This is a genomic window from Micromonospora sp. LOL_021 (assembly GCF_048060215.1).
GTDB lineage: Bacteria > Actinomycetota > Actinomycetes > Mycobacteriales > Micromonosporaceae > Micromonospora_E.
Genome location: NZ_JBHMIN010000015.1, coordinates 1 through 57,671, shown reverse-complemented (window position 1 = coordinate 57,671; position 57,671 = coordinate 1). Strand labels below are relative to the sequence as shown.

The window sequence follows — 57,671 nt, the reverse complement described above, 5'->3', positions numbered from 1 at the left end:
CCACGTGGATCTCGTAGAGCACGTCATCACCGAACTCGAAGAAGTTCGGCCCGCCCGACGGCACCTGGAAAGGCAGATAGTTGGCGATGAGAGTCACCGTGTCCGGACGGTCCGGACTCACGAACGCGTAAAGGTCGGTGCTGTCGGCGACCGGGTCCTTGGATATCTCCGGCGCTTCACGGTGCGAAGACATGGCGAACCTACCTCACATAGCCTGAATGAATCGGTGATCGACGCGGTACGCGTCAGGTGAAACGTGCCCGTACGGCGTACTCAGCCCTGGCGGGCGGCGCGCTGCAACCGGGCGGCGAGACCTTTGTCGCGTACCTCGATCCGCGACGTGCCGACGAAGACGTCCAGCGTGCCGTTGGACGGATCCCGTAGATGGACGACGATCGCCTCGTCATTCGAGGCAGCTCCGGCGAGCCGGCTGTCCACGGCCGACGACAGGCCGCTGACGCTGACCGCGGCCGCGCCGACACCCGCGCTCGCCGCCACGGTCAGCACCTGGCGGCGGGAAATCTTGAACTTCGGTCGGTTTCGCTGGCGAGTTCTCATGGACAACCCTTCCGGTGGGTCAGGGGGTAACCCACTGTCGCGATGGGACCAGTGCCGGCGCGGCCCATCCGTCACCCGCAGTCGCCGGCACCTATCCATACGGCCGACGACGCCGGTGGGTTCGATCATCCGCGAATCGACTTTTGTCGGGCGTGCCACGCAGGGCGTCGGCCCCGGACCGGGGCCGGTCCGACCGCCGACGGGTACCGGGCCGGGCGCCCGCCTTCAGCGCCGGCCGTCAGCGCTGGTACGCGGTGGTACGCCGGACCGCCGAGCGACCGGCGGCGGCCGCGATCGACTGCAACTGTGCCTCGGTGCGCGCCGAGCCGTTGGCCGAACCGGCCATCCGGGAAATCGTCTCCTCCATCAGCGTCCCGCCGAGATCGTTGCACCCGCCGCGCAGCATCGCGACGGTGCCCTCGTCGCCGAGCTTCACCCAGGAACACTGGATGTTGTCGATCCGGCCGTGCAGCAGCAGCCGGGCCATGGCGTGCACTGCACGGTTCTCCCGCCAGGTCGGACCGGGCCGGGCCAGCCCGGCCAGATAGATCGGCGCATTGGTGTGCACAAATGGCAGCGCGACGAACTCGGTGAAGCCGCCGGTGCGGTCCTGCACCCCGGCCAGGACCCGGAAATGCGCCAACCACTGGCCGGGATGGTCCACGTGCCCGTACATCATCGTCGAGCTGGACCGCAGACCCAGCTCGTGGGCGGTGGTCACCACCTCGACCCAGGTGGCGGCCGGCAGTTTGCCCTTGGTCAGCACCCACCGCACGTCGTCGTCGAGGATCTCCGCCGCGGTCCCCGGGATGGTGTCCAGTCCCGCCTCGCGCAGCATCAGCAGCCAGTCCCGGACCGGCATCCCCGCCTTCGCGGCGGCGGTGACGATCTCCATCGGGGAGAAGGCGTGCACGTGCAGCTGCGGCACCCGTCGTTTTACCGCCCGGACCAGCTCGGCGTACGCGGTCACCGGCAGCTTGGGGTCGATGCCGCCCTGCATGCAGACCTCGGTGGCACCGGCCCGCCACGCCTCCTCCGCCCGGTCCGCCACCTGCTCGGCGGAGAGCCGGAACGCATCGGCGTCCCGTTCCCGCTGGGCGAACGCGCAGAACCGGCAGCCGACGTAGCAGACGTTGGAGAAGTTGATGTTGCGGTTGACCACATAGGTGACGTCGTCGCCGACGGCGTCCCGGCGTACCTCGTCGGCGATCCGGCAGAGCTGGTCCAGCGCAGCGCCGTCGGCGGTGAACAGGGCGAGCGCCGCGTCGGTGTGCCGTGGTTGCAGCAGCGCCGCCGGATCGTCGGCGGCCAGCCGCAGCCCGGCCCGCAGATTCGCGTCGCCGGCGCCGTCGCCGTGGGTGCCGGAACCGGTCGGTACGCTGATCCGGCCGGCGACCTCGGCCCAGTCGCCGTACACCCGGTCGAAGTCGCCCCGCCGGTCCCCGGTCCGCCCGGTGGTGTCGATCGTGGCGTGCAGGTCGGTCCGGCCGACCGGGGCGTACCCCTCCTCCGGCTCCTGCCAGGGGCGGCCGACCGGCATCGCCGACTCGTCCGCTAGACCGGTGCCCGGCTCGGCGAGCGCCGACACGTGCGCGGTCAGCCGGGGATCCAGCCACACCTCGCCGCGCCGCACGTACTCGGGATAGATGGTCAGCCGTTCCCGCAGGGTGAACCCGGCGGCGGCGGTACGCCGCGCCAGCTCGTCGATCTGTGGCCAGGGCCGCTCCGGGTTGACGTGGTCCGGGGTCACCGGCGACACCCCGCCCCAGTCGTCGATGCCGGCCCGCAGCAGCAGTGCGTACTCCCCCTCGACCAGGTTCGGCGGGGCCTGGATCCGGGCACCCGGCCCGAGCAGGACGCGGCCGACGGCCACCGTCGCGGCCAGGTCACGCAGTTCGGCGTCCGGCATCCCACGCATCGCCGTGTCCGGCTTGGCGCGGAAGTTCTGCAGGATCACCTCCTGGATGTGGCCGTACTCCCGGGCCGCCGACCGAATCGCGAACAGCGACTCGACCCGCTCCCGGGGAGTTTCGCCGATGCCGATCAGCAGGCCGGTGGTGTACGGCACGCCGACCCGGCCGGCGTCGGCGATCGCCCGCAGCCGCACCGCCGGTTCCTTGTCCGGCGAACCGTGGTGCGGGCCGCCCGGCTCGGACCACAGCCGGGTCGCGGTGGTCTCCAGCATCATCCCCATGCTGGGCGCCACCGGCTTGAGCCGTTGCAGCTCGGCCCAGCTCAGCACCCCCGGGTTGAGGTGCGGCAGCAGGCCGGTCTCCTCCAGTACGGCGATCGCGCAGGCCCGCAGATAGTCGACGGTCGAGTCGTAACCCCGCTCGTCCAGCCACTGGCGGGCTGCCGGCCAGCGGTCCTCGGGGCGGTCGCCGAGGGTGAACAACGCCTCCTTGCAGCCCTGCGCGGCACCGGCCCGGGCGATCGCCAGCACCTCGTCGCGGTCCAGGTACGCAGCGGGCAGCCGGCCCGGCACGGTGGCGAAGGTGCAGTAGTGGCAGCGGTCCCGGCAGAGCCGGGTCAACGGCACGAAGACCTTCCGCGAGTACGTGATCACACCTGGCCGGCCGGCGTCGCGCAGCCCCGCGTCGCGCAGCGACCCGGCGAGGTCGAGCAGTTCGTCGAACTCGCCACCGGTGGCGGCCAGCAGCGCGACCGCCTCGTCCAGGTCTAGGCTGCGGCCGGTCGCGGCACGACGCAGCGCCCGCCGGACACTGGCGGTGGTGGGCTGTTCCGCCGGAGCGGGCCCGGTCACCCGGGCGACGACGGATTCGGTGTGCTCGGCCACCAGTGCAGACTAGGCCCTCGGGCCTGCGCCGGCCGGTGGCGCTCGCCACAGCGACCACCGGCGGCCGGCGCTGATCAGGAGATCCGTTGGGTCGTCCCAGCCGAGCCCGGCTCCTCCGGTCCGGGCCCGTCCCCAGCCGGCCCCGGCTTGTTCCCAGCCGGTCCGGCCTCGTTCCCAGCCGGCCCGCGCGGGGTGGGCGGTCCGGATGACGGCGCCGCCGGCGGAGGTGGCGCGTACATCGGATGCGGGCCGCCCTGCGGCGGCGGTGGCGGGTACGCCGGTCCGGGCTGACCGGGCTGGTGGTACGGGCCCGGCTGACCGTACTGACCCGGCTGGCCGTAGCCGGGTGGCGGTGGGCCGTACGGGCCCGGCTGACCGTACTGCCCGGTCGGGGCGTACTGACCCGGCGGACCGTACTGGCCCTGAGGGCCGTAGCCCGGCGGTGGCCCGTAGCCACCCGGTGCCGGCGGCCTCGGTCGTGCCACCTGGTAGCGCCCCTGCCAGATCCGCCACAGCGCGTACCCGGCGACACCGAGCACCGCCAGCCAGGCGGCCCGGCTCAACAACGCCTGAAATCCGCCGCGGATGGTGTCGTCGACCAGCACGACAAAGCCGACCAGCAGCCCGAAGAGACCGCCGAACACCGCGGCGACCGCGTACTCGACGAGGGCGACCAGGGTCATCAGCCGGGCCCGGCCCAGCTCCGGGGTGAGGTGCGTGGCGAGCAGCACCGCCAGCAACGGGAAGCCGATCGTGGCCAGGTTGACGAAGTTGCCGAAACTGTCCGCCGAGCGGCGGGCGAACCCTGGCCCGACGCCGAGCCGGTACGGGACAAGCAGGTCCAGCAACGAGGTGAACAGGAACACCGCGGTGGCACCGAGCAGGACGGCGGCGGCGAGCTCCCGCAGCGGCATGGTGAGATCTCTGGCTGGCGGCCGTTCGCCGGGCCCAGCCTCTGGTTGGGTGGTCACGCATTCTCCCGGTGCTCGCAGGTGGCGGCGGTCGATGCCGGTGAGCGTAGTGCTCCGCCGATGGACGAGGATGGACGGTATGCGGATCGTGGTACTGACCGGCGGGATCGGCGGCGCGAAGTTCCTGGTCGGCGCGCGGGAGTACGCCCGACGCACCGGAGCCGAGCTGACCGCCGTGGTCAACGTCGGTGACGACGTCATCCTGCACGGGTTGCGGATCAGCCCGGACCTGGACAGCGTGATGTACACACTCGGCGGTGGCGCGGATCCGGAGCGTGGCTGGGGCCGGGTCGGTGAGACCTGGGCGGTGAAGAACGAGTTGGCCGCGTACCAGGCGGAACCCACCTGGTTCGGGCTCGGTGACCGGGACGTCGCCACCCATCTGGTCCGTACCACCATGCTCAACGCCGGCTACCCGCTGTCGGCGGTCACCGAGGCGCTCTGCGCCCGCTGGCAGCCGGGGCTGCGGCTGCTGCCGGCCACCGACGACCGGCTGGAGACCCACGTCGTCGTCTCCGACCCGGGCCCGGGCCCGGGCCCGGGGCAGGGGCAGGGGCAGGGGCAGGGGCAGGGGTCGGGGCAGGGACAGGAGCAGGGGCCCGATGCCGGCGGCGAGCGGGCCATCCACTTCCAGGAATGGTGGGTACGCCATCGGGGCGCGCTGCCCACCCACCGGTTCGTCTTCGTCGGCGCGGCACAGGCCAAGCCGGCGGCCGGCGTACTGGACGCACTGGCCGCCGCCGACGTCGTGCTGATCGCGCCGAGCAACCCGGTGGTGAGCATCGCGCCGGTGCTCGCCGTACCCGGGATCCGTGAGGCGCTCGCCGGCAACCCGGCCCCGGTGGTCGGGGTGTCGCCGATCATCGGCGACGCACCGGTACGCGGCATGGCCGACCGGTGCCTCGCGGTGCTGGGTGAACCGTGCACGGCGGCGGGGGTGGCTGCCCTCTACGGGGCCCGTCGCGCCGGTGGGCTGCTGGACGGCTGGCTGGTCGACCCGGTGGACGAGGTTACCCGGGTGGACGGGATCGAGGTGCGGGCCGTACCGCTGTGGATGTCCGACGCGGCGGCGACGGCCGCGATGGTCGGCGCCGCGATCGAACTGGCCGGTCGGCCCACCGGGGTGGCCGGATGAGGCTGGAGATCCTGCCGGTCACCGGGATCGGCGAGGTGGTTCCCGGTGACGACCTGGCGGCGCTCATCGGGGACGCCGCGCCGTGGCTGCGCGACGGCGACGTCCTCGTGGTGACCAGCAAAATTGTTTCCAAGGCCGAGGGCCGGTTGGTCGATCTGCCGGCCGACGAGGCGGACCGCGGTCGGGTCCGCGACGAGGTGCTGGCCGCCGAGACCGCCGAGGTGGTGGCGCGGCGTGGGGCGACCCGGATCGTCCGGACCCGGCACGGGTTCGTGATGGCGGCCGCCGGGATCGACAACTCGAACGTCGCGCCCACCCGGCTGGTGCTGCTACCGGTCGATCCGGACCGGTCGGCCCGGCAGCTGCGGGCCGGATTGCACGCCCGGCTGGGGCTCGATCTGGCGGTCGTCGTGTCGGACACCATGGGACGGCCGTGGCGCAACGGCCTGACCGACGTCGCGCTCGGGGCAGCCGGCATCGACCCGGTGCGCGACTACCGCGGCCAGACCGACCGGTACGGCAACGAGCTGCGGCTGACCCAGATGGCGGTGGTCGACGAGATGGCCGCCGCCGGTGACCTGGTGAAGGGCAAGTCGGAGCAGGTGCCGGTGGCGGTGGTCCGCGGCTACCCGTGGCGGGCGGAACCGCTGGCGGGGCCGGCCGGTCCCGACGGGCCGGGCGTGCGCCCACTGATCCGCGAACCAGGCCAGGACTTGTTCACCCTGGGTACGGCGGAGGCCTGGCGCGCCGGGCTGCTCGCGGCGGCGACCCTGCCGCCCGGCGGGCCGGTAGCGGCGCCAGCCGGGCCGGCGGGTGCGCCAGCCGCCGGAGTCGACGACCGCTGTCCGGTCGACGGCGAGACCGTGGCCCGGGCGGTCCGGCTGGTGTCCGAGGTGGTGGCACCCGGCACCCGCTTCGAGCTGACCGACGCCGGCGGCCTGCCGGCCGACACGGCAGAGCTGACCGACGCCGGCGGTCAGCCGGCCGACGCGGCGTACTCGGCGTTGCTGCGCTGCCGGCCGCCCGGCGATACGCCGCCGGACCTGGTGCGCTTCGGCGCCGACCTGCACCGGCTACGGGCGGCGCTGGCGGCCGAGGGCGTCGCCAGCGCCGAGCTAGGTACCGTTGCCGGCCCCGACGGCACCGTCGTCGCACTCGGGCTCGTCGCGCCGCCGTGACGGACCGGGTGGCTCAGACGTACCCGTCCTCGCCGCGTTCCTTGAGTGCGTCCACCAGCCGCTTGACGTCCTGCGCCCGGTCGCGGGGGCAGACCAGCACCGCGTCGGGGGTGTCCACCACGATCAGGTCCCGTACGCCGAGCGCCGCGACCAGCCGGCCGGAGTGCGGCACCACCACCAGGCCGCTGCTGTCCCGCAGCAGCACCCCCGGCTTCTCCTCGGCCGCTGGGACGCCGAGGACGACGTTGCCGTCCGGATCGGCGGGCAGCACGTCGCCGAGGGTGTGGAAGTCCCCGACGTCGTTCCAGCCGAAGTCGCCGGGGACGGTGCCGACCCGCCCGGCGGCGGCAGCGCCCTCCATCACCGCGTAGTCGACGGAGATGCGGGGCAGTGTCGGCCAGACGTCGCCGAGCACCTCGTCTCGGTCGGGGCTGTCCCACCTGGCCGCGATCCGGGTCAGACCGGCGTGCAGCTCGGGCTGTTGGCGGGCCAGCTCGGTGAGGAACACGTCGACCCGCCAGACGAACATGCTGGCGTTCCAGAGGTGCCGGCCGGAGCGGAGATATTTCTCGGCAACCGCCAGCCCTGGCTTCTCGGTGAACTGCTCGACCCGGCGGACCGGCCCGGGACCGATGGTGTCGCCGCAGGCCAGGTAGCCGTAGCCGGTCTCCGGACGGGTGGGGGTGATACCGACGGTCATCAGCAGGCCGGTGCGGGCTCCGTCCACCGCCTGACGGATCGTCTCGACGTACCGGTCGGTGTCGCCTATCAGGTGATCGGCCGCGAACGACCCCATCACGGCCTGCGGTTCACGCCGGGCGACGACCGCAGCGGCGAGGGCGATCGCCGCGCAGGAGTCCCGGGGCGACGGCTCGACGAGCACGTTCTCCTCCGGCACCGTCGCCAACTGCCGGGCGACCGCCGCGGCGTGCGCCGCACCGGTCACCACCAGAATCCGTTCCGGATCGGTCAGCGGCGCCAGCCGCGCGACGGTCGCCTGCAGCAGCGAGGCGGTGGTGCCGGTGAGGGGGTGCAGGAATTTAGGGTTACCGGCGCGGGACAGCGGCCACAGTCGGGTGCCGCTGCCACCCGCCGGAATGACGGCGAAGAGCATCAGCACATCATGCCCGGCACGGGCACGCCACCCGACGAGATGGTGGATACCTACCCGTACCGGTAGGTAGTGGCCGGGTCACCAATCGGCCCGGTTCATACTGGCGGCCCGGGTCCACGACGCCACGTGCACCTCGGCGCTGGACGCCCAGGTGAACTCCTTGGCCCGGTCCACCCCGGCCTTGGCCAGCGCGTGCCGGCGGGACTCGTCGTCGAGCAACGCCACCAGGTCGGTGGCGATCCGGTCCGGATCCTCGCTGGTGTAGGCGACCGCGTCCCCGCCGACCTCGGGCAGCGACAGCCGCGGTGTGGTCAGCACCGGGGTACCGCAGGCCATCGCTTCCAGGATCGGCAGGCCGAAGCCCTCCCCGTAGGACGGGTAGGCGGCGACGAGCGCACCGCCGAGGAAACCGGGCAGGTCGGCGTAGCGCAGGTAGCCGGGACGCAGCAGCCGCAGGTGGGCCGGGACGTCGGAGACCGCACGGTCGATGTCGTCGTCGTGGCCCTGCCCGCCGGCGATGACGAGCGCGGGTGGCTCGGGCCGGTCCTGCACCGCGCGCACCCAGCCCCGGATCAGGTTGGGCACGTTCTTGCGCGGCTCCTTGGCACCGAGAAACGCGATGTAGTCGGTGCCGGTCAGCCCGAGCCGGGCCCGTACCCGGGCCTTCTCTTCGTCGCTGGGCACGTGGAAGGCGCCGCAGTCGACGCCGTGGTAGGCCACGTCGATCCGGGCCTGGTCGGCGTTGAGCAGCCGGATCAACTCGTCACGGCTGGCCTTGCTGGGCACGATCACCCGACTGGCCCGGCGCAGCGAGGTCTTGATCGCGCTGCGAAAGAAGGTTCGCCGCGACTTGTCGTAGTGCTCCGGTTCGGTGAAGAACGTCGCATCGTGCACAGTCACCGTTACCGGACATCCCGCCCGCATCGGACAGGTGTAGTACGGCGAGTGCAGCACATCGGCGCCGGCCTGCTGGGCGAGCAGCGGCAACCCGGTCTGCTCCCAGGCCAACCGGGCCGGGCGGTGCGCGACCGCGGCCGGCGCGGCGATCACCTCGGCGGCCGGCAACATCCGGGTGTACCGCTCGACATCTGTACGCAGCGCTACGACGGAAAGCTCGACGCCGCTGCCGATGAGCGCGCCGAGGGCCCCCAGCAGGCCATCAACGTATCGACCGACGCCACCGCGGTCGGTGGGCACGCTCGTGGCGTCGATGAGTACGCGGGGCGGTCGACCGGCGGTCACTGGGCAACTCCTCTAAGGGGGTGGTGGAGGGTTGTGAAGAACGACACGTGTGCCAAGACTACGCTGCCCGCCGCCGTCCGCCGTGTTGACGACGCGACCGAAAACGCGGCGCGGCGAGCCCGCGCCGCCGACGATCAGCGGGGCGAGACCACCCGGTGACAGCGTGTACGTACAGTGACGGCGCTACGCTCGGCCCCGATGACCAACAACCTGGCCGGGCTGCTCGCGGTCGCCGTCGCGGCGGACCCGACACGGCCCCTGCTCACCTGGTACGACGACGCGACCGGCGACCGGACCGAACTGTCCGGCGCGACGCTGGCCAACTGGGTGGCCAAGACCGCCAACCTGGTGGTGGATGGGGCCGGGGCGGCCGCCGGTGACCACGCCGACGTCATGTTGCCGGCCCACTGGCAGACCGCCGGCGTCCTGCTCGGTTGCTGGTCGGCCGCGCTGGCGGTGCGGACCGCCCCGGCCGTCGGGCCCGGCGCCTCGGCCGCGGAAGTGCTCTTCGCCAGCCCACCGGCGGTACCCGAGGTCGATCGGCGGCCCGCCGGCGAGCGCTATCTGCTCAGCCTCGCCCCGATGGCGGCACCCGCCCGGGAACTGCCGCCCGGCTGGACCGACTACATCACCGAGGTACGCGGCCACGGCGACCATTTCACCCCGTGCCCGGCGGTCGACCCGCAGGACGCGGAGCTGGCCGGCCGGGCCCGCCAGCGCGGCGCGGAGCTGGGCGTCGGGGCCGGCGCCCGGGTCCTGGTCGACTGCGACCGGTACCCGGACCCGATCGACTGGCTGCTGGCCCCGCTGGCCGCCGAGGCGACCATGGTGCTCTGCCGCAACCTCGACCGGCAGCGACTCGACGGACGGGTGACCAGCGAGAAGGTCGATCTGGTGCTGGCCTGAGTGGTCGTCGTCTGCGCCGCCGGACGATCGGGGCCGGTCAGAGTTCGCGGGGCACCACTTCCCGCAGTTCGCCGTCCGGCGCGCACACGTAGAACCCGGCCCGGTCGGCCAGCCACGGCTTGCCCGCCGCCTCACCGTCGCTGAGCAGCTTCTCCTGCACGCCGAGGATGATGTACCGGGACCCGTCCGGGTTGCCGTCCCGCCAACCCGGGCCGTACAGCCGGTCGACCAGCAGCTCGCGACGCTGTCGCGGCACCGCGCCGTCCACCACCCAGTCAGTTGGCAACCGGTACCAGAACGTCCGGGTGATCCCGGCCAGCGGGTTGAAGGCGTGTGCCCCCTCGACCCGGACGCCCAGCGTGTCGGTGATCTTCAAGCGGAAGTAGACACCCACGCCTGTGAGACGCGCTGCGCTGACGCTGCGTTGCCATCCCGGCAGAATCGGTCAACCCACCGCCGTCCCCCGGTCCTCGGCGAAGCGGATGAACGGCGCCAACGCCGCCGGATCGGTCAACGCCCCGGCGGCCGCCGCCTGCCCGGCCGGCACCCCGGTGAGGATCTTTTTCACCGGCACCTCCAGCTTCTTGCCGGACAGCGTCCGGGGCACGGCCGCGACCTGGTGAATCCCGTCCGGCACGTGCCGCGGCGACAGCGCCGAGCGCAGCTCGCGCACGATCCGGGTACGCAGCGCGTCGTCCAGCCCGACCCCGGCCCGCAACGCCACGAACAGCAGCAGCTCCCCCGCCCCGCCCTGCGGATCCTCCAGGTGGATCACCAGCGAGTCGGCGACCTCCGGCAACGCCTCCACCACCGAGTAGAACTCGGCGGTGCCCAGCCGCACGCCGCCCCGGTTCAAGGTGGCGTCCGAGCGGCCGGTGATCGCGCAGGCGCCATGCTCGGCGATGGTGATCCAGTCGCCGTGGCACCAGACGCCCGGGTACCGGTCGAAGTACGCCTGCCGGTAGCGGCTGCCGTCCGGGTCGTTCCAGAATCCGACCGGCATGCTCGGCATCGGCTCGGTGATCACCAGCTCGCCCAGCTCGCCGACGACCGGCCGGCCGTCGGCGGCCCGGGCCTCGACCCGCGCGCCCAGGCATCGGCAGGCGATCTCCCCGGCCCGCACCGGCAGCAGCGGTACGCCGCCCACGAACCCGGTGCACACGTCGGTGCCGCCGGACAGCGACGTCAACTGCAGGTCCTCGCCGACCGACCGGTACACCCAGGTGAAGCCCTCCGCTGGCAGCGGCGCACCGGTCGAGCCGACCCCGCGCAGCCGGGACAGGTCGGCGATCTGGCGGGGCACCAGCCCCTCCTTGCGGCAGGCCAGCAGGAACGGCGCCGAGGTGCCGAAGTAGGTGGCACCGGTCTCGGCGGCCAGCCGCCACAGGGTGCCCAGATCCGGGCTGGCCGGGCCGCCCGGCGCCGCGCGCACCGCCGGGTTGCCGTCGAACAGCACGATCGCCGCACCCACCGCCGGCCCGGAGGCGAGATAGTTCCACATCATCCAGCCGGTGGTGGTGAACCAGAAGAACCGGTCCCCCGGCCCCAGGTCGTGATGCAACGCCAGCATCTTCAGATGCTCCAGCAGGATGCCGCCGTGCCGGTGCACGATCGGCTTCGGCAGCCCGGTGGTGCCCGACGAGTAGAGCACGTACAGCGGCTGGTCGAACGGCACCGCGTCGAACGCCAACGGCTCGTCGGTCGGCGCGGCGAGCGCACTCCAGGTCGAGGTGGCCCAGGGCAGCTCCGCCGGGTCCGCCACCGCCGACAGGTACGGGATCAGCACCCGGTGCCGCGCCGACGGCAACGCGTCCGCGATCGCCGCCACCTCGGCCCGGCGGTCGACCGCCTTGTCGCCGTACCGGTAGCCGTCGACCGCGACCAGCACCGTCGGCTCGATCTGCTGCCAGCGGTCGGTGACGCTGCGGGTACCGAACTCCGGCGCGCAGGACGAAAAGATCGCGCCCAGGCTGGCGGTGGCCAGCATCAGGACGTACGTCTCGGGGATGTTCGGCGCGTACGCCGCGACCCGGTCGCCCGGACCCACCCCGAGCCGGCGCAGCCCGGCCCGCACCCGGCGGACCTCGTCGCGCAGCTGGGCGACGGTGAGGGTGACCGGCGCTCGGGTCTGGCTGTGCGCGATCACCACCGGGGCGTCCTCGGCCAGCCCGGGTGCGCGCAGCACGTGCTCGGCGTAGTTGAGCCGGGCACCGGGGAACCACCGCGCGCCGGGCATCCGCCCGTCGGCGAGCACCTGCTCCGCCGGCTGATGGCCGACCACCTCGAAGTAGTCCCAGACCGACCCCCAGAATCCGGCCAGGTCGTCGACCGACCACTGCCAAAGTTGCTGATAGTCGGCGAACCGCAGCCCCCGGGTACGCTCCAGCCACGCCAGGTACCCACCGATCCGGGTCCGCTGCCGCACGTCCGCCGGTGGGCGCCACAGCACCTCGCTCACGCCTGACACTCCTCCCCGGGTCGCGGCCGCGTCGCCGGACCGCGTGTGGCCGTCCACTTCCATCCTCGCGTACGTCGGGCGCCGCCAGCGGCGGTGCCGCTGATCGATTGTCCTGCCAACCGGGACGCGACGGAGCGTGCCGGGAACACAAGCTGTCGTCGGCAGGTAGCGCAACGGGCACAGGCTGCGGCGTGCGCCCACGCGTACCCGAAAAAGTGCGCCGCCCCGCTGCGCCCCTGCCCGAGCCTCCCCGCCCGAAACGGTACGGTTCGCCCATGCGTCATCTCTGGAGCTTCCTCAGCGGTCTGGCTGCGGCACCGCTGTGCTGGTTGCTGATCGCGGTCGGCCAGACGACGTCGGCCCGTACCATCGCCGGCTGGGTGACCGACGGCAGTTACCACACGGCGACCCTGCTGGCGCCGGCCGCGTTCGTGTTCGCCGCCGGTCTGCTGCTCGGGCTGCTGGGCACGCTGCGGTTCTCCCCGCTCGGTCCACTCACCGCCGGGCTGGCCCTGGCCGCCCCGTACGTCGCGATGTTCGTCGACCCGTTCGGTGCCCGCGACCTGATCGGTACGCCGTGGCGGCTCTTCGGTGAACCGGTGGTACTGCTGCAGCCGGTGGAGAACGGCACCCTCGCGTTACTCGGGGTGCTGCTCGGCACCGCGGTGCTGAGCCGGCAGCGGTGGCGGTCCCGGCCCGCGACGAACGGCACCATCGACGACAAGGCCGGCTCCGACGCGGCGGCGGCGGAGCCGTTGCCGGTCCGGCCACGCGGCGAGTTCGACCCGTCGCTCTGGTCGCTGCCGGGCGGCAGCACCACGACGTCGGACGAGTCCGCCGACGCACCGACCGGCCCGGACCGAGCCGACGCCGGTCGGCCGGCGTCGGCGACGACGAAGACCAGAACGAAGACGACACTGGCCGCGTCGGCCGACGACGTTCGACCCGACGGCGACGGGCTACGGCCGGCCCGGCCCATCCCCCGGTCCAGTCGGGTGATTCGCTGAACCGACCCACCGACCGTCGCCGGTGACCTTGCGCCTGGCGGGTACCGTGCCGGAAGGCACCATCCCCGCGAGGAGGTCAGATGCGGCACCTGGGCTCGCTGGTCCTGTCCCTGCTCCTCGCACCGGTGATCTGGTTCCTCGCCGGGCTCGGCCTGAGCGAGTACGCGCTGGCCCGACGGGACGCGTACAGCGAACCACCGCTCGACGTGTTCATCGGGTTGGCCGCGCTCGCGGTCTGCGGGGTGTCGTACGCGCTGTTGCTACTGCCCCGGTTGTCCCCGGTCGGACCGGTGCTGGCCGGGGCGTCGTTCGTCGCAGTGTCGGTGTGGGCGACCCTCGACATCGTGGGCTTCTACGACACGATGCCGCGCCGGCTGCTCGGTACGGATTTCGTCCTCACGGCGCCGGCCGAAGGGCTCGCCGTGGTGCTGGCCGTCCCGTTGTTGGCCACCGTGTTCAGCCCACGTCGTTGGCGGGGTGAACGGATGGTGGCGCTGTATGCCGGCGGACCATCGCCGCAGGACGTGACACGGACCGCCCCGCTGCCCGACCCCGGCGGCGGATACGGCAACCCGGGCGGATACGGCGGTAGCGCCGGACCGCCGGCGTGGTCGGCCCAGCCGCCGACCGGCGATCCGGCTCGGACCATCGCGTTCCCGGCGGCCGCCAACCCGCCGCTGCGGCCAGCCCGATCGGCGACGGATACCGGCACCGACTCGGAGCACGACACGATGCGGCTGACCCCGCCGGGGCACCGGCGGGACGATCCGACCGTCGTGCTGCCCCAGGCGTCGGCGTTCGCACCGCCCCGACCGGCGGTCACCGGCGGCGATCCGGACGAGACCACCCGGATCAGCCAACCGACCACCACCGACCCGGACGAGACCACCCGGATCGTCCGGACGGCGGACGGCCCGGACGGTGGCGACGAGACCACGACGGTGCTGCCGGCCCGGCCCGACGACGCCGGAGAGTCCCCGAACTGAGCCGGACCCGCAGGCTCAGGTCCGGCCGCAGGTCAGGTCAGGGTGTCAACAACTGGCGTGCCATCACGATCCGCTGCACCTGGTTCGTGCCCTCGTAGATCTGAGTGATCTTGGCGTCCCGCATCATTCGCTCGACCGGGTAGTCCCGGGTGTAGCCGTACCCGCCGAGCAGTTGCACCGCGTCGGTGGTGATCTCCATGGCCGCGTCGGAGGCGAAACACTTCGCCGCCGCTCCGAAGAAGGTCAGGTCGGCGTCGGCGCGCTCCGACCGGGCGGCAGCGGCGTAGGTCATCTGCCGGGCCGCCTCCAGCTTCATGCCCATCTCCGCGATCATGAACTGGACACCCTGGAAGTCGGCGATCGGCTTGCCGAACTGCTGGCGCTCCCGCACGTACCCGCGGGCGAAGTCGAGCGCGCCCTGCGCGATGCCGACGGCCTGGGCGGCGATCGTCACCCGGGTGTGGTCCAGGGTGCGCATCGCGGTGGCGAACCCGGTGCCCGGCTCGCCGATCATCCGGTCCGCCGGAACCCGGACATTGTCCAGGTAGACCTCGCAGGTCGGTGACCCCTTGATACCGAGTTTCTTCTCCGGCGCGCCGAAGCTCACCCCGGGGTCGGACTTCTGCACGACGAACGCGGAGATCCCCCGTGACCGGGCGCCCGGCTCGGTGACCGCGAAGACCGTATAGTACTGCGAGACACCGGCGTTGGTGATCCACCGCTTCACCCCGTTGAGCACCCAGTGGTCGCCGTCGCGAACCGCGCGAGTGGTCATCGATGCCGCGTCGCTGCCCGCCTCCGGCTCGGACAGGCAGTACGAGAACATCGCCGCACCGGACGCCACCGGCCGCAGGTAGCGCTCCTTCAACTGCTCCGAGCCGGCCAGCAGCAGCGGCATCGTGCCGAGTTTGTTGACCGCCGGGATCAACGACGAGGATGCGCAGGCCCGCGCGACCTCCTCGATGACGATCGCGGTGGCGAGGGCGTCGGCGCCCGCCCCGCCGTACTGCTCCGGGACGTGCGGGGCATGGAAGTCCGCCGCCCGCAACGCGTCGTAGGACGCGGTGGGAAACTGTGCGGTCTCGTCGGCTTCGGCCGCGTTGGGAGCGACCTTCGCGTCGCACACCTCCCGGACCGCTTCCCGGATCGCTGCGTGCTCCTCTGGTAACTGATAGACATCGAACGCCGGCCCGGACGTCATCACGCCCTCCCTCGCCTGGAGTGTTCCCTCGATATCCTGCTCGAGTGCGAGGATACCGGTGAGTAACGCCGATGCCGGTCGCCCCCGCCCAGCCGTACGGACTATCGTCTGCCGGGCAGCCGACCGGCACCCTCAGCCGGGTCGGCACCCACGAAGCGGTATGCCGCGAACGTCAAAACCACGATGATTGGTGTCGAGCCCCCGGCACCGGGCCACCGAGTGCGACGCGACCACAGCGCCGCCAGCGCGAGCGGAGAACAAGGCGTGACCATCCCGTACCCGAACATCCAGCCCGTTCCGGCCATCGCGGCGGTAGCCCCGCCGTCGGGTGCCCCCCGCCCGCGGCTGACCTTCCTCGGCACCGGCTACCTCGGAGCGACGTACGCAATCTGTTTCGCCGAGCTCGGCTACGAGGTGATCGGCTACGACGTCGACGCCGACAAGATCGCGAAGCTGTCCGCAGGTGAGGTGCCGTTCCACGAGCCGGGCCTGGACGAACTGCTCAAGCGGAGTCTGGCCGCTGGGCGACTGCGGTTCACCACCGACATGGCGGCGACGGCCGAGTTCGGTGACGTGCACTTCATCTGTGTGGGTACCCCGCAGCGGGCCGACGCGATGGGCGCCGACCTGTCGTACGTCGAGGCGGCGGTGACCGGTCTGGCCCAGCACCTGTCCCGTAAGGCGTTGATCGTCGGCAAGTCGACGGTGCCGGTCGGCACCGCGGAGTGGATCGAGCAGCTGGTCGGCAAGCACGCCCCGGGCGATCTGGGCGTCGAGGTGGCGTGGAGTCCGGAGTTTCTGCAGGAGGGCTTCGCCGTCGAGGACGTGCTGCGGCCGAACCGGATCGTGGTCGGGGTACGCAGCGAGTGGGCCAACGGCATGCTGTACGCCGCCCACAAGGGGGTGTTCGACCTGGCCGCCACCGAGGACCGGGAGGTGCCGTTGGTGGTGACCGACTTCGCCACCGCCGAGCTGGTGAAGGTCGCGGCGAACGCGTTCCTGGCCACGAAGATCTCGTTCATCAACGCGATGGCCGAGGTGTGTGAGGTGGCCGGCGGTGACGTGACCCAGCTGGCCCGGGCGATCGGCTACGACCCGCGGATCGGTAACCGGTTCCTGCAGGCTGGGGTCGGGTTCGGTGGTGGCTGTCTGCCGAAGGACATTCGGGCGTTCCAGGCGCGGGCGCAGGAGCTGGGTGCGGGTGAGGCGTTGCGGTTCCTGCACGAGGTGGATCTGATCAACCAGCGGCGGCGGTCCCGGGTGGTGCAGTTGGCGGCCGAGCTGCTGGGCCGCCGGTCCGGGCCGGCCGGGCCGGATCTGTCCGGCACCACGGTGGCGGTGCTGGGGGCGACGTTCAAACCCAACTCCGACGACGTACGGGACGCGCCGTCGCTGGCGGTGGCGGCGATGCTCGCCAAGACCGGCGCGCAGGTGCGGGTCTTCGACCCGGAGGGTACGGAGAACGCCCGGCGGGCGCAGCCGGACCTGACCTACGTACCGTCGATGGTCGACGCGGTCCGCGACGCCGACCTGGTCTGCGTCCTGACCGAGTGGGCCGACTTCCGTAACGCCGATCCGGTGGCGTTGGGTGAGCTGGTCGCCGGCCGTCGGGTGATCGACGGTCGGAACTGCCTCGACTCGACGTTGTGGACCGGCGCCGGCTGGCAGTACCGGGGCATGGGCCGCCCCTGAGCCCGGCACCGCCCGCACCGAACCGGCCGGTCGTGGGTCCGTCCCGGACCCACGGCCGGTTTTTCTCCGATCTCCACGCCGCCCAGGGCTGTTCAACAGTTGCTTGGTTTAGGCATGCTTCGTAGGGAGTGGTCCACAGTGTGGTCCGGGCGTGGAGGAGGGTGCCATGAGTACGCCGTACCGCTGCGCCTCGTGCGGGCGGACCGTGCCGGCGGCGGCGACCTGCCCACGGTGCGGTGCCGAGCAGCCGCAGTTCGCTGAGGACCTGGCCCGCATCGAGCGGTCCATCGCCGAGATGAAGGCCCGCGAGCTCGCACTGGCCAAAGAGCAGAAGCAGATGGCCAGCGATCTGCAGGCGGCGATCTTCCAGCGGGACATCCTGTCCACCGGTGGTGCCGCCGGCCGGCGTGGCCCGGGGCCCCGGGTCTCGGTCCGCCGCCGGGCCGGGCGTCGGCCCCCGACCGCCGACCAGGGCGCCGCCCCGCCAAGGTTCCCCCGGCAGAGCCCCAACCTGGCCGCCGACGACGACACGCCACCGACCGGGCCACCGCCGGGCTCCGAACCGCCCGGATCCGGCCCGCCCGGCTACCCGCCGCCCGCCGCCGGCGACGATCCGACCCAGGTCCTGGCGTCGGACGGCACCCGACCGGAGGCGTCCGCCCAGTCGATCCAGAACGTTCTGCTCGGCCTCGGCGCGCTGATGGCGGTGGTGGTGTTCGCCGCCGTCGCCAACAGCGCGTTGCCCGACGTCACCCGGCTGAGCGTGCTGTTCGCCGGCACGCTACTGCTGCTCGCGGCCCCGCCCGCGGTCGCCGCCCGCGGGCTCACCTCCACCGCGGAGACGATCGCCGCCGTGGCGCTGGTCCTCGTCCCGATCGACGGCTACGCGATCTGGGCGACCGACGCCGTCCGGGCCGGTCCGGTCAGCCCGTCGGCGTTCGCCGGCCTCACCTTCGCCGTCACCGCGCTGGTCGCCGCCGGGTACGCCGCCACGACCGGGCTACGCCTGCCCCGGTACGGCATGGTGCTCGCGATCCAGCCGATCGTGCCGCTGCTCGGTCAGGACCTGATCCGGGGGCCGGCCGGTTGGGCGTCGGCGCTCGCCGTGGTCGCCGTTCTCGACCTGCTGCTGGTCCGGCTGCTGAGCGGCCCCGGGCAGCTCGGCGCCGGCTGGCGGTTCGGGTCGCCTACGGTGCCACGATCCCGGCCGGACGCGCCGACCGGACCGGACAGCGGCAGCCGGCCCGGCGACCGGTCCAGCGGGCCCGCCGGGCTGACACCGTCCGCTACCGCTACCGCTACCGGTACCGGCTCCGACCGGCCGGAGAGCGCGCCGGAGGAGGCCGACGCCGTCGTCGAGGGCGAGCCGCCCGGTGGCGGCAACGGTGGCCGAGGGCCGGGCTGGCTACCGCCGGCACCCACTGCGGCCGTCCTCTGGCTACGCGACCTGATCTGGACCCTGCACGGGCTCGCCGTCACCGCCGCGCTGCTGTTCGCCGTGGTGGCGGTGCTGCGCGCCGACACGGTGCCCGCCGCGCTGATCGCTGCGGCGGTGCTGCTGGTCGCCGCCGGGGTCGGGCTCGCCGGCGGATTCACCCTGGGCCACCCGCCGCTGCCGGACCTGGCCGCCGGCGTGTTCGCCCTGGCGGTCATCGGCGCGGCCAGCCGCGTCGCGGCGGTCGCCCTACCGGGCCCGGCGCTGCTGCTGATCGCCGCCGTGGTCGCCGTCGCCGGGATCGGCGTACGGGCCCTGCCGGAGCGGGTTCGCCGTGGCCCGCAGCTCGCGGCCGCGGCCGCGTTGACCGTGCTCGGCGTACTCGTCGCCGGCGGCGCGCTGCGGGCGGCGCTGGCACCGGTCCGCGCCGCGTTGCCCGCCTGGCGGGCCGACCTGGCCGGCTACCAGCAGAGCCTGGTCGACTACGCCGGGCCCGCCGACTGGCAGCTCGCCCTGGCCGCGCTGCTGATCACCGTCGCGGCGGCGGTCGCCATGCCGGTCGAATGGCGTCGCGAGGCGACCGTCGTCGGCGTGACGTTGACCGCACTGGCCGTACCGGCGTCCTTCGCCCTGCCCTGGTACGCCGCACCGTGGCTGCCGGTGCTCGCCGCCGTCGCGGTGGCCGGCACCGGCTTCCTCACCGACACCACCCGGGCCGCCCGGGTGCACGTGATCTGCGCGGCGGTGCTCGGCGCCGCCGGTGCCGGCGCGGCGCTGGCCCGACCGGGCTCCACCGCCGCCGCTCTGCTGGTGCTGGCCGCCGCCGGCGTACTGATCGCGGTGGCCGGGACGCTGCCGGAGGTACGTCGCCGGCCGGCCGGGGACGCGGTCGGCGGTTGGGCCGCCGGCGGTGCCGCCTTCGCCCTGCCCGGTGGGGTGGCGGCGTTCGTCACCGCCCTGGTGCCGCCACCGGGGCCGACCGCGCTGGCTGTCCAGGAGACGACCGCCCCGATCCTGGCCGCCGGTTTCCTCGCGGTCTGCGGCACGCTCGGCTACTCGGCGCTGGCGCAGGTGGCCGAACGACAGATCCCCCGACCGTTGACCATCGGCGCCGGGCTGGGAGCGCTTGCGGTCACCGCCGCGGCGTTCGGCTCGCCCGGCGCGACCATCGCCGACGTGTGGGTCGCCGTCGGGCTGCTGGTCGCCGTGGGGCTGCTGCTCATGGCACCGTCGATCGACGCCGGCCGGCGAGCGGACCGGTTGCTCGACGGCCCCGACTACGCCGCGGCGGCCGCCACCGCCGCGCTGGTCGGCACGCTGGCCAGGGTCAGCGCGATCGTGGTACCCGGCACCGAACTGGTGGCCAGCGCGGCGCTGACCCTGCTGGTGGCGGTCGCCGTACGCGCCCTGCCCGAGCACTGGCGGCGTGGACCGGTCCTGGGTACCGCGGTCAGCGGTGGGGTCATCGCCGTCCTCGCCGGCTACACGGCGGTCGCCGGCGGCATCCAGGCACTGGCCACCCCGGGCCAGCTCTGGCAGGCGGACCTGACCGCCTGGTCCACCGAGGTCGCCGCCAACTCGTGGCAGGTGCCGCTGGCCCTGGTGCTGCTCGCGCTGGCCGCCGCCGTCGCGCTGCCCCGACCCTGGTCGTTCCACGCCGCCGGCGTGCTGGTCGCGCTCGCCACCGTCGGCACCCCGGCGGCGCTCGGCCTGCCCTGGTGGTCGCCGATCGTGGTCGGCTGCCTGGTCGCGATCGGGTACGGGATCGTCTCGGTGGCCGCCACCGATCCACAGGCGGCCACCGCCCGAGCCGGCGTCGCCGTGGCGGTCGCCCTGTACGCCATCGGTGCCAGCCTGGTCCGTCCGTGGACCACCGCCGCCGCGCTCGGTGTCGTGGTGCTGACCTGCGTGGTGGTGGCGGTACTCGCCCGGGTCATCGCCACCGTGACGCTGGCCGACCAGGCCGCCGCTCAGGCCGACCAGACAGGAACCGGACAGCCCGTCCCCGACCAGGAGTCGATGCCGGCGCACCTGGCGAAGATCGGTGGCGCGGCGACCGGCGCCGCGCTGCTGGCCCTGCCCGGAGCGGTCGCTGCGCTGGCTGCCGCGCTCGTCTGGACCACGGAGATCGTGCTGACCGGGGCGTTGGCCGCCTCGGCGCTCGGCGTCGCGGTGCTGGCCATGGTCCGCCGCCGGGTGCCGCACTACCTGCCGTATGCCACCGTCGGGTTGGCCGCCGGCGCGACGGTCACCGCCCTCGCCTCGCTCCCGACCGACCTGCCGACCGGCATGTACGCCGCCGGTGCCGCGTTGCTCGGCGTACTCGCCGAACTGCTCCGGGCAGCCACCCCACCGCCGGTGGACCTGTCCCGGCCGAGTCGCCGATGGTCCGGGCTCGGCGGCCGGTGGAGCCAGCCGGGGCCGCTGGAGATTGGCCAGGAGTGGGCGATCAGCCCGGTGAAGGGTGCGTTGGCGGCCGCCGCGCTGCCCACCGCGCTGGCCGTCGCTGCGGTGGCGCCGACGCTGACCGCCGCGCTGGTCGAGCCGTACCGCACCCTGGCCGCGATCTGGCAGGGACCACCGGCCGGGCTGCTCGATCCGCCGGCCGCCGCTGTGGACCCGACCAACGTGCTCGCCGCGCTGCTGCTCACCGTCGCGGCGGCGCTGGCTGCGACCGGGTTCAACACCGGCCAGCCGGGCCAGGCGGTTCCGGTGGTACTGCCCGGCGTGGCGATCACCCTGCTGATCACCCCGATGTCGTTCGGCGTCGGCTGGCCGGCCGGAACCATGGCGGCGCTGCTGGTCTTCGCGGTCGCCATGGTCGGACTGGCGTTGACCGAACCGCCGCCGGACACCGAACGGCACCGGCCACTGCGCATAGCCCGCCGGCTGCTGTTCCTGATCGGCCTCGCCGCCGGTGGCGCCGGGCTCGCCGGCGCGCTGGCCAACGATCAACTGACCGTCTTCACCCTCGGCAGCTCGGTCTGCGTCGGAGCGGTCGCCGCGTACGCCGGACGCAGCCAGCCGGCCCGGATCCTCGGCTGGCTGTTCGCCTCGGTGATGGCGCAGATGTTCGTGCTGACCATGGGCCTCGTCGCCGGCCTTCCGCCGAGCTGGTCGGCGTTCGGCGTACTCGCCGTCGGTGCCGGCCTGCTGCTGTCCGCGACCCGGCTGCCCCGGCTCAGCCACCCCGAGGCGGTACGCGAGGCGGCGGTGGTCGAGTGGAGCAGCTACGCAGCCGCACTGCTCGCACTGGCCCTGGCGTACGACTCGGCCGCGCATCTGGCCGGGCTGCTGGCCGCCTGGGGTGCCGTGCTCGGCGTGACGGCCACCCGGCCGGGCCGCCGCGCGATGGAGCGCCGGGTGCTGTTCTGGCTGGCGGTCGGCTGCGAGATCACCGCCTGGTGGATGCTGATGCGGATCACCGACGTGGCGCTCACCGAGGCGTACACCTTGCCGTTCGCCGTCCTCGCGCTGCTGGTCGGGGTCCTGGAGTTGCGGCACCGGCCGGACCTGAGCAGCTGGACGGCGTACGGGCCGGCACTGGCCGCAGCGTTCCTGCCCACTCTGGTGCTGGTGATCAGCTCCGGGGAGAACAGTTTCCGGCAGGTCCTGTTGCTGCTCGGTGCGGTCGGCACCCTGCTGGTCGGGGCAATGAGTCAGCAGCAGGCCCCGGTAGTGGTCGGTACGGTGGTCAGCGCGGTGACCGCGTTGCACGCGTTGACCTTCTTCGGGCCGTGGCTGGTGCTGATCCCGGTCGGTCTGGTCCTGCTGGCGCTCGGGGCCAGCAGCGAGTGGCGCCGGCAGACCCAGGAGCGGGTACGCGGCGCACTGCGCGGCATGCGCTGACGGCTGTTCCCGCAAGGGGCCGGGGGAAACAGAGCCAGGGCTACGCCGTGCCGCGCGACGCCTGCAGCGCGGCGTCCTTCGCGGCGACCAGCTCGACCAGCTCCTGCTGGTAGGCGAGCATCCGGGCGCGCAGTCCCGGGTCGGTGGCGGCGAGGATCCGCACCGCCAGCAGACCGGCGTTGCGGGCGCCACCGATCGACACCGTGGCCACCGGCACGCCCGCCGGCATCTGCGCGATCGACAGCAGCGAGTCCATCCCGTCCAGATACTTCAACGGCACCGGCACCCCGATCACCGGCAGCGGGGTCGCCGAGGCGACCATGCCCGGTAGGTGCGCCGCGCCGCCCGCCCCGGCGATGATCACCTGGACGCCCCGGTCGGCTGCGGTGCCGGCATAGTCGAGCATGCCGTGCGGGGTGCGGTGCGCCGAAATCACCCGTACCTCGTGCTCGACGTCGAACTCGGCGAGGGCCTCGGCGGCGGCCCGCATCGTCGGCCAGTCCGAGTCGCTGCCCATGATGACGCCGATCATCGCCCCTCCTGTAGCCAGCGGGCGGCCCGGGCGGCCCGGTTGCGTACGTCGGCGAGATCCTCGCCGAGCACCGTCACGTGGCCGATCTTGCGGCCCGGCCGCACCTGTTTTCCGTACAGGTGGACCTTGGCACCGGGGTCGGTCGCGAACAGGTGGTGCAGCCGCTCGTCGATGCCCATCCCGCCGTCCGCGCCGCCCAGCACGTTCGCCATCACCACCGCCGGGGCGGTCAGCCCGGTGTCACCCATCGGATAGTCCAGGACCGCCCGCAGATGCTGCTCGAACTGGGAGGTACGCGCCCCTTCGATCGTCCAGTGGCCGGAATTGTGCGGCCGCATCGCCAGCTCGTTGACCACCAGGCCACCGCCACCGGGCACCTCGAACAACTCCACCGCCAGCAGCCCGACCACGTCGAGCGCGCTGGCCAGGTCGATGGCCAACTGCTGGGCCGCCAGAGCGCGCGACTGCGGCAGGGCCGGAGCGGGTGCCAGCACCTCGACGCAGATGCCGTCCCGCTGCACGGTCTCCACCACCGGGTAGACCGCCAGCTGGCCGAAGGGCGAGCGGGCCACCTGCACCGCCAGCTCGCGGACCAGCTTCACCCGCTCCTCGGCGATCAGCTCCACCGCCGGGTCGGCCGGTTCGAGGCCGACGGCTGCCAGCTCGTCCGGTGTGTCCAGCAACCACACCCCGCGGCCGTCGTAGCCGCCGCGTGCGGCCTTGACCACCACCGGCCAGCCGACCTCGGCGCCGAACGCGGCCAGCTCGTCGACCGAGCCGATCCGCTGCCAGCGGGGCACCGGGGCACCCAGCTCGGTCAGCCGCTGCCGCATCACCGCCTTGTCCTGGGCGCAGCGCAGCGCGTCGGCGCCCGGGTAAAGGCGCACGCCGTCGGCGGCCAGCGCCCGGATGTGCTCGCCCGGCACCTGCTCGTGGTCGAAGGTGACCACGTCGCAGCCTTTGGCGAAGGTACGCAGCGCGGCGAGGTCGGTGTGCTCGCCGTACTGCACGTCTGCGGCGACCAGGGCGGCGCCGTCCTCCGGCGTACGGGCCAGCACGCGCAGCGACTGGCCGAGCGCGATCGCGGCCTGGTGGGTCATCCGGGCGAGCTGCCCACCACCCACCATGCCGACGACAGGCAGTCCGGTACGGGTATCCATGGCGGCGACAGCCTAACTCAGCTGCGCGACCAGGTCCGCGACGGAGGTGGCCGGCCGGTCGCAGACGAAGCCCCGGCAGACGTACGCGGTCGACGCCCCGCTGATCATCGGCCGGTCCGCCAGCAGCGGTACGCCGGCCTGATCGGGACGGCCGGCGACCACCACCGCGCCGGGCGGCGCGTGCCGCCGCGCCGCACGCAGCAGCGGATCACCGGTCGGGTCCTCGGTGACCACGGCGATCTCGTACGGACCGGACAGCAGCGCCTCACCGATGGCGGCGGCGTAGCCGGTGAACCGGGCGTGCCGGGCGACCACCGGCGCGACGGTGGCCAGCGCGGCTTCGGCGGCGGCCCGGTACTGCGGAGCGCCGCGCAGCGCCGCGTACCCGGTGAGCGCGGCGGCGGTGGCCGAAAGCCCGGACGCGGTGGCGTTGTCGGTCGGGTCCGCCGGACGGGCGACCAGCTGTTCGGCGTCGTCGGCGGTGTCGTAGAAGCCGCCGTTGTCGGCGGCGAACCGGGCCAACGCGACGTCCAGCAGCTCGCCGGCGAGGTCCAGCCATCGGCGTTCCCCGGTGAGCTGGTGCAGCGAGCAGAACGCCTCGGCGAGGCAGCCGTAGTCCTCCAGCACCCCGTCGGGCGCGCCGACCAGACCGTCCCGGGAGACCCGGCGCAGCCGTCCGCCGACCAGGTGGGTACGGGCCAGATGCGCTCCGGTCGCGATCGCCAACTCGGCCGCCAGCTCGACGTCACCGTCGGTGCCGTCTGCGGTGCCGGTCAGGGCGTCGGTGCCGGCGGTCAGGGCGCCTGCGGTGGTGGCGAACTCGACCAGTGCGGTGACGGCCAGGCCGTTCCAGGCGGTCACGACCTTGTCGTCCCGGGCCGGCTGCGGCCGGGCCGACCGGGCCCGGCGCAGCGCCGCCCGAACCCGGTCCAGCTGCTCCGGCGGCGTGTCGTCGACGTCGCGGGCCAGCCGCAGCACGCTGGTGCCGTGTTCGAAGCTGCCGTCGCCGGTCACCCCGTACAGGTCGGCCGCCCACCGGCCGTCGGCCTCGCCGAGGACCTCGACCAGCTGCTGCGGGGTCCACACGTAGCTGGCACCTTCGACCCCGCCGGTGTCGGCGTCCAACGCGGAGGCGAATCCACCACCGGGTACGGCGAGCGCCTCGGCGAGGAAGCGGACCGTCTCTCGGGCGATCCGGCCGGCCATCCGGTCGCCGGTGAGCCGCCACAGCAGCGTGTAGACCCGCAGCAGCAGCGCGTTGTCGTAGAGCATCTTCTCGAAGTGCGGCACGGTCCAGGTGCCGTCCACCGCGTACCGGGCGAAGCCCCCGGCGAGTTGGTCGTAGATACCGCCCCGGGCCATCGCCTCGCAGGTGTGCTGGACGATCTCGAGGCTGTCGGCGGAGCCGGTGCGCTGATGATGCCGCAGCAGAAAGAGCAGGCTGAGATGCGGGGGGAACTTCGGCGCCCCGCCGAACCCGCCGTGCGTCGGGTCGTACTCCTTGCCCAGCGTCACCGCGGCGGCGTCGAGCAGGTCGGCGGTCAACGGCGTGGTCGCCCCGCCGACCGCCTGCGCCCCGCCGACCGCCTCGGCGACCGCAGCCCCCTGACGCAGTACGGCGTCTCGCTGGTCGCGCCAGGCGGCACCGACCGACTGGAGCAGTCGGACGAAGTTCGCCTGCGGGAAGTAGGTCCCGCAGAAGAACGGGGTGCCGTCGGCGGTGGCGAACACCGTCATCGGCCAGCCGCCCTGACCGGTCATCGCCTGGGTCGCGGCCAGGTAGACCGCGTCCACGTCGGGACGTTCCTCCCGGTCCGCTTTGATCGCGACGAAGTTGTCGTTGATCAGCTGCCCGACCGCGTCGTCCTCGAACGACTCGTGCGCCATCACGTGGCACCAGTGGCAGGCCGCGTACCCGACCGAGATCAGCACCGGCACGTCCCGGCGGCGGGCCTCGTCGAACGCCTCCGGGCACCACGGCCACCAGTCGACCGGGTTGTCGGCATGCTGCTGCAGGTACGGGCTGGTCGCCTCACCGAGCCGGTTCACGCTGGTCGCTCCTTGGGGTCGTGGCACGACCCCGATGGTGTGGGGCCGCACGTTTCGACCATAGCCAGGCGGTGGGCGGCTCACCGCCGGGTCGGCACCGGAACGTCCGGGTAGCGCAGCGCGGTGAGGCCCGCCTCAGCGGCGGCCTGCACGTTCTCCGGCCGATCGTCGATGAAGGTGACCCGGTCGGCAGGCGCGCCGAGCCGGTGCAGCAGCGCCGCGAAGATCGCCGGATCGGGTTTGATCAGCGCCAGCCGGCAGCTGAACAGCCGGTGGTGGAACACCCCCGCCCAGTCGGCCGCGTCGATCGCCGTCGCGATGGACTCGGGGGCGTTGGACAACAGCGCCAGTCCGTGTCCGTCGGCGGCCAGGTCGGTGACGAGCTCGACGGTACGCGGATTCAGCTGCGACCAGCTGGCGACGTCGGCCCGGTCCAGTGCGGCCACGAGCGGATCGTCGGCGGACAGCGGCCGACCGACCACCTGGCTCCAGTAGCGGTCGGCCGGCCAGCCGGCGTCGTAGGCGTCCCGGTGCCGCCAGTACCCCTCGTCGAAGGTGGCCTGCGGCAGCCCGGCCAGCTGGGCCATGGCGGCCACCGCGGCCGGCGGCTGCGGCAGCGAGATGACCTGGCCGTAGTCGAAGACCAGCCAGTCCCGGGTGGTCATGACGCACCGTCCGCGCGCAGCGGGTAGATCTGGGCCTGTGCGGAGTCCGCCAGGGACCGGAGCACCGCGAGCACCTTGTCGGCGGGCATCGGCTTGAAGAAGTGGTAGCCCTGCGCGGCGGCGCAGCCGAGGGCGGCCAGGGTGGCCCGCTGGTCGGCGGTTTCCACCCCCTCGGCGACCACCCGCAGGCCCATCTCGCGGCCCAGCCGGACGGTGTGCCGCACGATGGCGGCGTCGCGTGGCGAGTCGGCCATCCGGACCACGAACGACCGGTCGACCTTCAGCTCGTCGACGGTGACCCGGGTCAGGAAGGCCAGCGAGGAGAACCCGGTGCCGAAGTCGTCGACGGCGAGCTGGACGCCCATTTCCCGGAGGCTGGCCAGCACCTCGTCGATGATTTCCAACTCGCTCATCACCACCGTCTCGGTGATCTCCAGCACCAACCGGTGGGCCGGGACCTGGTGGCGGCGCAGCAGCTCGCCGATCTCGGCCGGCAGCTGCGGGTCGAGCAAGCTCCGGGCCGAGATGTTGACCGAGATCGGTACGTCGATGCCGTGCGCCGCCCACTCGGCGGCGGCCGACAGCGCCCGGTCGACGACGTACCGGGTGAACGGGGCGAGCAGTTCACTGCCCTCGACCGCTCTGACGAAGTGGACCGGGGTGAGCCGGCCACGGCGCGGATGCCGCCACCGGATCAGCGCCTCCACCCCGGTCGGCCCGCCGGTGGCGAGGTCGACCGCCGGCTGCAGGGCCAGTTCGAGCTGGTCGTCGACGTCCAGCGCGGCGCGCAGTTCGGCCAGCAGCGCCAACTGGTCGGTGTTGGCGGCGTCCTTCGCGCTGTCGTAGCCGGCGACGCTACCGCCGATCGCCTTCGCCTGGCTCATCGCGATGTTCGCCCGGCGGAGCAGTTCGTTCATGTCGGCGGTGCCGGCACCGGCGACCACCACGCCGAGCGCGCCTTCGACCGACATCCGCACGCCGGCGACCTCGGTCGGCTCGGCCAGCATCGCGGTGATCTCGCGGGCCCGGCGCATCGCCACCCCGGTCGGCGAGGTCCGCTCGACGCAACCGGCGGCCGCCGGGCTCAGCGACGTCAGGAGTAGGGCGAACTCGTCGTTGCCGAGCCGGCCGAGCAGCTCGCCGGGGCGAAGTCGGTCGCTGAGCCGCCGAGCGGCGGACTGCAGCAGCTCGTCACCGGCGGCGTTGCCCAGGGTGTCGTTGACCTCTTTGAAGCCCTTGATGTCGAGCAGCAGCAGAGCGATCGGGTGCTCGTGCTCCAGCCGGTGCAGGGCGACGTCGCCCTTGGTGAGCAGCGCCGCCCGGTTGAGCAGCTCGGTCACCGGATCGTGCATCGACCGGTGCATGGTCCGGTCGGTGAGGTGGCGCAGTGCCCGCTCGGTGGCCGCGTCGTGCAGGGCGGCGGCGAGCGCGTCACCGAAGGCGGAGAGCGCGTTGCGGTCCCGGGACCTCGGCATGGTGCTGGCCGGCAGGTGGATCCGCAGCTCACCGACGCCGGTCCGGCCGACCGTGAGCGGGTGGACGAGCATCTGGTCGGTGGCGTCGTCCGCGACGTCCTCAGCCGCCGCGACGGGGTCGACGGGATCGGCCGGCGGTTCCGACCGGCGCAACCCGCCGTCGGCGTCGCCGACGTAGCGCCACAGCCTGCCGTCGACCTGCCGCACGTCGATCTCGACCCGCTCGGCACCGAACAGGGCCAGCCCGCCTTCGACTCCGGCGCCGACGACGGCCGGCTCGTCGAGCTGGTTGAGCGCCCGGGTCGCCCGGGCGAACTCCTGCCAGGCCCGACGCTCGTCCTCGACCCGCAGCCGGTGTCCGTAGGTCTGCTGCAGCAGCCACAGCACCGGAGGCAGCAGTAGCAGCCAGCGCGGATCGTGGCCGAGCATCCCGACCGTGACCAGCCCGACCAGGACGTTGCCGACGAACATCAGCAGCTTGTTGCGCAGCGCGTGTAGCAGGGTGGCACCGAACGGCCGGCCGTGCCGCAGCGCCAGGGCGACCGTGGCCAGGGCGGCGGTGATCAGTAGATAGACCAGTCCGCCGAGAAGCATGGCGGCGGCGAGCAGCGGGGTGAGCTGCTGGGCGTGCGGGTCGGCGACCGCCCGGGCGGCGACGCCGGCCGCCGCGACGGCGACGGTCAACGACGCGGTGACCCGGAGTATCTCCGGCACGGTACGGGACTCGGAGAAGAGCGACAGCAGGGTCCAGGCGATGCCCACGCCGACGGCGGCGGCGGCCGGCAGCCAGCCGACCGGAAGGACGTAGAGCCCGACGATGAGGGCGGCCTCGCCCCAGGTGAAGCTGACCGTGCCGGTGCCGGTGCCGATGCGGAACCGCAGTCGGGCGAGTTGCGCGATGCCGAGCAGTGCCGCGACGATCGCGAACCCGGCCGGGGCCGGGAGAGCCGACGCCTGCGGAGCCGGCCCGGTGAGCAGCCCGATGGCGATGGTGGCGACGGCGGCTACACCGACGGCGACGGTGAACACAGGCAGCCGCCACTGGCCCCCGCCGTCCAGGGCTTCGGTCGTCGCTTCGTGCGCGGTCGCAGCCGGTTCCGGCCGCGCCGGCGTCACGGGTCACTCCCGGTGACCGCTGGGCTGTGGACCGAGGCCCGGCGCGGACGACCGACCATGATGAGCATCCCTCGCGTCCGTTCCGTACGACCAGGGACGACAGCTGTGCGATCCATGGTCGCCCCTTTCCGCGCGCGGTCGGAGGAACTGAAGGTCCCCGGCGGAAGGCTAAGCCAAAGCCGATTCCGGCAACAGGGGCCACTGGGCCGGTTTACCGGCTGAGGCCCACTGGAGGGGAGAAAAGTCCCTGGTGAGAGCGCATGTAAGCGGTTACAAAGGGGATCCTGGACGCGAGTCGCCTTCTGTCGGATCAAGGACATTGCGTTCGGCCGACGCCGACCGGCTGCCCGGCCCCGGGTCATCGAACCGCTCGGGCAGCCGACGCAGCCGGGCGTTCATGTTCCGGATCAGAAACACCGTCGCGGCGGCGAGCAGCAGGAGCAGGAACAGCCCCATCGGCCCGGCCAGACCGCCGCTGCGGGTGTCCCCGAAGTTGTTCACCGCCAGGACATGGACAGCACTCAGCACGATCGGACCCCTCTGCGTCGCTGACGTCGACTACACGTTACGCCCGGCGGATCAGGATCGGCCGAGCCCCTCGCGAATCCCGGCAAACAGGTCGGATTCCGGCTTCGGGCTCTCGACGAACGACCGGACCAACTCGAAATCCTCGGTCGGCCAGGCCTGCCGCTGCACCTCCATCGGCACCTGGAACCAGAAGCCGTCCGGATCGACCTGGGTGGCGTGCGCGCGCAGCGCGTCGTCGCGGACCGGGAAGTAGTCGGCGCAGTCGACCCGGGTGGTGATCCGGTCGCCCTTGTCCGGGCGATCCTCCCACCGGTCCATCCACTCCTGGTACGGCGACTCCCGACCGATCGCGAGCATCCCCTCGTGCAGCGCGAGAATCCGCGCCCTGGTGAAGCTCATGCAGTAGTACAGCTTCAACGGCTGCCACGGCTCGCCACCGACACCCGGGTAGCGGGCCGGGTCACCGGCAGCCTCGAACGCGGCGACGCTGACCCGGTTGCACATGATGTGGTCCGGATGCGGATAACCGCCGTCCTCGTCGTAGGTGGTCACCACGTGCGGACGGAACTCCCGCATCAACCGCACCAACGGCCCGGCCGCCTCCTCCAGCGGCTCCAAGGCGAAACACCCGTCCGGCAGCGGCGGCAGCGGATCGCCCTCGGGCAGACCCGAATCGACGAAGCCCAACCAGGCCTGCTCGACGCCGAGGATCGCCCGGGCGGCGTCCATCTCGGCCCGGCGGATCTCGGCGATGTTCTCCCACACGTCCGGCCGGTCGAGTTTCGGGTTCAGCACGCTGCCCCGCTCCCCGCCGGTGCAGGTCACCACCAGCACCTGGGCACCTTCCGCGACGTACCTGGCCATCGTCGCGGCACCCTTGCTGGACTCGTCGTCAGGATGGGCGTGCACCGCCATCAGACGCAGTTGCTCAGCCAACGAAAACGCTCCCTCATCCCGTGCCTGACATCCCCTGCCGGCGGCGTCCGGGCCCGGCTGCGACAATGGGCCCGTCGACCATTCTCGCCGACCGCACCGACACGTCCGCCAAGGAGTTCCGTCCCGGGTGACCGACACGTCCGCCACAACCGCACCGACCGCCGCCATGTTCCCACCCGGGCGGTACGGGCGGCGACGCGCGCCCCGAGCGCGCCGGCCGTGGCTCGTCGCGCTGCTCACGGCGGTGGCGGTGCTGGTCGGTACGGTGATCGCCGGCCGGCTCTACACGCTCTACGGCGACCCGCTGCACCAGCCCGAGGTGATCACCTACACCGAGGCCACCGAGGACGGGATCACCATCGACTTCGCCGTCACGGTCCCCCCCGGCGGTGCGACGACCTGCCTGGTCAGGGCCCGGTCGCGGGACGGCGCGGAGGTGGGCCGGTCCGAGGTGACCGTCCGGGCCGAACCGGGCGAACGACACGTCCGCACCGCGTACCGGCTGGCCACCGAACGGGTCGCGTTCCTGGGCGAGGTGCCGCGCTGCCGACCCGCCGACTGACCAGCCGACCGTGACCCTCGCCACACCCGCCGCGCGGGGTGGCGACCCGGCGGCCGGCACACCCGGGCCGTTGCAACCCCGGCACCTCGGTGCGGATCGCTGGTACGTTGGTAGTTCGACCTCGACCGCCCGCAAGCCCACAAGGAGATCGTCTGTGTCCACGACCGACCGCGAGGCGCCCACCACCTGGCTGTCCCAGGACGCTTACGACCGGCTCCAGGCCGAGCTCAACGAGCTGATCGCCGGACGGACGGCGATGGCCGCCGAGATCAATGCCCGTCGGGAGGAAGGCGACCTACGGGAAAACGGCGGGTACCATGCCGCCCGCGAGGAGCAGGGCAAGCAGGAGGCCCGGATCCGCTACCTGCAGGAGCTGCTGCGTACCGCCAAGGTCGGCGAGGCACCGAACGCGGACAGCGTCGCGCCCGGCACGGTCGTCACGATCCACTTTGACGACGACCCCGCCGACACCGAGACCTTCCTGCTCGGCTCCCGGGAGATCTCCTCGACGACCGAGCTGACCGTCTACAGCCCGGAGTCCGCGCTCGGTCAGGCCATCCTGGGCAGCCGACAGGGGCAGACGGTGACCTACACCGCGCCGAGCGGCGCGGACATCAAGGTCACTGTCGACAAGTTCGAGCCCTTCGCCGGCTGAGCCCGGCTGCCGCAGCGGCGACGGCGGGTCAGTCGGCGAAGATGGCTCAGTCAGCGGTGGCGAACGCCACCTGATAGCCGCGATCACGGAGCACCTCGACCAGCTCGGTCGAGTGCTCCGGGCCGCGGGTCTCCACCGACAGGCCGACCTGGACCTCACCCAACCGCAGGTGCGGGTTGCGCCGCTGATGATCGACGTCGACCACGTTTGCCCGCTGCTCGGCGATCAGCACCAGCAGCGCGGCCAGCTCGCCGGGCCGGTCGCCGCACCGCACGGTGAACCGCAGGTACCGGCCGGCGGCGGCCAGGCCGTACTCGATCACCCGCAACAGCAGCAACGGGTCGATGTTGCCGCCGGAGAGCACCGCGACCGTCGGGGTGGTCGGCCGCACCGCGCCGGACAACAGCGCCGCCACCGCGGCCGAGCCGGCCGGTTCGACCACCTGCTTGCCCCGCTCCAGCAGCATCAGCAGCGCCCGCGACAGGTCCTCCTCGGAGACCGTCACGATCTCGTCGACCAACTTGCTGACGTGCGCGAACGTCAGGTCACCAGGGCGTCCCACGGCGATGCCGTCGGCGATCGTACGGTAGTCGGCCAACCGCACCGGGGCGCCGGCGGCCAGCGACGGCGGGTACGCGGCCGCGCTGTCCGCCTGCACGCCGATCACTCGTACGTCCGGACGCAGCGCCTTGACCGCCACCGCGATTCCGGAGATCAGCCCGCCGCCACCCACCGAAGTGACGATGGTGGTGACCTCCGGGCACTGCTCCAGGATCTCCAGCGCCACGGTGCCCTGACCGGCGATGACGTCCGGATGGTCGAACGGGTGGATAAGCACCGCACCGGTACGGTCGGCGAACTCCCGGGCCGCGTCCAACGCCTCGTCCACGGTGGTACCGGCGAACTCGACCTGGGCACCGTACCCTCTGGTCGCGGCGACCTTCGGCAACGGCGCGCCGGTCGGCATGAACACCGTCGCGCCGATGTCCAGCAGCCCGGCGGCGAGTGCCACGCCCTGGGCGTGGTTGCCGGCGCTGGCTGCGACCACCCCGCGCCGCCGCTGCTGCTCGGTCAGCCGGGAGAGCCGCAGATACGCGCCCCGCACCTTGTAGGAGCCGGCCCGCTGCAGATTCTCGCACTTCAGCCAGACCGGCCCGCCGAGCAGGGCGGTCAACGGGCGGGACGGCTCCAGCGGAGTCACCCGTACCACGTCCGCCAGGACGTCCCGGGCGGCGAGGACGTCCGGCAGTCCGACCAGTTCCGTCATACCGCACTGTCCACTCTCGGCCACGACGGGGCGTGCCGGGGCCAGGACGCCATCATCTCCAGCTGGCCGGCCACGGCGAGCAGCAGCAGCTCCGAGCCGGGCGGCCCGACCAGTTGGACCCCGACCGGCAGGCCTTCCGGGCGCAGCCCGGCCGGCACCACCAACGCGGGCAGTCCGGCCATGTTCCACGGCGCGGCGTACGGGGCGTACCGCACGCAGCTCCACATGTTCGCCACCCAGGACCGGCGCGCCCAGCTGGTCGCGGCCGGCGGGGTGCTGGCCAGCGCCGGGGTCAGCAGCACGTCGGCGCGCTGGTCGGTGAAGAATTCGGTCATCCGGTCCCGCCAGGCGGTCCGGTCGGCCTCCCGCACGTACCCGCGTCGTTGTGCCCACCGGCCGAGCGCGACGTGCCGGCGGGTCCGTGGCTGCAGTTCCCGGCCGCCGGACCGGCCGGCGGCGGCGTCCTCGGCCGCGGCGGCGAACCAGGTGGACAGCCCGCGCAGCCCCAGCGAGGCCGGATAGCGCAGTTCGGTGCCTACCACGTCGTGACCGGCCTCGGTGAGCCGGCGCGACGTCGCCGCCACCGCGTCCCGGTTGGCCGCGTCGGCCCGCAGCCCGGCCACCGGCGAGGTGAGCGAGACCGCCACCCGCAGCCGGCCCGGCTGGACCAGCTTCTCCGGTCGCCGGCCGGCGAGCACCGCGAAGCCGGTCGCGGCGTCCGCCACGCAGGTCGTCAGGATGCCGTGCTCGGTGAGGCCGAACCAGTCCTCGGAGCCGAGCTGTCGCGGAACCACGTCGCGGCCCGGTTTGAGCCCGAGCAGACCGCAGCAGGCAGCCGGGATCCGGATCGAGCCGAATCCGTCGTTGCCGTGTGCGATCGGCACCATGCCGCTGGCCACCGCGGCCGCCGCGCCACCGGAGGAACCGCCCGGGGTACGCGCCAGCTGCCAGGGGTTGCGGCTGGTCGCCGTGGCGTCGTCGGTGGTCGCCCAGAGCCCGAGCTCCGGCATCCGGGTGACCCCGACGACGACCGCGCCGGCACCGCGCATCCGGCGGACGATCTCGTGGTCGTGTTCGGCCACGGGGGTCCGCGCGGCGGCCGATCCGCGCCAGGTCGGCAGCCCGGCGACCGGGGTGTTCTCCTTGATCGCCACCGGCACCCCGGCGAGTGGCAGGTTCGCCAGGTCCTCCTGCTCGTCGACCTTCTCCGCTTCGACGATGGCCTCGCCGCCACGGACCGCCCGGAAGGCGGACAGCTCCGGGTCGGCCCGGGCGATGTGGTCGAGATGGTCGGCAACGACCCGGGTCGCCGAGGTGTCTCCCCGGCGTACGGCCCGGGCGATCTGCCGGGCGGTGGTCCCGACCCAGGTCGGTACGATGTCGTGCACGGCACCTCCAGGCAGCCGGTACGCGGTTCGCGTCGCTGTGCGGACCCGTCGCCGGACCCGCCTGGTGTCGGGCCGGCCCGGGATGGGCCCGCCCGTCGGATCTCGCCGACGGATCCTCAGCCGAGCGCCTGATCCAGGTCGGCCAGCAGGTCGTCCACGGTTTCGATTCCGACAGACAGTCGCACGAGATCGCCGGGGACTTCAAGAGGCGAGCCGGCGGCGCTCGCGTGGGTCATCCGTCCAGGATGTTCGATCAACGATTCGACCCCGCCGAGCGATTCGGCGAGTACGAACAGTCGGGCACGATTGCAGATCCGCACCGCTTCCGCCTCGCCACCGGCCGCCCGGAACGAGACCATCCCACCGAACCGGCGCATCTGCTTGGCCGCTGTCTCGTGGCCGGGGTGGTCACGGTGTCCGGGGTAGAGCACCTGGCGTACCGCCGGGTGGTGGTCGAGGAATTCGACGATCCGCTCGGCGTTGTCGCAGTGCCGTTCCATCCGTACGCCCAGGGTCTTGATCCCGCGCAGGGTGAGCCAGGCGTCGAAGGGCCCGTTCACCGCGCCCATGGCGTTCTGGTGGAAGGCCAGTTCGGCGGCGAGCTCCGGATCGTCGGTGACCAGCGCGCCACCGACCACGTCGGAGTGTCCACCGAGATACTTGGTGGTGGAGTGGACCACCACGTCGGCGCCGAGCGCCAGCGGCTGCTGCAGGTACGGCGAGGCGAAGGTGTTGTCCACCACGAGCCGCGCCGCGACGTCGCGGGCCAGGGCGGCCAGCCCGGCGATGTCGGCGATGCCGAGCAGCGGGTTCGTCGGGGTTTCCGCCCAGATCATCCGGGTACGACCGGGTTGTACCGCGGCCCGGACCGCGTCGACGTCGGAGATCCGCGCGGCGGTCCAGGTCAGTCCCCAGCGTTCGGCGACCTTGGCGAACAGGCGGAAGGTGCCGCCGTACGCGTCGTCCGGGATGATCACGTGGTCGCCGGGCCGGCAGACGGTACGCAGCAGCGTGTCCTCAGCCGCCAGACCGCTGGCGAAGGCGAGCCCGGCCCGGCCTCCCTCGATCGCGGCCAGGCATTCCTGCAGCGCGTCCCGGGTCGGGTTGGCCGACCGGCTGTACTCGTATCCCGACCGGGGCACACCCACCTCGTCCTGGGCGTACGTGCTGGTCTGGTGGATCGGCGGCACGACCGCTCCGGTCCGGGCCTCCGGCTCCTGCCCGGCGTGGATGGCGACCGTGTCGAACCCGTATGTCATGGCACGAGGCTAGGCCATCGGTCCGAGCGCCACCGCCGGTGGGACGGATGCCCACCCGACCTGCGGGTACCCCGGCGGGAACGAGCCGGCCCCCGGCGGTGTTGTCCGAGAGGCCACGAACGAGAGGAGTCGCACGGTGTTCCTGCGACCGATAAAAGCAAATCTGCCCGGACCGGGGCAGGCCCTGCCTGGCCGGGACCGGCCGATGCCGGTGGCGGACCGGCACGCGGTGCTTGGTACGCCGCTGTCCGGCCCGTGGCCGGCCGGCACCCGGGTGGCGGTCTTCGGGATGGGCTGCTTCTGGGGGGCCGAGCGGCTGTTCTGGCGACTGCCCGGGGTCGTGTCGACCTCGGTCGGGTACGCCGGCGGCGAGACGCCGAACCCCACGTACGAGCAGGTGTGCTCCGGCGGGACCGGGCACGCCGAGGTCGTCCAGGTGGCCTACGACCCGACCCGGATCGGCTACGCCGACCTGCTGAAGGTGTTCTGGGAGAACCACGACCCGACGCAGGGCATGCGCCAGGGCAACGACGTCGGTACGCAGTACCGGTCGACGATCTACACCACCGACGCCGAGCAGGCGACCGAGGCCGCCGATTCCCGGACGGCGTTCGCTCCGGTGGTGGCCGCAGCCGGCCGGGACGGGATCACCACGGAGATCCGGCCGCTCGGCGAGTACTACTACGCCGAGGATTACCACCAGCAGTACCTGCACAAGAACCCGGGCGGCTACTGCAACCACGGGCCGAACGGGATGACCTGCCCGGTGGGCGTCGCCCGGAGCGCCGACTGACGGAGCCGGCCGTCGCCGATACTGAACCGGAGCCGGCCGTCGCCGATCAGGCGGTGGCCCGCTCCACCTCCCGCAGCATCAACCGCAGCGACTGGCTGTGCTTGGCCGGTGGCAGACTCGCCAGTGCCGATCGGGCGTGCCGCAGCCCTTCGACGCGGTCGCCCGACTTGACCAGCATCAGCCCACGGTGCAGCTCGATGTGGGTGGCGAACCGGGCCAGGCTGGCCGGCCGGGTCCGGTCTGCCCACTCCTGGGCGTCGACCGCGGCCGGGTCGCCGAGGCGGGCGAGCAGCATGCTGGTGAAGATCGCCATCCGCCACTCGGGCACGGCGAAGTCGGAGATCTGCTCGGCGGAACCGGTCTGGTCGAAGACCCGGCGGGCCGCGTCCAGATGCACCAGCGCGGCGGTACGGTCGCCACGGACACCGGCGACGTGCGCCTTGGCCATCAACGCGTTGAGTCGCCCGAGCGACGGTCGGTCGGTCAACGCGAGGGCCTGGTCGGCCAGGTCCTGCGCGACCGCGAGGGCGGCGCCCTCGTAGCCTAGGGCGAGCGCGGCGCGGCCCCGGACCCAGACCCGAACGCTCCGGTCGCCGCTGCGGTCCGCGCTGACCGCGGCCAGCCGGTACCACCGGACGGCTTCCTGCGCCTCCCCGGTGGTCTTGCCGTAGACGCTGAGGAAGCGGGCGGCCAGTCCCCACATCACCGGGGAGCCGAGTTGCTGCTGCAGCACGACGAGGTCGCTCGCGAGCCGGTCCTGCAGCTCACCGGCGCCGACGGACATGTAGTCGCGGCCGAGATTGCCGGCCCGCTCCTGCCACTGTTCCTCGGCCGCCGGGTCGCCGAGCGCCGCGGTGAAGCCGCGGTGGATCAACTCGGAGACGGCGGCCGGTGCCACCACCGCGGCGGCGAGCCCGGTGATCAGGCCCCGACGTTGCATATGGTCCCCCAAGACCTGCTCGTAGGCGGTCACCACGTCGGCCGTCGCTGTCCGCCGCCCCGCCTCGACGTTCGACAGGTGACCCTTGCTGAAGTGGCTCAGCGCGGCCATTTTCGCCAGGCTGACACCAGCGGATTCCCGGGCCTTCCTCAGGGTCTCACCCGTATCGCTCATATTCCGCCTGCCCACGTGTATTGAAGACCTGCTGAAAACTCAGCCGCGCTTTCCTGACTTTCGACTGCCCCTGACGCTCTTGACCAGAGGCCGCGGGGATGGCGCGTGGACGCGTTGGACCGAACCTACACCGATTCGGCGTAACAGCCCGCCGACCTCGCGGCCCATCGACCAGCATGCCAGCGACCGGCCACCATGTACACCAACGATCTGGGGTCAAGTACACCATCCGGCAAAGACGATGGCAGATGTCGGCCGTGCTGGACAAGTTCGGGCCGACTTCATCCGATCTCCAGTGGGGTGATACCCGAAGCCATCCGGGGCTAAGACCATAATCAATCATTGTCATCAACCACTCAAAGTAAGTACAAGGTAACTATTCGTCATCTCCGGTCGATGTCACCGGCCCGGTCAGGCCAGGTCGACACCGTCGCCCGGCCAGGCAGGTCCACGCGGTCGCCCGGGTCGGCGGCAAAAATCGTTGCCGGCCGCCGTAGCCGCCGGCTAGCGTGGCCGTACACGGGAAAGGAGGTGGTCCAGCGTTGTATAGCTATAGGACTCGTGAGGTGGCTGCCCGCTAGCCGCTGTCCTCGACAGCTCCGATCGTCGAGACCGTGTGGCAGCGGTGCGGCGAATCCACGACAGCCACCCGACCCCCGGGGTGCCGGCCCAGTCCAGCCGGTCCGCGTCGAAGACGCGGAAGCCCCGGGGGTCGTTTCATGCCGGTAGGCTCGGCCGGGTGGCGGTCACCCTGCGCACGGCCATCCTCGACGACATCGCCCCGGTCGGTCACCTGCACCACCGGTCCCGGCTCAGCGCGTACCAGGGCATCGTGCCGGATGACGCGCTGGAAACCTACGGCGCCGACGTCACGGCGCGGTGGTGGGTCGAGCGGTGGAGCCACGAACGCGACACGCATCGGCTGACGGTCGCCGAACACCAGGGGCGGCTGATTGGGTTCACCTACGTCGGGCCGCACGAGGACGGCGAGCCGGCCACCGGTGAGCTGTACGCGATCCACGTCGATCCCGGGCACCAGGGCCGCGGCGTCGGCCGGGCGTTGATCCGCGACGCGCTCGACACGATGCGCGAACGCCGGTGCCGTCGCGCGGCGCTCTGGGTGTACGCGGCCAACCACCGGGCCCGGGACTTCTACGAAGCGGGCGGCTGGCACCCGGACGGGGTCCGCCGGGACGGCTGGCTCGGGCCGGTGCCGACTCCGCAGTTGCGCTATGCGCGCGATCTCACGGTCGCCGCAGCTGAGCCGGCGACACCGGCCGCCGCACAGGGCTGACCGCCGCGCCGCCGCTGCTGACGGCCGGGCGAGAGTACGGGACCGCTGCTGCGGGGGTTCCGTCCAGCCCCGCACTCTCGCCCAGCACTGCCCGCCCTAACCGGGGGAAAACGCCTGGCCGAAGGCGCTCAACCGGCGGAGGCGTGCCGGTTGATCGGTGTGGGCGGGCAACAGTGCGGGACCCCGGGATGCTGGCGGGCGCCCGGGGTCACCGCAGTGGTGAAGCACCATGGTCGCCTGCCCCGGTGGCGGACCGTGCCGGGGCAGCGCTTCCATGGCCCTAGTCAACCCCAGCCACCAGCGATCAACCGGACACACTGTGCGACTATCGGCCAGACTTTCCTAGATGCGCCAGCAGGTCCTGGCGGGTGATCACCCCACGTGGTTTGCCGTCGACCAGCACCAGGGCCGCGTCGGTGCCGGCCAGCAACGCCACCGCATCGCGTACCGGCTGGCCACCGCCCACCATGGGCAGCGGCTCGGCCATGTGCCGCTCAATCGTGTCGTGCAGCTGCGCCTTGCCGCTGAACAGCGCGTCCAGCAGATCCCGTTCGGCGATCGACCCGGCCACCTCGCCGGTCACCACCGGCGGCTCCGCCTTGAGCACCGGCAGCTGCGAGATGCCGTACTCGCGCATGTAGTCGACCGCGTCGCGGATCGTTTCGGTCGGGTGCACGTGCACCAGCTCCGGCAGGCCACCCGGCTTCGCCGCCAGCACGTCGCCGACGGTCGGTTCCGCCGCCTCGACCCCCAGGAACCCGTACCGGGCCATCCACTCGTCGTTGAAGATCTTCGACAGATAGCCGCGTCCGCCGTCCGGCAGCAGCACCACCACCACGTCGTCCGGCCCGGCCCGGCGGGCCACCCGCAACGCCGCCGCGACCGCCATCCCACACGAGCCACCGACCAGCAGCCCTTCCTCCCGGGCCAGCCGGCGGGTCAACTCGAACGACTCCTGGTCGGAGACCTCCACGATCTCGTCGCAGACCGACCGGTCGTAGGTCTGCGGCCAGAAGTCCTCCCCCACCCCTTCGACCAGGTACGGCCGCCCTGAACCGCCCGAGTAGACCGAGCCCTCCGGGTCGGCGCCGACCACCCGCACCGCGCCGCCGGACACCTCCTTCAGGTAGCGGCCCACCCCGGAGATGGTCCCTCCGGTGCCCACCCCGGCGACGAAATGGGTGATCCGTCCCTCGGTCTGTGTCCACAGCTCCGGCCCGGTGCCCTCGTAGTGCGACTGCGGATTCGCCGGGTTCGCGTACTGGTCCGGCTTCCACGCGCCGGGAATCTCCGCCGCCAGTCGGTCGGACACCTGGTAGTAGGAGCGGGGGTCCTCCGGCGCAACCGCCGTCGGACAGACGACGACCTCGGCGCCGTACGCCCGGAGCACGTTCTGCTTGTCCTCGCTGACCTTGTCGGGGCAGACGAAGACACACGAATAGCCGCGCAGCTGCGCGACCAGCGCCAGACCGACGCCGGTGTTTCCACTGGTCGGCTCGACGATCGTGCCGCCGGGCCGGAGCAGCCCGGCCTCTTCGGCGGCCTCGACCATCCGCAGCGCGATCCGGTCCTTCACCGAGCCGCCCGGGTTGAAGTACTCGACCTTGGCCAGCACCGTCGCGGAGATCCCCGCGGTGACGTTGCGCAGCCGCACCAGCGGGGTGTCGCCGATGAGATCGACAACGCTGTCGTGGTAACGCACCTCGTTGTGCCCTTCTGCTGACGCCGGCGAGGCGCCATCGTCGGGTTGAGGTCGTCAGCCGACAACAGCCCGCTGCCGGCGGTGGAGTATGTCGCGATCAGCCTACTGGTGCCCGGGCACCTCGGTCAGCGACAGCGAGCGGCGCGGGCCGGTCGGACGCCGGCCGGTCAGCTGACCACCTGACCGGGCACGACCGACTCGCGCCGGGCCTCCCAGTCCAAGAAGCGTTCGGTCTCGGCGAGCACGCTGCCAGCGAGCCAGGTCACCACGAGCGCGTCGTCGACGATGCCGAGCATCAGCAGCATCGCCTCCGGCACCAGGTCGAACGGGGAGGCGACGTAGGCCACGGCCGCGGTCATCAACGCCAGCCGCAGGCCGCCGTCGTAGTCGCCGCGCATCGTGGCCCGGATCATCCGGGGCAGCGCCGCCAACCGCCGCCCCAGTGAGGGACCGCCGCGGGCGCCCGCGGTCAGCGCCCGCCCCAGCGCCGCGAACGCCGCCGCCCGCTTGAGTGTCCTGGCCATCGCGGCCACCTCCTCGTCACCGGGCCTGCCGGATGTCTGTGTGCCCACCGGCCGCCGACCGTACCCGGTCGCCGACCTGTGGTGCCCTGCCCTCCATGATGCCCGGGATCGGCAACTGTCGCCGGACACGCGTCCCCGGGCCGGTGGACCCGGCCCAGAATCGAGCCGAGCCCGGCGCCGCGTACCGAGATAATCTCGAAGGACCTAGCACGACGGCAGCAGCGGATCGCAGTCGGGGGGGCGCGATGGGCACGGGTGGCGCGGGGAGACGTCCGGCCGACCGGACCGTGGCGATGCGGGCCGTCCGGTTGGCGGCGTTCGGAGCCGGTGCCGCCGCGGCGGCCGCGGCGGCCACCGCCGGCACCCTCTACGGGCAGGCCAAGCAGGCCCGGCGGATCATCCCGCTGGCCGAGGCACCGCCGCCACGCGGCGACGGGGTGTACGGTTCCCGGCTGCCCGGACCGCCGCTGACCCTGGTGGTGCTCGGTGACTCGTCGGCCGCCGGCTACGGCGTGCACCGCCCCCGGGAGACCCCCGGCGCGCTGCTGGCCACCGGCATCTCCCGCCGGCAGCTGCGGCCGGTCCGGCTGCACCGGCTGGCGGTGGTGGGTGCCCGGTCGGTCGGTTTGGTCCCGCAGGTGGAGGCGGCGCTGGAGCTGCGACCGGACCTCGCGGTCATCCTGATCGGCGGCAACGACGTCACCCACCGCACCCCACCGGAGGTCGCGGTCGGGCACCTCGTCGACGCGGTACGGCAACTGCGCGCGGCCGGGGCCGAGGTGGTCGTCGGCACCTGCCCGGATCTGGGCGCGATCAAGCCGATCAAACCGCCGCTGCGCTGGCTGGCCCGTCGCTGGAGCCGACAACTCGCCGCGGCGCAGACCGTCGCGGTGGTCGAGGCCGGCGGCTGGACGGTCTCCCTCGGCGACCTGCTCGGTCCACGGTTCGCCGCCGAGCCGGGCCGGCTCTACTCCTGGGACCGGTTCCACCCCTCGGCCGAGGGATACGCCATGGCCGCCGCCGTCCTGCTGCCGGCGGCGCTCGGCGCGCTCGGCGCCAGCACCGCCTCGCGTGGTGTCGTCGCCGGCCGGGAGAAGGTGCGGACGCTGCCCCAGGCCGCCCACGAGGCCGTCCGCCACGCCGGCACCGAGGTCCGCGGCACCCGGGTGGCCGGCCGGGAACGCGGTCCGGCCGGCCGCTGGGCCCGGCTGCGCCGTCGGCCGAGGTTCGCCGGCCGATCCTGGCAGGCCGCCGCGCTCAACCGGTTGTTCGGTCCACCGGGCGGCGATCGGGACGGCGACCACCGCGAGTCGGCCGTATCCTCCGATCAGCGGGTGGGCCTGTCCACCGCCGGACCGCAGGACTGACCGTGCCCGACCGCAACCGTACCGACGGAAGGTGACCGCCGTGACGTCGAGAAACATCGCTGTACGGATGGGCCAGGTCACCGCCGCCGCGGTCGTCGCCGGTGCGGTGGGCAGCGCCGCGCTGCTGGTCGGGGAGGCGATGCTGGCCCGGCACCGCCGGTACGCCCAGCCGGAGCTGGGGCTGGCCGTACGAGTGGCGCTCGGTCCAGCCGGCGGCGCGCCGCTGCGGCTGGTGCTGCTCGGCGATTCGGTGACCCTCGGCGTGGGGGTGGACCGGGTGGCCGACACGGTCGGCGGCCAGTTGGCCCGGCTGCTCGCCGAGTACGAGGGCGGTTCGGCGGTCACCGGGCGCCGGGTCCTGCTGTCCAGCGTCGGTGTGGCCGGCTCCCGTTCACGGGACCTGGCCACCCAGGTCGCCCGGGCGCTGCTGGGCGAACGACCGGACGTGGCGGTCGTTCTGATCGGCACCAACGACGCGACCGCGCTGCGTCGGCCCGGCGAGTCGGCGGTTCATCTCGCCGCGGCGGTACGCCGGCTGCGCGGCGCCGGGACGGAGGTGGTGGTCGGCACCTGCCCGGATCTCGGCGCTGCCCGGGCGATCGCGCCGCCGCTGCGTCAGCTCGCCGGGCTGCTCGGGCGGCGGACCGCCCGGGCCCAGGCCCGCGCCGGCCGGGACGCCGGCGCCAGGGTGGTCGACCTGGCCAGCGAGACCGGGGCGGTGTTTCGTGCCGACCCCAACACCTACTGCCATGACGGCTACCATCCGTCAGCCGACGGGTACCGCATCTGGGCGCACGCGCTGCTTCCGGCGGTACTCGCGGCGGCGAACACCGCCCCGCACCGCTGACCCACCACGTACCACTGACCGCACCCCGCACCGGCCCGGGCCAGGTGCCGGTCGGGCCGCGCGTTGCCGGTGCCCCGGTGGCGGGTCAGGGCGTTTCGAGCCGGCTGCGCAGCCGCCGCGCCGCAGCCGCCGCCGATTCCAGCACTGCGGGGTCGGGTGCCACCTGGATCAGGTCGGCGGCGACCACCCGCAACTGGTCGGGCAGCGCGGTGTCCCGGCTCAGCCGGGGTACCTGCCGGCCGGGCCGCCCTTCGGCGACCGCGCCCAAGTCGGCAAGGTACTGCACCAGGTCGTGGAAATCGTCCGCTCGATGGCCGTCACCCGCCGCCCATCGGGGCTGTTCCCAGTGGGCCACCTGCCGGACCAGGAGGTCGACCAGGCGGGTCAGGTGCGCTGCGGCCACCGCCGCAGTGTAGTGCCGGCGACGACGCACCGCGCCGCGCCGACAGTACGGCGCGGCGCGGACGGACGGTCAGTCGTCGCCCTGCAAGAAGCTGAGCAGGCGCAGGATCTCGATGTAGAGCCAGATCAGGCTGACCAGGATGCCGAACGCCGCGGTCCAGGAGTAGCGCTGCGGCAGGCCGAGCCGGACGCCCTCCTCGACCTCGTGGAAGCTCAACACGAAGCTCAGCGAGGCGATCACGATGCAGATGAGGCTGAAGATGATGGCGACCGGACCGCCACTACGCAGCCCGGTGTCGACGCCGAAGAGCGACAACACCAGGTTGATCATCATGACCGCGAAGACACCGACCATCGCGGCGATCAGGCCACGGGTGAACTTCGGGGTGGCCCGGATGACCTTCATCTTGTAGAGGGCGGCCATCAGGAAGAAGACACCGAAGGTGGCTACCACCGCCTGCAGGACGATGCCCTGGTAGCCGGCGACCACCTCGAAGAACTTGCTGACCAGGCCGACGAAGACACCTTCGACGACGGCGTAGGTGACCACCAGCGCCGGGTTCGCGACCCGGGAGAACGAGATGACCAGCCCCAGTACCAGACCGACGATCGCGGCGCCGATCCAGGCGCCGAACAGCAGCGAGTCGGGGACCAGTACCCAGGCCGCCGCCGCGGACAGCCCGGTGATGCCGAGCAGGGTGACGGTCTTGACGACGACGTCGTCGACCGTCATCGGCGCGACGGTGGGTGGCGCGGCCGGGTGCCCGGCCTGCGTCGGATATGGCTGCCCGGTGCCGGGCTGCCCGTAGGGACCGGCAGGGGCGTACCCGGTGGCCCGCTCCCGCTCGGCCGCCTGGCCGAGCCGGGCCAGGACCGGGTTGGATGTCTTCACTGTCCAGCCTCCCTCAGGGGGTTGTCACACGATGGTGTGAGTCAAGGGTAGACGGCTCGATCGACACTGTGCAGGTACCGCCGGCCGCCGGCGGGCTCCGGCCGGTGGCACCGGGCCTCGAAGGGCACCAGGTGACGCCGAGGTACCCGGGGCGGGAATCGAACCCGCACGCTTTTCAGCAGCCGCTTTTAAGGCAGCCGTGTCTGCCATTCCACCACCCGGGCCGGCGGGTCGGCCGGGCTGCGCCCGGTCGGACCGATCGCCGACACGCCACGCGCTGGTACGCGACGGCAGATGTCACGGTAGCGGGTCGCGCCCAGCCGGACGCAGCCCGGCCGGCCGACGGCACTAGGGTGCGATCCGTGAGCCGCTCAGCAACCGCAGCGCAGGACACCGGCCCCGTTCCGCCCCGGCCCGACGGGCCCTCGACGGCCGGCTCCCGGTGGTCCCGGATCGCCGCGGCGGCTCGCGGCCACCGCGTGGACGCCCTGGTGTGCCTGCTCTTCGTCCTGTTCGCTGGCCTACTGACCCACCAGCTCTGGCCCGCACCCGGTGCCCATCTGCTGGCCTTCAACCCGGAGGACCAGACCCTGTACGAGTGGTTCCTGGCCAGCGACGCGCGGCTCCTGTTCGGCGACTTCGGCCTGCTCAGTGACCGGCTGAACGCCCCCGAGGGGGTGAACCTGATGGCCAACACGACGGTCATCGCGCTCGGCTTTCTGATGGCCCCGGTCACCGTACTCTTCGGCGCCCCGGTGAGCTTCGCGCTGCTGGTCGCCGGCAACCTGGCCGCCAGCGCGATCGCGTTCTACTTCCTGTTCGCCCGGCCCCTCGGCGCGCACCGGCTGGCCGCGGCGACCGGCGGCGCGTTCTGCGGGTTCGCCCCCGGCATGGTCTCGCAGAGCAACAGCCACCTGCACATGACCGCGCTGTGGCTGATCCCGGTCATGGTGTGGCTGCTCATCCGGATCATGCGGGCCGCCGACCCGACCGGTTCGACACCCGGCGGGCGGATCCTCGGGCCGGCAGGTCGGCCCGACCGCCGCCGGATCGTCACCTCCGGCGGCTGGCTCGGGGTGGTCGTCGCGGTCCAGGTGTTCGTCGGCGAGGAGGTGCTCTTCCTCACCGCCGTCACGCTGATCATCATGGCGGCGGCGTTCGCCGCGACCAGACCCCGGTACGCGTGGCGGATCCTGCCGAACTTCGTCGCCGGGATGCTGGTCGCCGTGGCCGTCGGCGTGCTGCTGCTCGGGTATCCGCTGTGGTTCCAGTTCGCCGGGCCGCAGGGCGTCTCCGACGGCGTGTTCGACCCGGCGTACTTCTCGGCTGATCTGGCCAGCTGGCCGGCGGTGTCCGAGCTGTCAGTGGCCGGTTCGGCGGCCGCCGCCGAGCTGACCACCGGACCGGCTGAGTACAACACCTTCCTCGGCTGGCCGTTGGTGCTGGTCACGGTCGCCGCCACCGCCTGGTTGATCCGGCGACCGGTGGTCGTCGCCTGCGCCGCCGGGACGCTGCTGATGGCAGGGCTCTCACTCGGCCCACGGATCGTCGTCAACGGTGCCAAGACCGACGTCCCGGGGCCGTACGCCCTGCTCGACGGGATGCCGGTGGTGGACGGCGCGCTGCCGATGCGGTTCGCCCTCGCGGTGATCCCATTGATCGCCGTCATCCTGACCCTCGCCGTCGACCGGGCGTTGCGGCTCGGCCGGCGGCCGGCCCGGCTGGCCGTCCCGGCCGTCGTCGCCGTAGCGCTGCTCCCGGTCGTGCCGGCCCCGCTACCAGCGATGGACCGCGACCCGTTGCCGGAGTTCATCGTCGGCGGCCACTGGCGGACCTGCGTACCGTCCGGTGGCGTGCTGGTGCCGGTGCCGCCGGCCACCCCGCCGCAGCCGTGGCCGATGGCCTGGGCCACCGCGACCACGGTCGCCTTCGGCATGCCGGAAGGGTTCTTCATCGGCCCGTACGCCCCGGGCGGCGACGCCTCGATGGGCACGTTCAAACTGCCGACGTCGAAGATCCTCGCCGAGGTGGCCCGGACCGGCGAGGTGCCGGAGATCACCGACGAGGAACGCGCCCGGGCCCGTCGTGACCTGACCCGTTGGGGTGCCGACTGCGTGGTGCTGGTGGACGACACCCCGCACGCCGCCGAGCTGCGGCAGACCACCGAGGACCTGCTCGGGCCGGGCCAGCGGGTGGCCGACGCCTGGACCTGGCCGGTCAGCTGACCCGGGCCGGCGCGGCACCCGACTGGTCGAGTTGCGGGGTCGCCCCGAGGAACTCCTCACGCGGGTCGTGCAGCTGCCCGAGCGCCACCACCTCACGCTTGAGCACCAGCGCGAGCGTCCAGTCGACGACTACCCGCACCTTTCGGTTCAGCGACGGGATCCGGCTCATGTGGTACGTACGGTGCATGAACCAGGCCGGCAGCCCGGTCATCTTGACCCCGTACACCTGGGCGACGCCCTTGTGCAGGCCGAGGCTGGCCACGCTGCCGGCGTGCTTGTGCCGGTACTCGACCGGCTGCTGCCCACGGACCACCGCCAGGATGTTGTCGGCCATCGTCCGAGCCTGGCGCACCGCGTGCTGGGCGCTCGGCGAGCAGTACGCCCCAGGCGGGCCGGTCAGGTCCGGCACCGCGGCGCAGTCGCCGGCGCTCCACGCGCCGTCGACCGTCCGGTCGCCGTCGACGACCTGCAGCGTCGGCCGGCAGCTGATCCGCCGCCGTTCGTCGCGGGGCAGATCGGTGGCGTCGAGCATCGGCGACGGCTTCACCCCGGCCGTCCAGACGATCGTGTCGGCCGGGAAGCTGTCGCCGTCGGAGAGCCGCACCAGCCCGTCGACGCAGGACTCCAGCCGGGTGTCCAACCGAATGTCCATCCCCCGCTTGACCAGCTGCTGCACCGTGTAGGCGCCCATGTCCCGGTCGACCTCGGGCAGCACCCGCTGGGTCGCCTCGACCAGCACCCAGCGCATGTCCGCCGGCTTCAGCTCGGGGTAGTAGCGCAGCGCGTCCCGGGCCATGTCCTCCATCTCGGCCAGCGCCTCGATGCCGGCGTAGCCGCCGCCGACGAAGACGAACGTCAACGCGGTCCGGCGGACCTGCTCATCGGCGGTCGCCGCCGCCACATCGAGCCGTTCCAGGACATGGTTACGCAGGTAGATCGCCTCACCGATGGTCTTGAACCCGATGCCGTGCTCCCGCAGGCCGGGAATCGGCAGGGTGCGGGACACCGAACCGGGGGCGACGATCACATGGTCGTAACCGATCTCCCGGGGCGGCCCGACGATGGGTTGCACCTCGGCGACCTTGCGGGCGTGTTCGATCCGGGTCACCGCTCCGGCGATCACGTGGCAGCGGCGCAGCTCCCGGCGCAGCGGCACGACGGAGTGCCGGGGTGAGATGTTGCCGGCCGCCGCCTCCGGCAGGAACGGCTGGTAGGTCATGTGCGGCTGCGGGTCGACCACGATCACCTCGACCTCGCCCCGGCGCATCTTGCGGGACAGGCGCAGGGCGGCGTAGAGACCGACATGCCCGGCACCGACGACAAGGATCCGTTGCCTGTTCACGTACCCCATCTTCCTCCCGGTTGCCTCTTGACGTCGCCTCGAAAGCCAGATATGTGACCGAGCACGCCCGTGTGAGCCGCCGCACGCGGGCCGACCATGCCGACCGCCGACCACACCGCCGGACGGTCAGCGGCGCCGGCCCAGGGTGGCGAGCAGGGCGACGGCGCCGACCGCCACCACCAGCCCGGCCAGCACCGCGAGCAGGAAAGGCTGACCGGCGGTCCGGCCGGCGGCGGTGATCAGCAGCACCACCAGCACCGCCGAGGCGAGCAGCACCGCCGCCACCCGGGTCGACCAGCGCACCACGACCTCGGGGGCCAGCACCACGTCGTACGGCACGGCGGCGGCCAGCGCCGCGAGACTGTGGGTCAGGTACAGCAGCGCGCCGACCGCCAACAGCCGCCACAGCTGCACCGGAGTCCCGTACCCGGTGGTGGCGAGCGCCCAGCCGCCGATCCCGACCAGGATCGTGACCGTCGGCGCGTGCCCGCGCGGCGCCAACGCCGGCAGCAGCGCGACGGCGAGCAGCGCCGGGCCGGCCCGGCCGAGGAAGACTTCGGCAGGGTACGCGAGCCCGAACGCGAGCAACGCGGTGACCGCCACCACGCCCCGCAGCAGCACCGGCGCGAGGGTGACCCGGGTGAATCCGGTGCGCACCGCCGCCACCCGGTCCCGGATCGCGGTGATCATCGCAGCACCGCCTTCGGCGCCGACGCCAGCCGGGCCACGTCCCGCAGCACCTGGTCGAGACTTCCAGCCCCGGCCCAGGTCACCACCGGTACGCCGTGTTCGCGCAACTGCCCGACGGTGTTCTCCCGGTCCAGCCGCCACAGCCGGTACGCCACCTCGGTCCACTGGCCCTGCCGGGGCGGCGAGGCCACCGTGGTGGGCAGCGTGTCGACGGCGACGACGATCCGCCCGGACCGGGCCATCCGGGCCAGCATCTCCGCCGAACGCGGGTCCACCAGCGGGGTAAGCACCACGACCAGCGCGTCCGAGGAGAGCAGCTGCGGGCCGAAGACCTGGTCGTACGGTTCGTACGGGGTGGGCCGCACCTCGACGTCGAGCAGCCACTCCAGGACCGTCAGGTACTGCCGGCGGCCGGTGGCCGGGCGGAGCCGGCGGGCCGTCGGCCCGTACTCCAGCATCGACACCCGGTCACCGCGGTGCAGGTAGTGTTCGGCGATCGCGGCCGCCGCCCGGACCGTGGTGTCCAGCACCGACGCACCTCCGGACACCCCACCGGAGCGGCCGACCTCGGTGAGGACGTCGAGCAGCAGTACCACCTCGGCGTCGCGGTCGGACAGTGTCGCGGCGACGTGCAGCTGCCGGGCCCGCAGCGACACCCGCCAGTCGACGCGGCGCAGCCGGTCGCCGGGGCCGAAGATGCGGACCCCGGCCAGTTCACCGCCCTCCCCCGGCCGGCGGGACCGGTGCCCGCCGACCAGCCCGGCGGCGCGGGGCATCGCCTCGTCGGCGTTGAACGGGTCGATCACCGGGTAGACCGGCACCCGGACCGGTTCGGCGACCACCGGCCGGCAGGACAGCAGCCCGTCGCAGGCGATCGCCCGCGCGGCGACCGGCCCGACCGGCTGGCGGCCCCAGCGCAGCGCCACGCCGGTCAGCTCGAAGCCGGCCGCCGAGCCGGTCGGCACCGCCAGACCGAACGGACGGTCCGGCACCCCACCACTGGGCCGGGGTCGGGCCGCCGCCGCCAACCGTTCGAGCACCAGCAGCTGGCCACCGCCGGCAGCCTGATCGGCGGCGTCGCCCGGACTGTCGCCGGGCCGGTCGTCGTCGGAACGGCTGCCGTCGATCGAGATCGGGGACAGCACCCCGACCTCGTCGATGCGCAGCCACGGCGACACCAACGCGCGTACCACCACCAGGTCGTAGTCGGCGTCGGCCGGGTTGGCGGCGGCGGCCCGGGCACCGACCTGGTTGCCCTCGACGAGGTTGGCGTCGACCGCCCCGAGGTCCAGCACCGGCGCGGCGGCCGGCCGGCGGCGCAGCGCGTACGCGGTGCCCAGCGCGAACGGGGCGGCCAGGGCGACCAGGTCGACCCGGCCGAGGATCACCCCGATGATCAGCAGCAGCCCGGTGATCAGCACCGCCCGGCCCAGCGCCCGGGTCGGTTGCCATTGCGTGGCGGTCATGACTCGCCGCCGCCGGTCACGGCGCGGCGCGGCGGCCGGCCGCCGCGCCGCCCGGTGAGCCGAACCCGCCGCCGTAGCTGGGCAGTGCGCCGCTGGCCGGAGCCGGGGTCTGAGCCAGCACCTCGCCGACCACGAACGACGGATTCACCCGGCGCAGCCACATCTCCGGCCGCAGGGTGATCCGGTGTGCCAGTACGGGGGCGGCGACCTCCTTGACGTCCTCCGGCACGACGAAGTCCCGGCCGGCGAGCACCGCCTTGGCCCGGGCCAGCAGCAGCAGCGCCAGCGAACCCCGGGGCGACGCTCCGACCAGGACCGACGGGTGTTCCCGGGTGGCCGCGGTGAGGGCCACGATGTACCGGCCGATGGAGTCCTCGACCACCACGTTCTCCAGCGCCGACTGCATGGCGCGCAGCCCGTTGGCGTCCACCACGGCGGCCAGCTCGGTCTCCTCCTGGCGGCGGGAGATGCGCCGACGCAGTACCTCCCACTCCTCCTCGTGGGTGGGGTAGCCGAACGAGACCCGCAGCAGGAACCGATCCAGTTGCGCCTCGGGCAGCGGGTAGGTCCCCTCGTACTCGATCGGGTTGGCGGTGGCCAGCACGTGGAACGGCGCCTCCAGCCGGTAGGTGACCCCCTCGACCGACACCTGCTTCTCCTGCATCGCCTCCAGCAGCGCCGACTGGGTCTTCGGCGGTGTCCGGTTGATCTCGTCGGCGAGCAGTAGATTGGTGAACAGTGGACCGGCCCGGAAGGTGAAGTCGGCGCTGCGCTGGTCGTAGAGGAACGAACCGGTGACGTCGGCCGGCAGCAGGTCGGGGGTGAACTGCAGCCGACGGAAGTCCAGCCCCAACGCCTGGGCGAACGACCGGGCGGTCAACGTCTTACCGAGCCCGGGCAGGTCCTCCAGCAGCACGTGCCCGCCGGCGAGAATGCCGGCGAGGACCAGCTCCAGCGCGTCCCGCTTGCCGACCAGCACGGTGCCGACCGAGTCCAGGACGGCGTGTGCGAGCCGGCTGACCTCGGTGGTCGGGGCTGCCGCCACGTCGTTCATCGAGTTCCTTCCGTGGAACCTCCGGCTTTCAGCCGCGAGGAACCGTCAAATCTTTTCCAATTGGCTGACGAACACCGCGCAGTCCTTGGCCGACGGCTTACGCCGGGCCGGGGTGTTCAGGAAGTTCCACAGTTCGTCCCCGCAGATCTCCCGGGCCCGTTGTGGGTCGGTGGCCCGGGTCAGCCCGTACCGGTGCCGTAGCCGCTCGTCGACCAGCTCGCCGAGCACCGGCAGGGTCACCTCGGCGAACCGGCCCGCGTCGCCCTGACCGGCCCGCAGCCGGCGTTCCCACCGGCCGACCGCCTCCCGCAGGCCGTCCTCGCTACCGAAGACGTAGCTGCCGTCCTCCGGGTCGGAGCCGACCCGGCGCAGCTTGACCGGGGGCGGGGCGGCGACCGACCGTACGGTACGGCGCAGCAGCACCAGCGCGAGGCAGCCGGCGAAGACCGCTTCGACCGGCACCGTCAGGCTGAACAGCCGCAGCCCGAACAGCACGGCAGCGGTGCCGGCGGCGGCCAGCGCCAGCGCGGTCAGCCAGGACCGAAACCGGCCGGGTGGGCGACGCTCGCGGGGCGGCGTCTCCTCGTCGTGGTAGAGCAGGTCGTCGATGCTGGTCTGCGGGTCACTCACCGGCCGGCCCGCCTTCGCCTTCACCTTCGCCGGGGCCGACCGCGGCGGTCAGCTCGGTACGCAGCCGGCGCAGCGCCCACCGCGCCTGCTCCCGGGTTCGTTCGTCGACGTCGTGTCGGGCGTAGCGGGCCTCGCGGTAGACGCCCGCGAACGCCGACAGCACCTCGGCGCTGATCTCGTGTCCGGCGAGCAGCCGGGTGACCAGATCGGTCGGGGTGTCACCGATCTGGCGCGGGGTGCCGGCCGCGGCGGCGGCCTGCTCCAGGCGTACCCAGCAGGCGATCACCGCCCGACGCGGGTCGGCGTCGGCGGCGGAGAGCTCGACCAGGCCGGCGTCGACGGCGGCGACCACTTCGGCCGTGCTGGCCGGGCCGGGCGGTGACGTGCTCCGCCGGCGGATACCGACTGCGGTCGACCGGGGTCGGCGCCGCACCACGTCGCGCAGCAGGGTCCACAGCAGCAGGCCGGCGACGACCAGCACGGCGAGGCCGCACAGCGCCCCGGCGACCAGCGGAATCCAGGACGGAAGTTGCTGCTGATCGGCGGCGGCGAAGTCGTCCGGCGGCGGCTGGTACGTCGGTGCCGTCTGCGGCTGCTGGTAGTCCGGCAGCGCGGGGATGTCCCGTTCGACGGTGGCGTCGGTGCGGCCGACCGGCAGGGTGGAGTTCGCCGCCGCGACCGCGGTCAGCGCGAGCAGTACGGCGACGGCGGCGAGTGGCCACAGCCTGCGGATAGCCGCGGAATCCATTGCCGGCGGGTGCCCCCTCGAGTCCTCCAGTGGTCGTCTCGGCCCGGTCAAGTCCGCCCCGCCAGGCGATTCACCTCGGTGAACACCTCGTCGAGCATGGCGGGTGTGAGCCGTCCGGTGAACGTGTTCTGCTGGCTGACGTGGTAGCAGCCCAGCACGTCGGGCACCGCCCCGCCGCCCGACCAGTGTGCCCCATGGCCGAACACCGGCCGGGGTGTGGGCGGTCGTCGCCCGTACACCCGGGTCATCGCCGGCCACCACGCGGCCCAGGCGAACGCGCCGAGCGCGACCACTACCCGCAGCGTCGGTCTCAGCAGGGCGATCTCCCGGTGCAGCCAGGGCGCGCAGGTGTCCCGTTCGGCCGGGGTGGGCCGGTTCGCCGGCGGGGCGCAGCGGACCGCGGCCACCACCCGGGTGTCCGACAGCCGCAGACCGTCGTCGACGGCGACGCTGGTCGGCTGGTTGGCCAGCCCAGCGCGGTGCAGGGCGGCGAACAGCACGTCGCCGGAGCGGTCGCCGGTGAAGACCCGACCGGTACGGTTGCCGCCGTGCGCCGCCGGCGCCAGTCCGAGGATCGCGATCCGGGCGTCCGGCGGCCCGAAGCCCGGGACCGGACGGCCCCAGTAGGTCTGGTCGCGGAACGCCGCACGCTTCGTCGCGGCGACCTCTTCCCGCCAGGCGACCAGATTAGGGCAGGCCCGGCAGCCGGCTATCGCGTGGTCCAGCGCCGGCAGGTCCGGCACCCGGGCCGCCGCGCTGGTCACCTCGGACGCGCTGGCACTGATCACCTCGGACACGCTGGTCTCGTCGGCTGCGGTACCGGTCACCACGGCTCCTTCCGACGTCGGTCGGCCAGCGGACGACGCACCGCGAGACCGAGACCGGCCGGCCGCGGCGTCAGCCGAGTCGGGTCCGGAACATCTCCAAGGTCCGCGCCCAGGCACGCGTCGACGCGTCGTCGTCGTATGACTCCGGCCGGTCGTCATTGAAGAACGCGTGCCGGGTGCCAGGGTAGTCGTAGACCACGCAACCCCCGCCGGCCGCCTCGATGTAGCCCTTGGCCTGCTGGATTCCGTCGGCGGCGGAGGTGCCGTCCTGTTCCGAACAGTGGATCATCGCCGACTTGCCGGCGTAGCCCGCCCAGTCCGGACGCATCCGCTCCCAGGGCAGCGCCGGGTAGAACCCGGCGGTGGCGACGATCCGCCCGGTCAGCGTGGCCGACCAGAGCGCCAGGCTACCGCCGGCGCAGAAGCCGACCGTACCGACGGTGTCGCCCGCCGACTCGGCGCGGCCGGCGAGGTACTCGGCGGCGCCCGCGATGTCCTTGGCCGCCTGGTCCATCGCCAGGCCCATCAGCAGCCGGCGGGCGTCGTCCGGCTCGGTCGCCTGTACGCCGTGGTAGAGGTCGGGGGCGAGGGCCACGAACCCCGCCTCGGCGAGCCGGTCGGCGACCGCGGTGATGTGTGGCACCAGCCCCCACCATTCCTGGATCACGATGACCGCAGGTGCGGCGCCCGCCGCGCCGCCCTCCCCGGGTGCCGGTGGCAGGGCCAGGTATCCCTCGCTGGTCCCGCCGTTGCTGCGGTAGCTCACCATCTCGCCCATGGGGGTCCTCCTGTCGGTCAGTCATCGTTGGCTGGCGCGCAGTGGGGCACGTGTCCGGGTAGCCTGACACGCGCCGTGAGGCCGGGGAAGGCACGCGGAGGGTGGCGTACGCCTCTTGGTGAGCTGCGGTACGTCTGCCGGTCACCGCAAACTCAGGCAGATCCCGTCCAGGATGTCGTGCTCACTGGCCACCACCGACGACACGTCGGCGCGTTCCATGACGATCCGCAGCACCAGGGCACCGGCGGCGATCACGTCGGCCCGGCCCGGGTGCATCACCGGGATCCGCAGCCGCTGCCCGACCGGCATGGCGAGTAGGTCGGCGGTCACCTCGGCCACCTGGTCGTAGCTGATCCGGGCGTGGTGCAGCTGGTCCGCCCGGTAGCTGTCCAGCCGCAGCGCGATCCCGGCCACCGTGGTCACCGACCCGGCGAGCCCGACCAGCGTCGGCGGCGGTCCGGACCGGTCCGGACCCGCCACCACCGACAACGCCCGGTCGACCGCCGCCGCGATGTCGCGTTCGGCGGCCGCGATCTGGGCGGCGGTCGGCGGATCGGAAAGCAGGTGCCGCTCGGTCATCCGTACGCAGCCGACGTCCACCGACACCGCCCGGTGCATCGTGTCGGCGCCGACGACGAACTCGCTGGACCCGCCGCCGATGTCCACCACCAGGTACGGTGCCGGCACGGTGGCCGCCAGCCCACCGACCGCCCCGGCGAAGGTGAGCCAGGCCTCCTCGTCACCGGTCACCACCTCCGGGGTCACTCCGAGGGTGGCCTGCACCATCGCCACGAACTCGTCGGCGTTGTCGGCGTCGCGGCTGGCCGAGGTGGCGCACATCCGCACCCGATCGACGCCGTGTGCGGCCAGCTCGGCGGCGTACCCGGTGAGGGCCTGCCGGGTCCGTTCGATGGCGGCTGGGGCGAGCCGGCGGGTCCGGTCGACGCCTTCCCCGAGCCGGACGATCTCCATCCGGCGGACCACGTCGGTCAGCGGCGCGGCGGCCGACCCGGCCGGCGAGCCGGCTTCCGTGGCCTGGCCGGTCCCGGTCCCGGTCCCGGGGTTCGCCGGCTGCCGCAGGTCCGGCAGGTCCGCGATCAGCAACCGGACCGCGTTGGTGCCACAGTCGATCCCCGCCACCCGCGTCGCCACACCGGACACCGTACCGGGTGCGCGGCGGCTGCCGGGCCGGCGGCCGACGCCGTCGGGCGCGGGTGCGGGTGCCGGCCAGCGCGGGTGCAGCAGCACGTCAGCGCAGGTGCAGCAGCATCCGGGTATTGCCCAGCGTGTTCGGCTTGACCCGCTCCAGCCCGAGGAACTCGGCAACACCTTCGTCGTACGAACGCAGCAGTTGCTCGTAGACCTGGGCCGGCACCGGAGCCCCGTCGATCTCGACGAAGCCGAAGCTGGCGAAGAACCTGGTCTCGAAGGTGAGCACGAACACCCGGGCCACGCCCAGCTGACGGGCGACGGCGAGCAGCTCCGTCACGATCCGGTGCCCGATCCGCCGGCCCCGGCACTGCGGGTCGACCGCGACGGTACGGATCTCCGCCAGGTCCTCCCACATCACATGCAGCGCGCCGCAGCCGACGATCGTCCCGTCCGCCGGCCGCTCGGCGACCCAGAACTCCTGGACGTCCTCGAACAGCGTGACCGTGGCCTTGCTGAGCAGCCGACGGTCCGGGCTGTACAGGTCGATCAGCCGGCGGATGCCCCGTACATCGCGGGTCTGGGCCCGCCGGACGACCAGCTCGGCATCGGATCCGGGATCCGTCACGCCGGTCACCTAGTCCGACTCCGGCGGCGGTACGCAGGGGCCGCCGGCCCACCAGGGGCCGATCAGCTCCCGCACCCGGTCGCCGATCGGGTTCACGCCGGGCCCGACGGCGAGCGCGTGACCCAGATGGACGTGCAGGCACTTGACCCGGCCCGGCATGCCGCCGGCCGACACGCCAGCGATCTCCGGGACGTGACCGATCGCCTCCCGCCGGGCGAGGTAGTCCTCGTGAGCCGCCCGGTAGTCGGCGGCGAGCTCGGGATTCTCGGCCAGCTCGGCGGCGTACTCGCGCATCAGTCCGGCCGATTCGAGCCGGCTGCAGGCCGACGTCGCCCGGGGGCAGGTGAGATAGAACAGGGTCGGGAACGGCGTGCCGTCGGCGAGCCGGGGCACCGTCTCGACCACGTCGGGCAGTTGGCACGGACAGCGGTGGGCGACCGCCCGAGTACCGCGCGGCGGCCGGCCGAGCTGCGCGGCGACCGCCGCGAGATCGCGTTCGTCGGCTGCGAGATCGCGTTCGTCGGCTGCTTCGCTCACCGGTTCGCTCACCGAGAGACACCTTCCGCGTCGGCGGCCTGCACGCTCGACCAGAGCGTGTCGTACCACGGGCCAGCCGGGCCGTCGCGCTCGCCGGCCGGCTCGACCGGCTCGCCCGAGTCGCGGGCGGCACCGTCCGGATCGTGCAGCACCAGCAACGGGACCTCGCCCGGGTAGACCATGTAGAACCGGCGCTTCGCTTCGATCCGGATGAAGTCCGGGTCCTGCCAGCGCTCGGCCTGCGCGTTGAGCTCGGCGATCCGCTCGCGCTGGGCCTGCTGGGCCTGCTCGATGCGGGCGATGTCGGACTGCTGGGCCAGATAGACCCGCACCGGATAGGTGTACGCCAGCGCCAGGGCGACCAGCACCACCAGCAGCACGGTGGCCCGGCCGGTGAACCGGTTGGGATGCGGCGCGGTGGTCCGCTTGACCGGGCCGCCGGGCACCCGGCGGCCGGCGGCCGGTCGGCTGGCCGGGCGACCCGGGTCACCGGAGTGGCCGGCAGCGGACCGGGGCGTGACGGATCGGGGCGCGGCGGGCC

The 57,671-nt window shown here is 73.0% G+C and carries 50 protein-coding genes and 1 tRNA gene (1 of these 51 running past the window's edge); 14 read left to right on the top strand and 37 right to left on the bottom strand.

The features are described 5' to 3' along the window. The 4 genes from ACFHWT_RS12685 to ACFHWT_RS12670 form a co-directional block, all read right to left on the bottom strand. Positions 1–193 carry the 5' portion of a DUF4331 domain-containing protein gene (locus ACFHWT_RS12685; RefSeq protein ID WP_416594799.1) on the bottom strand. 1,196 nt of this gene lie to the left of the window's left edge, so 193 of the gene's 1,389 nt are visible here — the first part of the coding sequence; the start codon lies at positions 191–193; its stop codon lies off the left edge, out of view. 80 nt (positions 194–273) lie between these two features. After that, a complete protein-coding gene (locus ACFHWT_RS12680) occupies positions 274–558 on the bottom strand; it encodes a hypothetical protein (protein ID WP_278173923.1) in 285 nt (94 codons plus the stop codon). Between the two features lie 238 nt (positions 559–796). Next, on the bottom strand, positions 797–3,322 hold the full coding sequence (locus tag ACFHWT_RS12675) for a bifunctional FO biosynthesis protein CofGH (protein WP_416594861.1): 2,526 nt from the start codon (positions 3,320–3,322) through the stop codon (positions 797–799). A 107-nt stretch (positions 3,323–3,429) separates the two neighbouring features. Next, positions 3,430–4,326, bottom strand: a complete 897-nt coding sequence (locus ACFHWT_RS12670; RefSeq protein ID WP_416594798.1) for a hypothetical protein — start codon at positions 4,324–4,326, stop codon at positions 3,430–3,432. 79 nt (positions 4,327–4,405) lie between these two features. Between ACFHWT_RS12670 and ACFHWT_RS12665 the strand changes: the two genes are divergently transcribed. Further along, entirely contained in the window at positions 4,406–5,461 is a 1,056-nt protein-coding gene (locus ACFHWT_RS12665) for a 2-phospho-L-lactate transferase CofD family protein (RefSeq protein ID WP_416594797.1), read from the top strand. Next, positions 5,458–6,639: a coenzyme F420-0:L-glutamate ligase gene (locus ACFHWT_RS12660; protein ID WP_416594796.1), complete on the top strand. Its 1,182-nt coding sequence runs from the start codon at positions 5,458–5,460 to the stop codon at positions 6,637–6,639. Before ACFHWT_RS12665 ends, ACFHWT_RS12660 begins: the two co-directional genes overlap by 4 nt. 13 nt (positions 6,640–6,652) lie before the next feature. Here the strand turns inward: ACFHWT_RS12660 and ACFHWT_RS12655 are convergent, their stop codons facing one another. Together ACFHWT_RS12655 and ACFHWT_RS12650 are read right to left on the bottom strand one after the other, a co-directional pair. Further along, entirely contained in the window at positions 6,653–7,753 is a 1,101-nt protein-coding gene (locus tag ACFHWT_RS12655; RefSeq protein WP_416594795.1) for a mannose-1-phosphate guanylyltransferase, read from the bottom strand. Positions 7,754–7,831: 78 nt separating this feature from the next. Then, on the bottom strand, positions 7,832–8,995 hold the full coding sequence (locus tag ACFHWT_RS12650) for a glycosyltransferase family 4 protein (RefSeq protein ID WP_416594794.1): 1,164 nt from the start codon (positions 8,993–8,995) through the stop codon (positions 7,832–7,834). Between the two features lie 198 nt (positions 8,996–9,193). Between ACFHWT_RS12650 and ACFHWT_RS12645 the strand changes: the two genes are divergently transcribed. Then, positions 9,194–9,901, top strand: a complete 708-nt coding sequence (locus ACFHWT_RS12645; RefSeq protein WP_416594793.1) for a TIGR03089 family protein — start codon at positions 9,194–9,196, stop codon at positions 9,899–9,901. Positions 9,902–9,938: 37 nt separating this feature from the next. On the opposite strand, the gene ACFHWT_RS12640 is transcribed toward ACFHWT_RS12645, so the two are convergent. After that, positions 9,939–10,277, bottom strand: coding sequence for a hypothetical protein (locus tag ACFHWT_RS12640; protein ID WP_416594792.1), 339 nt, complete (start codon positions 10,275–10,277; stop codon positions 9,939–9,941). Positions 10,278–10,346: 69 nt separating this feature from the next. Further along, positions 10,347–12,359, bottom strand: coding sequence for an acetoacetate--CoA ligase (locus ACFHWT_RS12635; RefSeq protein WP_416594791.1), 2,013 nt, complete (start codon positions 12,357–12,359; stop codon positions 10,347–10,349). A 275-nt stretch (positions 12,360–12,634) separates the two neighbouring features. Between ACFHWT_RS12635 and ACFHWT_RS12630 the strand changes: the two genes are divergently transcribed. After that, positions 12,635–13,366: a hypothetical protein gene (locus ACFHWT_RS12630; protein WP_416594790.1), complete on the top strand. Its 732-nt coding sequence runs from the start codon at positions 12,635–12,637 to the stop codon at positions 13,364–13,366. Positions 13,367–13,446: 80 nt separating this feature from the next. Beyond that, positions 13,447–14,352: a hypothetical protein gene (locus tag ACFHWT_RS12625; protein WP_416594789.1), complete on the top strand. Its 906-nt coding sequence runs from the start codon at positions 13,447–13,449 to the stop codon at positions 14,350–14,352. A gap of 37 nt (positions 14,353–14,389) precedes the next feature. Here the strand turns inward: ACFHWT_RS12625 and ACFHWT_RS12620 are convergent, their stop codons facing one another. Further along, complete coding sequence (locus ACFHWT_RS12620) at positions 14,390–15,553, bottom strand: acyl-CoA dehydrogenase family protein (RefSeq protein WP_416594788.1); 1,164 nt, start codon at positions 15,551–15,553, stop codon at positions 14,390–14,392. A gap of 264 nt (positions 15,554–15,817) precedes the next feature. On the opposite strand from ACFHWT_RS12620, the gene ACFHWT_RS12615 reads away from it, so the two are divergent. Continuing rightward, positions 15,818–17,245 carry a UDP-glucose dehydrogenase family protein gene (locus tag ACFHWT_RS12615; protein ID WP_416594787.1) on the top strand — a complete coding sequence of 476 codons (1,428 nt, stop codon included), beginning with the start codon at positions 15,818–15,820 and terminating at the stop codon, positions 17,243–17,245. A gap of 166 nt (positions 17,246–17,411) precedes the next feature. Further along, entirely contained in the window at positions 17,412–22,529 is a 5,118-nt protein-coding gene (locus ACFHWT_RS12610) for an SCO7613 C-terminal domain-containing membrane protein (protein WP_416594786.1), read from the top strand. A gap of 40 nt (positions 22,530–22,569) precedes the next feature. Here ACFHWT_RS12610 and purE read toward each other — a convergent pair whose 3' ends face one another. The 7 genes from purE to mca form a co-directional block, all read right to left on the bottom strand. Beyond that, positions 22,570–23,061 carry a 5-(carboxyamino)imidazole ribonucleotide mutase gene (gene purE / locus ACFHWT_RS12605; RefSeq protein ID WP_416594785.1) on the bottom strand — a complete coding sequence of 164 codons (492 nt, stop codon included), beginning with the start codon at positions 23,059–23,061 and terminating at the stop codon, positions 22,570–22,572. Continuing rightward, the gene (locus ACFHWT_RS12600) at positions 23,058–24,221 is read right to left on the bottom strand and encodes a 5-(carboxyamino)imidazole ribonucleotide synthase (protein WP_416594784.1); all 1,164 of its coding nucleotides are present in this window, start codon (positions 24,219–24,221) and stop codon (positions 23,058–23,060) included. Before ACFHWT_RS12600 ends, purE begins: the two co-directional genes overlap by 4 nt. A 12-nt stretch (positions 24,222–24,233) precedes the next feature. Continuing rightward, complete coding sequence (locus tag ACFHWT_RS12595) at positions 24,234–26,270, bottom strand: thioredoxin domain-containing protein (protein WP_416594859.1); 2,037 nt, start codon at positions 26,268–26,270, stop codon at positions 24,234–24,236. An 80-nt stretch (positions 26,271–26,350) separates the two neighbouring features. Then, positions 26,351–26,935 (bottom strand): HAD-IA family hydrolase, encoded by a 585-nt coding sequence (locus ACFHWT_RS12590; protein WP_416594783.1) that lies wholly within the window; start codon positions 26,933–26,935, stop codon positions 26,351–26,353. Then, positions 26,932–29,469, bottom strand: coding sequence for a putative bifunctional diguanylate cyclase/phosphodiesterase (locus tag ACFHWT_RS12585; RefSeq protein ID WP_416594858.1), 2,538 nt, complete (start codon positions 29,467–29,469; stop codon positions 26,932–26,934). Before ACFHWT_RS12585 ends, ACFHWT_RS12590 begins: the two co-directional genes overlap by 4 nt. A 327-nt stretch (positions 29,470–29,796) precedes the next feature. Then, the gene (locus tag ACFHWT_RS12580; protein WP_416594782.1) at positions 29,797–30,054 is read right to left on the bottom strand and encodes a hypothetical protein; all 258 of its coding nucleotides are present in this window, start codon (positions 30,052–30,054) and stop codon (positions 29,797–29,799) included. Between the two features lie 51 nt (positions 30,055–30,105). After that, positions 30,106–30,990: a mycothiol conjugate amidase Mca gene (gene mca, locus ACFHWT_RS12575; protein ID WP_416594781.1), complete on the bottom strand. Its 885-nt coding sequence runs from the start codon at positions 30,988–30,990 to the stop codon at positions 30,106–30,108. A gap of 127 nt (positions 30,991–31,117) precedes the next feature. Here mca and ACFHWT_RS12570 point away from each other — a divergent pair, with 127 nt between their 5' ends. Next, positions 31,118–31,552 (top strand): DUF4307 domain-containing protein, encoded by a 435-nt coding sequence (locus tag ACFHWT_RS12570; RefSeq protein ID WP_416594780.1) that lies wholly within the window; start codon positions 31,118–31,120, stop codon positions 31,550–31,552. Positions 31,553–31,706: 154 nt separating this feature from the next. Further along, a complete protein-coding gene (gene greA, locus ACFHWT_RS12565; RefSeq protein WP_123605996.1) occupies positions 31,707–32,207 on the top strand; it encodes a transcription elongation factor GreA in 501 nt (166 codons plus the stop codon). 46 nt (positions 32,208–32,253) lie between these two features. Here the strand turns inward: greA and ilvA are convergent, their stop codons facing one another. The 3 genes from ilvA to ACFHWT_RS12550 form a co-directional block, all read right to left on the bottom strand. Further along, positions 32,254–33,474, bottom strand: coding sequence for a threonine ammonia-lyase (ilvA, locus tag ACFHWT_RS12560; protein ID WP_416594779.1), 1,221 nt, complete (start codon positions 33,472–33,474; stop codon positions 32,254–32,256). Continuing rightward, on the bottom strand, positions 33,471–34,862 hold the full coding sequence (locus ACFHWT_RS12555) for an amidase (protein ID WP_416594778.1): 1,392 nt from the start codon (positions 34,860–34,862) through the stop codon (positions 33,471–33,473). Before ACFHWT_RS12555 ends, ilvA begins: the two co-directional genes overlap by 4 nt. Before the next feature lie 116 nt (positions 34,863–34,978). After that, complete coding sequence (locus ACFHWT_RS12550) at positions 34,979–36,121, bottom strand: cystathionine gamma-synthase (RefSeq protein ID WP_416594777.1); 1,143 nt, start codon at positions 36,119–36,121, stop codon at positions 34,979–34,981. Positions 36,122–36,257: 136 nt separating this feature from the next. Here ACFHWT_RS12550 and msrA point away from each other — a divergent pair, with 136 nt between their 5' ends. Then, entirely contained in the window at positions 36,258–36,914 is a 657-nt protein-coding gene (gene msrA / locus ACFHWT_RS12545) for a peptide-methionine (S)-S-oxide reductase MsrA (RefSeq protein ID WP_416594776.1), read from the top strand. Between the two features lie 46 nt (positions 36,915–36,960). Here msrA and ACFHWT_RS12540 read toward each other — a convergent pair whose 3' ends face one another. Continuing rightward, on the bottom strand, positions 36,961–38,028 hold the full coding sequence (locus tag ACFHWT_RS12540; protein WP_416594775.1) for a helix-turn-helix domain-containing protein: 1,068 nt from the start codon (positions 38,026–38,028) through the stop codon (positions 36,961–36,963). A gap of 739 nt (positions 38,029–38,767) precedes the next feature. On the opposite strand from ACFHWT_RS12540, the gene ACFHWT_RS12535 reads away from it, so the two are divergent. After that, positions 38,768–39,322 (top strand): GNAT family N-acetyltransferase, encoded by a 555-nt coding sequence (locus ACFHWT_RS12535; protein ID WP_416594774.1) that lies wholly within the window; start codon positions 38,768–38,770, stop codon positions 39,320–39,322. A 325-nt stretch (positions 39,323–39,647) separates the two neighbouring features. Here the strand turns inward: ACFHWT_RS12535 and ACFHWT_RS12530 are convergent, their stop codons facing one another. Together ACFHWT_RS12530 and ACFHWT_RS12525 are read right to left on the bottom strand one after the other, a co-directional pair. Beyond that, on the bottom strand, positions 39,648–41,024 hold the full coding sequence (locus tag ACFHWT_RS12530) for a cystathionine beta-synthase (RefSeq protein ID WP_416594773.1): 1,377 nt from the start codon (positions 41,022–41,024) through the stop codon (positions 39,648–39,650). Positions 41,025–41,191: 167 nt separating this feature from the next. Continuing rightward, positions 41,192–41,548 carry a YkvA family protein gene (locus ACFHWT_RS12525; RefSeq protein WP_416594857.1) on the bottom strand — a complete coding sequence of 119 codons (357 nt, stop codon included), beginning with the start codon at positions 41,546–41,548 and terminating at the stop codon, positions 41,192–41,194. 245 nt (positions 41,549–41,793) lie between these two features. On the opposite strand from ACFHWT_RS12525, the gene ACFHWT_RS12520 reads away from it, so the two are divergent. After that, positions 41,794–42,915: an SGNH/GDSL hydrolase family protein gene (locus tag ACFHWT_RS12520; RefSeq protein ID WP_416594772.1), complete on the top strand. Its 1,122-nt coding sequence runs from the start codon at positions 41,794–41,796 to the stop codon at positions 42,913–42,915. 40 nt (positions 42,916–42,955) lie between these two features. After that, the gene (locus ACFHWT_RS12515; RefSeq protein WP_416594771.1) at positions 42,956–43,762 is read left to right on the top strand and encodes an SGNH/GDSL hydrolase family protein; all 807 of its coding nucleotides are present in this window, start codon (positions 42,956–42,958) and stop codon (positions 43,760–43,762) included. Positions 43,763–43,847: 85 nt separating this feature from the next. Here ACFHWT_RS12515 and ACFHWT_RS12510 read toward each other — a convergent pair whose 3' ends face one another. The 3 genes from ACFHWT_RS12510 to ACFHWT_RS12500 form a co-directional block, all read right to left on the bottom strand. After that, positions 43,848–44,165 (bottom strand): hypothetical protein, encoded by a 318-nt coding sequence (locus tag ACFHWT_RS12510; protein WP_416594770.1) that lies wholly within the window; start codon positions 44,163–44,165, stop codon positions 43,848–43,850. A 69-nt stretch (positions 44,166–44,234) separates the two neighbouring features. Beyond that, positions 44,235–45,056 (bottom strand): Bax inhibitor-1/YccA family membrane protein, encoded by an 822-nt coding sequence (locus ACFHWT_RS12505; protein ID WP_416594769.1) that lies wholly within the window; start codon positions 45,054–45,056, stop codon positions 44,235–44,237. 143 nt (positions 45,057–45,199) lie between these two features. After that, positions 45,200–45,280 (bottom strand) — tRNA-Leu (locus tag ACFHWT_RS12500). Between the two features lie 138 nt (positions 45,281–45,418). Here ACFHWT_RS12500 and ACFHWT_RS12495 point away from each other — a divergent pair. Beyond that, on the top strand, positions 45,419–47,281 hold the full coding sequence (locus ACFHWT_RS12495; RefSeq protein WP_416594768.1) for a hypothetical protein: 1,863 nt from the start codon (positions 45,419–45,421) through the stop codon (positions 47,279–47,281). On the opposite strand, the gene ACFHWT_RS12490 is transcribed toward ACFHWT_RS12495, so the two are convergent. The 12 genes from ACFHWT_RS12490 to ACFHWT_RS12435 form a co-directional block, all read right to left on the bottom strand. Beyond that, positions 47,274–48,623 (bottom strand): NAD(P)/FAD-dependent oxidoreductase, encoded by a 1,350-nt coding sequence (locus ACFHWT_RS12490; protein WP_416594767.1) that lies wholly within the window; start codon positions 48,621–48,623, stop codon positions 47,274–47,276. The two genes, ACFHWT_RS12495 and ACFHWT_RS12490, sit on opposite strands and share 8 nt — an antisense overlap. A 126-nt stretch (positions 48,624–48,749) precedes the next feature. Then, complete coding sequence (locus ACFHWT_RS12485; RefSeq protein ID WP_416594766.1) at positions 48,750–49,313, bottom strand: hypothetical protein; 564 nt, start codon at positions 49,311–49,313, stop codon at positions 48,750–48,752. Next, complete coding sequence (locus tag ACFHWT_RS12480) at positions 49,310–50,779, bottom strand: DUF58 domain-containing protein (protein WP_416594765.1); 1,470 nt, start codon at positions 50,777–50,779, stop codon at positions 49,310–49,312. The genes ACFHWT_RS12485 and ACFHWT_RS12480 overlap by 4 nt, the downstream gene beginning before the upstream one ends. 16 nt (positions 50,780–50,795) lie before the next feature. After that, the gene (locus ACFHWT_RS12475; protein ID WP_416594764.1) at positions 50,796–51,833 is read right to left on the bottom strand and encodes an AAA family ATPase; all 1,038 of its coding nucleotides are present in this window, start codon (positions 51,831–51,833) and stop codon (positions 50,796–50,798) included. A gap of 45 nt (positions 51,834–51,878) precedes the next feature. Then, positions 51,879–52,463, bottom strand: coding sequence for a hypothetical protein (locus ACFHWT_RS12470; protein WP_416594763.1), 585 nt, complete (start codon positions 52,461–52,463; stop codon positions 51,879–51,881). After that, the gene (locus ACFHWT_RS12465) at positions 52,456–53,211 is read right to left on the bottom strand and encodes a DUF4129 domain-containing protein (protein WP_416594762.1); all 756 of its coding nucleotides are present in this window, start codon (positions 53,209–53,211) and stop codon (positions 52,456–52,458) included. The genes ACFHWT_RS12470 and ACFHWT_RS12465 overlap by 8 nt, the downstream gene beginning before the upstream one ends. 47 nt (positions 53,212–53,258) lie before the next feature. After that, on the bottom strand, positions 53,259–53,999 hold the full coding sequence (locus ACFHWT_RS12460) for a uracil-DNA glycosylase (protein ID WP_416594856.1): 741 nt from the start codon (positions 53,997–53,999) through the stop codon (positions 53,259–53,261). Positions 54,000–54,108: 109 nt separating this feature from the next. After that, positions 54,109–54,816 carry a dienelactone hydrolase family protein gene (locus ACFHWT_RS12455; protein WP_278173881.1) on the bottom strand — a complete coding sequence of 236 codons (708 nt, stop codon included), beginning with the start codon at positions 54,814–54,816 and terminating at the stop codon, positions 54,109–54,111. Between the two features lie 141 nt (positions 54,817–54,957). Next, positions 54,958–55,956, bottom strand: coding sequence for an exopolyphosphatase (locus tag ACFHWT_RS12450; protein ID WP_416594855.1), 999 nt, complete (start codon positions 55,954–55,956; stop codon positions 54,958–54,960). A gap of 109 nt (positions 55,957–56,065) precedes the next feature. Then, positions 56,066–56,593 (bottom strand): amino-acid N-acetyltransferase, encoded by a 528-nt coding sequence (locus ACFHWT_RS12445; RefSeq protein ID WP_416594761.1) that lies wholly within the window; start codon positions 56,591–56,593, stop codon positions 56,066–56,068. A gap of 9 nt (positions 56,594–56,602) precedes the next feature. Then, the gene (locus tag ACFHWT_RS12440; RefSeq protein WP_416594760.1) at positions 56,603–57,142 is read right to left on the bottom strand and encodes a DUF501 domain-containing protein; all 540 of its coding nucleotides are present in this window, start codon (positions 57,140–57,142) and stop codon (positions 56,603–56,605) included. After that, positions 57,139–57,671, bottom strand: a 533-nt coding sequence (locus ACFHWT_RS12435; RefSeq protein ID WP_416594758.1) for a septum formation initiator family protein, incomplete at its 5' end; no start/stop codon positions are given. The genes ACFHWT_RS12440 and ACFHWT_RS12435, both read right to left, overlap by 4 nt.

Bases quoted from the DNA above. Each gene is read 5' to 3' on its own strand.
- ACFHWT_RS12680 (WP_278173923.1), bottom strand. From the start codon at position 558: ATGAGAACTCGCCAGCGAAACCGACCGAAGTTCAAGATTTCCCGCCGC.
- ACFHWT_RS12645 (WP_416594793.1), top strand. From the start codon at position 9,194: ATGACCAACAACCTGGCCGGGCTGCTCGCGGTCGCCGTCGCGGCGGAC.
- ACFHWT_RS12630 (WP_416594790.1), top strand. From the start codon at position 12,635: ATGCGTCATCTCTGGAGCTTCCTCAGCGGTCTGGCTGCGGCACCGCTG.
- ACFHWT_RS12465 (WP_416594762.1), bottom strand. From the start codon at position 53,211: ATGGATTCCGCGGCTATCCGCAGGCTGTGGCCACTCGCCGCCGTCGCC.
- ACFHWT_RS12660 (WP_416594796.1), top strand. From the start codon at position 5,458: ATGAGGCTGGAGATCCTGCCGGTCACCGGGATCGGCGAGGTGGTTCCC.
- ACFHWT_RS12625 (WP_416594789.1), top strand. From the start codon at position 13,447: ATGCGGCACCTGGGCTCGCTGGTCCTGTCCCTGCTCCTCGCACCGGTG.
- ACFHWT_RS12480 (WP_416594765.1), bottom strand. From the start codon at position 50,779: ATGACCGCCACGCAATGGCAACCGACCCGGGCGCTGGGCCGGGCGGTG.
- ACFHWT_RS12610 (WP_416594786.1), top strand. From the start codon at position 17,412: ATGAGTACGCCGTACCGCTGCGCCTCGTGCGGGCGGACCGTGCCGGCG.
- ACFHWT_RS12590 (WP_416594783.1), bottom strand. From the start codon at position 26,935: ATGACCACCCGGGACTGGCTGGTCTTCGACTACGGCCAGGTCATCTCG.
- ACFHWT_RS12600 (WP_416594784.1), bottom strand. From the start codon at position 24,221: ATGGATACCCGTACCGGACTGCCTGTCGTCGGCATGGTGGGTGGTGGG.
- ACFHWT_RS12655 (WP_416594795.1), bottom strand. From the start codon at position 7,753: ATGCTCTTCGCCGTCATTCCGGCGGGTGGCAGCGGCACCCGACTGTGG.
- ACFHWT_RS12475 (WP_416594764.1), bottom strand. From the start codon at position 51,833: ATGAACGACGTGGCGGCAGCCCCGACCACCGAGGTCAGCCGGCTCGCA.
- purE (WP_416594785.1), bottom strand. From the start codon at position 23,061: ATGATCGGCGTCATCATGGGCAGCGACTCGGACTGGCCGACGATGCGG.
- ilvA (WP_416594779.1), bottom strand. From the start codon at position 33,474: ATGACGGAACTGGTCGGACTGCCGGACGTCCTCGCCGCCCGGGACGTC.
- ACFHWT_RS12485 (WP_416594766.1), bottom strand. From the start codon at position 49,313: ATGATCACCGCGATCCGGGACCGGGTGGCGGCGGTGCGCACCGGATTC.
- ACFHWT_RS12550 (WP_416594777.1), bottom strand. From the start codon at position 36,121: ATGACATACGGGTTCGACACGGTCGCCATCCACGCCGGGCAGGAGCCG.
- ACFHWT_RS12620 (WP_416594788.1), bottom strand. From the start codon at position 15,553: ATGACGTCCGGGCCGGCGTTCGATGTCTATCAGTTACCAGAGGAGCAC.
- ACFHWT_RS12520 (WP_416594772.1), top strand. From the start codon at position 41,794: ATGGGCACGGGTGGCGCGGGGAGACGTCCGGCCGACCGGACCGTGGCG.
- ACFHWT_RS12525 (WP_416594857.1), bottom strand. From the start codon at position 41,548: ATGGCCAGGACACTCAAGCGGGCGGCGGCGTTCGCGGCGCTGGGGCGG.
- ACFHWT_RS12455 (WP_278173881.1), bottom strand. From the start codon at position 54,816: ATGGGCGAGATGGTGAGCTACCGCAGCAACGGCGGGACCAGCGAGGGA.
- ACFHWT_RS12665 (WP_416594797.1), top strand. From the start codon at position 4,406: ATGCGGATCGTGGTACTGACCGGCGGGATCGGCGGCGCGAAGTTCCTG.
- ACFHWT_RS12540 (WP_416594775.1), bottom strand. From the start codon at position 38,028: ATGAGCGATACGGGTGAGACCCTGAGGAAGGCCCGGGAATCCGCTGGT.